A 55021-nucleotide genomic window follows, 5' to 3' on the forward strand; every position below is an offset into this window, starting at 1 on the left:
GTCACAACAAGGCCATTTTCGCGAAGAAGTGACTTATCCACAGACCTATCCCCAAGGCCCTGCCGCGCAGAGCCGTATTCCGATTGACCTGAACCGCCTTGCCGGTATGACTCAGGCGCTGAAACCCGCAGCTGCGCGCGGGGACGTCGGAGCCTCTCATGCCGTTCAAAACCGGGCCGAAAACGCGCGTCCTGCCGCTTGTCCTTCTGACTTTGCCGCTTTGGGCCTGCAGTCCGCCACAGGATGTCGCCAATGTCCAGCAGGTCGTGGCCGGCGCCGAAGAGGCCAATGCGGATTTCATGGTCCAACCGGTGACGGCGGTGACGCTGCCCATGGTGCAGGGCTGGCCCTCCAGCCATCCGAACCCGTCAAGCGGCTGGCCCAACGCGGGCGGCGGCACCGGAGATTCCGTGATCGCCGAGGGCGACCTTTTGAACCTCGCCGTCTTTGGCGGCAATGAAAACACGCTTCTGGCCAATCCGATCCAGCTGCCGAACCTGAAAGTATCGTCCAAGGGCACGGTCTTTGTGCCCTATATCGACGAAATCCAGGTGGCGGGCATGACCGCCGAGGCCGCCCGCGCCCGCATCCAGGACAAGCTGACGGCGATCATCCCCGCCGTTCAGGTCCAGCTGGACCATGCGCAGGGCTCGCGCAATTCGGTCGAGGTCGTGGCCGGGATGCCGCGCAACGGGGTCTATCCGCTGTCCAGCGGCAACAAGACGGTGATGTCGATCCTGGCCGAAGCGGGTGGCCTGCCCGATGGCGCCAACAACCCGCAAGTGAACCTGCAGCGCGACGGGCGGCTTTACCGTGTCGGCGCCCGCACGATCCTGGAAAGCCCAGGGATGGATGTGACCCTGCGCGGCGGCGACCGGCTTTTCATCACGCCGGATGACCGCTATTTCCTGTCGCTGGGTGCCGCCGGGCGTGAGGCGTTGACCAATTTCCACAAGGACGAGGTCACGGCACTGGATGCCATGTCGCTGATCGGCGGGATTGATCAGACCAATGCCAATCCCAAGGGCGTGCTGGTGCTGCGCAACTATCCGGGCTCGGCTGTGGCGGCGAACCCCGATCGCGGGCCGGGCAAGCGCAAAGTGGTCTTCGCCTTTGACCTGACCTCGGCCGACGGGCTTTTTGCGGCCGGCGCCTTCCAGATCGAGGACCGCGACCTGGTCCTGGTCACGCAAAGCCGCCTGGTGAACACGCGGACCATCGTCGGCATCATCACCGGCTTTGTCGCGGCCGGGAACACAACGGCCAATGCGCTGAACTAATCGGCCTCTTCCAGCCGGATGCGCAATTCGCGCAGGATCGGAAGCGCGGCGCGCACCCGGTCTTCGCCCACCGATTTCACCAGATCGGCAATCAGCGGCGCGACATATTGGACCGCCGCATCCCGTGCCGCCCGTCCCGAGGGGCTGATCGCCACCATCTTGCGCCTTGCATCGTCCCAATCGGGGCGAATGTGGATATGGCCGGCCCATTCCAGTTTCGACAGCGTGTTCGTCATCGCCCCCCGCGTGACATGGAACGCCTTGGCCAGTTGGGCGGGGCTGCGCTCTTCCATCAGGCCGGACAGGTGGTTCAGCACCATGAAATGCGACAGCTCCATCCCCTTGGGCAGGACATGGGAAATCCGGCTGCGCGCCAGTTGATCGGCCATCAAAAGCTCGCCGAACAGCGTCACGGCCAGGTCGTCCAGCGCGCTCATCCCGGGCCGTCGAAGTTGCGGTCGTGTTGCAGCGCGGGGATGCGGCGGCGGGCCTGATCGACCTGGGCCAGGTCCAGGTCGACGGTGATCACCCCGGGCTCGGTTCCGGCATCGGCCAGGACCTCTCCCCAAGGCGAGATCACCATGGAATGACCCCAGGTGCGGCGACCTTTGCCCGTCTTTTCCGGGTGATAGCCGGTCTGGGCCGGGGCCAGGACAAAGCACCCCGTCTCGATCGCGCGGGCGCGCAGCAGCACCTCCCAATGAGCAGAGCCGGTGATGTGGTTGAAGGCGGCGGGCACGGTCAGGATCTGCGCCCCGGCCTTGGCCAGGCGACGGTGCAGATGCGGAAAGCGGACGTCATAGCAGACCGTCATGCCGATCTGGGCAAAGGGCGCCCTCGCCAGCACGCAGGAGGTCCCGGGGCGAAAGGCGGTGCTTTCGCGGTAGACCTCGGCGTCGCTGACATTGACGTCGAACATGTGGATCTTGTCATAGCGCGCGGCAATCGCGCCATCGGGGGCAAGCAGGAAGGACCGGTTGGCAAAGCGGCCATCCGGGTCGTCGGTCTTGATCGCCAATGATCCGACCAGCAACCAAATCTCATGCTGCATGGCCACGCGGCGCATCGCGGTCAGGGTCGGGTCGTGGTGTTCCGGCCGCAGGGCGTCGCGCTGGTCGGCGCGGTTCGACCAAAGGCCATTGGTGCATTCCGGGGTGGCGACAAACTGCGCCCCCTGCGCCTTGGCCCGGGCGATCAGCGCCAGCGTCATGTCCAGGTTGGCCACCGGATCATCGCTGACATTCAGCTGGACCAGGCTTGTGCGGATCATGCCAGCAACGAGTCCAGACCACCCGCATGATCCAGCGCATGAAGGTCGTCACAGCCGCCGACATGGGTTGCGCCGACAAAGATTTGCGGCACGGTATGGCGCCCCGCCCTTTGCGTCATGGCCGCCCGAAGCGCCGGATCGCGCGAGACGTCGATTTCCTGATAGGCGACGCCCTTCTTTTGCAGCAGCCGCTTGGCGGCATGGCAGTAGGGGCAGGTGGGGGTTGTATAGATTTCAACGGGTTTCATCATGGGGTTCCTTGGGCCGGGACTACCATGACAAAGCTAAGCCTCCTTTGCAACGCGCGCCATGACCAGAACGGAAATCCCGATTGCGCCGCCTGCAATGCAGGCCTCTGCCGCCGAAGTCATCGTCGCACCCGAGGTCATGACGTCGTCGATCAGCAGCACATGCCGCCCCTCGACCCGGGCGGCCCTGCGGGGATGCAGGGTCAGCGCGTCCTGCATGTTCCGATGGCGGCCCTCTTTGGTCAGACCGTCCTGGCTGCCGGTGGAGCGGCGGCGCTGCAACAGGTCGGGACAATGGTCATATCCCGCCAGTTTCGCCACCCGGGCCGACAGCAAAGCCGCCTGATTATACCGCCGCTTCAGCATCCGCATCCAATGCAGCGGGATGGGCACGACCAACATATCCGGCTTCAGGATCGGGGCGGCGGCGCGCACCATCCAATCCCCCGCAGGCCTTGCAAGGTCGATTCGGTCGGCATGTTTCAGCTTTAGCACCAGGTCGCGCCCCACGTCGCGATAGGCCAAAGCCGCCCGCGCCGCCGACCAGGGGCGGCTTTCGGTCAGGCAGGTGTCACACAGGGCCTGAGGGTCGTCCTCGCCCCCCAAAAGCTCGATCCCGCATTGATTGCAGACGGTCCCGGTGATGAAGGGCGTGTCCCGCCAACAGTCGGCGCACAGGGCAAAGTCGGTCTGCACCCGACACCCGCACGCAAGGCACTGCGGCGGGTAAAGAAGATGTGCCAAGGCTTGCAATCCCATCGCCGCCCCCTAATGTCCGCGCCATGACGCCAAAACTGACCGACCGCGAAAAACTGGCCAAGAACCGCGCCCGTGCCACCGCCCTTTTCCTGCAGGAAATGGCGGTCGACGAGGTGCAGGAGAGGCTGAAAGAGGTTAACAGGACGTTTACCACGCCGCTCGTGGTGACAGGTTTTCCGCATTTGTGGCCGGAAATGCCCACGATTGCCGACACGGACACGCTGGCGGTGACGCCGGGCGCACACGATCTTGTGATCCATGCGCTGTGCCTGCATTGGGCCGATGACCCGGTCGGACAGCTGGTGCAGGCGCGCCGCGCCCTGCAGCCGGATGGCTGGTTCATCGGCATGGCCTTTGGCGGCCAGACCCTGCACGAGCTGCGGGCCTGCCTTGCCCAAGCGGAAACCGAAGTCACCGGCGGCCTGTCGCCCCGAGTCCTGCCCATGGCAGAGATCCGCGACATGGGCGCGCTTCCGGGTCGGGCGGGCTTTGCGCTTCCGGTGGCCGACAGCTTTACCCTGACGGTGAAATACCGCGACATCTTTCACCTGATGCACGACCTGCGCGCGATGGGAGAGGGCAATGCGCTGCATGCCCGCCTGCGCAAGCCCACAAGGCGCGCGGTTTTCACCCGTGCCGCCGCGCTTTACGCCGAACTGGCCGTGGATGGCCTGATCCCGGCAACGTTCGAGATCATCACCCTGACCGGTTGGGCCCCGCATGAAAGCCAGCAAAAGCCGCTGAAACCCGGGTCGGCCCAGGCCCGCCTGGCCGACGCCCTTGGGCAAATCGAAAAGAAACTCCCCAAACTTTGACGCCACCCGTCAAAAGACTACCTTGGGACAAAAAGGAGCCCGGATGGACCGTCTCGCCCATGCCCCCGCCAATCACCCGCCCGTCAAGCCCGCCAAGGTCGGCGTCCTGATCGCCAATCTGGGGACGCCGGACAATTACGACTATTGGTCGATGCGGCGTTACCTCAACGAATTCCTGTCGGACAAGCGCGTCATCGACCTGCCGAACTGGAAGTGGCAACCGATCCTGCAAGGCATCATCCTGACCGTGCGGCCGTCGAAATCCGGGGCGAATTACAAGTCGATCTGGAACCACGAGGCGGGGGAAAGCCCGCTGATGACGATCACCAAGGCGCAGACGGCCGCGCTGAAGGACAGCCTCCACGCGATCTATGGCGACAAGGTCGTGGTCGATTTCTGCATGCGTTACGGCAACCCCTCGACGGCGTCGAAAGTGCGGCAGATGGTCGAGGCGGGCTGCGAAAAGATCGTCTTCATGCCGCTTTATCCGCAATATGCCGGGGCGACCTCGGCCACGGCGAATGACGCTTTCTTTGCCGCGCTGGCCAAGGAAAAGCGCCAACCCGCCGTCCGCACCGTGGCCGAGTATTTCGACCACCCGGCCTATATCACCGCTTTGGCTGATTCGGTCCGCTCTGCCTATGCGAAACTGGACCACAAGCCGGATGTCCTTGTGACCTCGTATCACGGGATGCCGCAGCGCTATCTGATGGAGGGCGACCCCTATCACTGCCAATGCATGAAGACGACGCGGCTGCTGCGTGAGGCTTTGGGCTGGGAAAAGGGCGCAATCGACGTCAGCTTTCAGTCGGTCTTTGGCCGCGAAGTCTGGCTGAAGCCCTATACGGTCGAACATGTGGCCGAACTGGCGAAACAGGGCAAAAAGCGGATCGCGGTGATGGCGCCGGCGTTTTCGGCCGATTGCATCGAAACGCTGGAGGAAATCAAAGGCGAAATCGCCGAGGCTTTTGAACATGCCGGTGGCGAGGAATTCACCTATATCCCGTGCCTGAATGATGACGCGGCCCATATCTCGGCGCTGACGACGGTCATTCAACAAAATCTGGGGGGCTGGCTGTAAGGCCCGCCCAATTCAGGACCCCCAAATGCAAAAGGACGGCACGCGATGTGCCGTCCTTCGCTAAATCGGATGCCCGATCTCAGTTGCTGGCGACAGCGGCCGCAACGACCAGGAGCAGCAGCAGCGGAACGACGAGGCCGCCGTTCGACGACGAGGTCTGCATGGTTTCAGCCACGACCGGCGCGGTTTCCACGATCGGCTGGTTCATGCCGCCAGCGAAAGCGGTGGAAGCGGCCAGCGACAGGGCGGCGGCGAGAGCGATTTTCTTCATTGTGATCTCCGTTTGTGTATCCGGCCGCTTGTCCGTTCCCCGTGCCAGGGGGGGCGCGACAGAATTGTTGCTCGTAGGGGGGATAAAAGCATTTTAACGGAGGATTTGCAACCTGACATGGCCAAGAACCGGCGGGTTTCGGCCCGTCCCTTGCCGCAGTGTTGCCATATTACCAAGGGCGCAAAATAGAAAAGACGGCGGACAGCCCGCCGTCTTTTCCAAAACTGTAGCTAAAGCTCAGTTCGAAGCGGCAGCAGCCACAACGAGCAGGAGCAGCAGCGGGACGACCAGGCCGCCAGCGGACGACGAAGCAACCTTGGCTTCGACGGCGGGGACGACGACTTCCGGAGCGCCACCAGCGAAAGCGGTGGAAGCGGCCAGGGTGAAAGCGGCGGCGAGAGCGATCTTTTTCATAGTAGACTCCAGTTCAAGCGCCCAACCGAATGTCGCAGAGGCGGTGGACGCACCCAAGATGTTCCTCATACGGTGGTCAAAGCAGAGGCGCCAAATCTTTGCAACAGGCTGCGCCCGCTTTTTGGCTATCTTGGCCGGCAAATCGTCAATTTGGCAACACTTGGGCGCCGATGTGACGCAAAGCCCGGCGTTGGAATGAAAAGGCCCGGCCCAATGGACCGGACCCCGCCCCGCAATCCGACGGATCGGTTACAGGAAAAGCACCTGAGTCCCGACCTTGGCCAGGTCGAAAAGCTCCAGGATATGTTCGTTATACAGGCCGACGCAGCCATTCGACGACCGCCGCCCGATCTTGCGCGTGTCATGGGTGCCGTGAATCCGGTAGGTCGGCCAGCCCAGATACAGCGCCCGCACGCCAAGCGGATTGTCCGGCGAGCCGCCCTCGATCGACTTCGGCCAATCGGGATTGCGCTTCAGCATCGAGGCGGTGGCGGTCCAGCGCGGATTGACGACCTTTTCGATGACCGTGGTCGGCCCGCGCTTGGTCAGTTCCTCGTTCAAAGGAACCGAGGTCGGATACAGCTTGTAGACCGACTGATCCTCGGACCAGTAATGCAGCGCCCGCGAGGTCAGGTCGCACAGGATCGCGCCATTGCGGGTGTTGGCAAAGAAATCCCGCCAGTCGCGCAGCACAAAGCTGGAGACATTGGCCCGGGTGTTCGGCGTGGCCGCCGACTCGAACTCGGTCGAGTTGGTGAATTGTTCGGCCCGCGCGGGCAAGGCGCTGGCCACAAGCCCGGCTGCGGCGCCAAGGAACAGGCGGCGCGAGGACTTCTGGGGATTCTCGTCAGACATGCTCTGATCTCCTTGACTTCTCGATGACGCTTTCCTTACAGCCTAACCGCCCGGGCTTCAATTCACAGCGAAGTCATGCGGCCCTTTCCTGCCAAGGGTTTTCCACAGGCGCGAAACGCGCTATGGCGGGGGAAAGAACGGCCCGGCCAAGGGCCATACAGGTGAATGATGGAACGACGCTCTGCCCTTTTCCTTGGCGCCGCCGCGGCTTTGGCCGCTTGTGGTCCCGCCCCCGCCCCCGCGCCGCTTGGCGCTGATGGACGGCCCTTGCCCCAAGTCTATCCGATCCAGCCCGGTGACGAATCCGCGATTTCCTACCGGATGCTGGATGGTCTGAACGCGCTGCGCCAGACCAAGGGGCTGCAGGCCGTGGCCTTCAACGCCCAGCTGATTGCCGCCTGCGCAACCCATGCCCGCGACATGGCGGTGCAAAACCGGCCCTGGCACTTCGGGTCGGACGGCTCTTCGCCCTTGGTGCGGGTGCAGCGCGTCGGCTATGGCGGCAAGCTTTTGGGCGAGCTGATTTCGGAAACCTATCAGACCGAGCTGGAGACCCTGGCCGATTGGGCCGAGCGGTCGGACACCCGCGCCGTGCTGCTGGACCCGCGGGCGACGGATTTCGGCTTTGCCTGGTATCAGGAGACCGGCGGCAAGCTGTGGTGGGCGGCCCAGGTCGGCGCTGCGGTCTGACCCAGTCCCGGGGTATACCCCGGGCTACGCGGCGGAACCAAAGCCCCCAAACAACAAGGCCCCGGATCGCTCCGGGGCCTTGTCGCAAGAGGGGGTCGCTTTACGGGAAGATGTTGATCTGGGTGCCCGGGTTCACCATGCGGTAGATCTCTTCGATCTCGCGGTTGGTGACGGCGATGCAACCGGCCGTCCAATCCCCCCCGCCCGAGCGGCGCCGGTTCGGCTGGCCATGGATGAAGATATCCCCGCCCGGCTTCTTGCCCGCCGCCTTGGCCGCCGCAACCTGTGCGGCGTTCGGATAGGAAATCCCCAGCGACAGGTGATAGGACGACCGCGGGTTGCGGTGGGTGATCAGATAGGACCCCTCGGGCGTCTTGCCGTCGCCCTCGACCTGCTTGGGGCCCACGGGATTGCCGCCCAGCTGGATGTCATAGGTCTTGACCACCTCGGCGCCGGCCAGAAGATACATCTTGCGGTCGGCCTTGTGGACCTCGATGGCGGTGATGGCGGGGCCGGAATAGGGCTTTTCGCCACCCTGAAACAAGCAGCCCGTCAGGCTGACGAAAGACAGGACGACCAAAATCGCCCGAAGAATTGCGGTCATGACGGTCCCTTGCCTGCCCGGTTGTTTTTTGTGGCTCTAGCCGATCCGGGGGCGGCTTGCCAACCGCTAACTTCGGACTCGCTAAAGCGTGAAGAGCGCCGCCAGCTCGACATGGTTCGACCAGCGGAACTGGTCGACCGGCTGGACCCATTGCAGCGTGTAGCCCCCCGCGATCAGGATCTTGGCGTCGCGGGCAAAGGTGATCGGGTTGCACGACACCATGGCGATCCGCGCGACCTTGGACTGGGCCAACGTGTGGCACTGCGCCTCGGCCCCGGCGCGCGGCGGGTCGATGACCACGGCGTCGATGCCCTTGAACTCGTCGGGCTCCAGCGGGCGGCGATACAGGTCGCGGATGTCGTTCGTGACGCGCTTCAGCCCCTCGCCCTGGCGGAACCCCTTGTCCAGCGCGGTCAGAAGCGCCACGTCGTTTTCGACCGCATGAACCTCGGCCTGTTGCGCCAAGGGCAGGGCAAAGGTGCCCAGACCGGAAAACAGGTCGATGATCTTTTTCGCAGGCCCCACGGCTTCGCGGACCAGGGTGAGCAAAGCGGCCTCGCCCTCTTCGGTGGCCTGCAGGAAGGCGGCGGGCGGCAGGGTGACACGGGTCGGCCCCAGCTTGATGATCGGCGGGGTGCGCTGTGCCACGATCTCGCCGTTCCAGGTCAGGCGCGACATGCCAAAGCTCTCCACCAGCCGCGCCAGGTCCAGTTGCAATTCGGCATCGGCGGGCTTGGCATTGGTCACGACGACATCCGGCCCGGTCAGGGTGCGGGTCACGGCCAGGGTCATTTCCACGGTGCGAGAGCCACCCAGCTTCACCAGCGCCTCCAGCGCGGGGAAGGCGGCGATCAGGTCGGGATGCAGCAGGTGACAATTCGGAACCGGCGTGATGCTGTCGCTGGCCCGTGTGTGGAACCCCATCAGGATGCCGCCCTTGGTGCGCCGTGCGGCCAAGGTCGCCCGGCGGCGCGACCGCGGCGGTGAGGTCAGGATCGGCCGCACCTCGGCCGACAGACCCTGGCCGTCCAGCGCGCCGCGCACGATCCCGGTCTTCCATTCCGCCACCGTGGCATCGCTGGCATGTTGCATCAGGCAACCGCCGCAGGTCCGGGCATGGGGGCAAGGCGGTTTCACCCGCGCCGCCGAGGGCGTCAGGATGCGGATATCGGTCAGCGTATCGCCTTGCGGCTCGCCCTCGACCTCTTCGCCGGGCAGGGTGCCGGGGGCGTAAAACCCCTCTGCGATGCCGTCTCCGCGATGGCCCAGCCTGGCAATGGTCAGCTTCATGGCGTGTTCCCCTCGTCGGTCCCGATGAAGCCCCCGCTTTGCCTGCTCCAATACCGCGCGTAAAGCCCCCCAAGCGCCAGAAGTGCGCCATGCGACCCCTGTTCGACGACGCGACCCTGATCCAGCACGATGATCCGGTCCATTTCGGCGATGGTCGACAGGCGGTGGGCGATGGCCAGCACGGTCTTGCCCTGCATGACGCGGGTCAGCGCGGTCTGGATGCTGGCCTCGACCTCGCTATCCAAGGCGCTTGTCGCTTCGTCCAGCACCAGGATCGGCGCGTCCTTCAGGAAGGCGCGGGCCAAGGCGATCCGCTGGCGCTGCCCGCCCGAAAGTTTCACGCCGCGCTCACCGAGGAACGCCTCGTACCCCGTGCGGCCCTGGTGATCCTTCAGCCCCAAGATGAACTCATGCGCCTCGGCCTGTTCTGCCGCCGCGTAAAGCTCGGCATCCGTGGCATCGGGGCGGCCGTAAAGGATGTTCTCGCGCGCGGATCGGTTGAACATCGCGGTTTCCTGCGTGACCATGCCGATCTGTTGGCGCAGGCTCTCTTGCGTCACCTTCGCAATATCATGGCCGTCGATCAGCACGCGCCCCGACTCGGTGTCGTAAAGCCGCAGCAGCAGGTTGACCAAGGTCGATTTCCCCGCGCCACTGGCCCCCACAATGCCGATCTTTTCGCCCGCGCGGATCGACAGGGACACTTCCTGCAGCCCCCCCTTCCGCCGACCATAGGCGAAAGAGACATGGTCCATGTCGATGGCGCCGCGCACCCGCGGCAGATCCACAGCCCCGGCCGCATCGACCAGCGAATGAGGCGGAGTCAGGGTGCGGATGCCGTCCTCGACCTCGCCCAGGTTGCCAAAGATGGTCATGAGGGAAAAGGACACCCAGCCGGTCATCTGACTTAGGCGAAAGGAAATCGCCCCCGCCGCCGCGATATCCCCCGCCGTGGCCCCGCCGTTCATCCACAGCCAGACCGTCATGCCGACCATGACCACCGGCAGAACCCCCGCCAAGGCCATCAGGTTGAACCGGAACCACGAGGAAATCGCGCCGTATTTCAAGGCGCTGTCGCGGAAGGTCTCCATCGCGTCCAGGGCGACGCGGTCTTCGTGTTCGGTATGGGCGAACAGCTTGACCGTCTTCATGTTGGTGACGGTGTCGACGATCTGCCCGGTGACATTGGCCCGCGCGCTGGCCCGCATCGCCGAGGCGCCCCGCACCCGGCGCAGGAAATGCCGGATGAACAGCACATAGGCCGCGACCCAGACCATCAGGGCGCCCGAGACCGAAGGGTTGATCGCCAGCATCAGGGCCACCGACCCCACGACCGAGGCCAGCGAAAACGCCATCGTCTCGATCGAGCCCGACACCACATCGGTCGCCGCCCTTGCCGTCTGCATCTGCTTTTGCGCGATCCGCCCGGCGAAATCGTTGTCAAAGAACGTGACCGAATGGCCCAGCGTCCAACGGTGCAGCCGCGACAGGATCAGCGGAAAGAGGTTCGGTTCGATGATGAGGCTAAGCCCGTAAGTGTTCAGCCCCAGCACCACCGGCCTTGCGACCAGATAGAAAAACAGGAACCAGGCGACCAGATGCCCATGATCGACCATAAAGGCCGAAGGGTCGGCCATCGTCGCCGCATCAACCAGGTCGCCCAGGATCGTGGCGCTGATCGCCTCCAGCGAGCCGGCCGCACAAGACCAGAAGACCGCCCAGATGATGCCCGCCCAGGCCCCCTTCAGGGCCCAGGCAAAGAAGGCCAGGGTCCCCGAAGGCGGCGCCGTGTCAGCCTTGCGAAACGGCGCGATGCTTGGGCCCAGAACGATCATCAGACTTCCTCTTCGATATCTTCACCCAGGAACCCACCGGATTGCCGGGCCCAGAGCGAAGCATATAGCCCGCCCCTTGCCAAAAGCTCAGAATGTGAGCCCTCTTCGACGATATGGCCGCGGTCCAGCACCACGATCCGGTCCATTGCCGCGATGGTCGACAGGCGGTGCGCGATGGCGATGACCGTCTTGCCCTCCATCACGCCGAACAAGGCCTTCTGGATCAGCGCCTCGGCCTCAGAGTCCAAGGCGCTTGTCGCCTCGTCCATGATCAGGATCGGCGCATCCTTCAGGATCACCCGGGCGATGGCCACGCGCTGCCGTTGCCCGCCCGAAAGCTTGACGCCCCTTTCGCCGACATGGGCGTCATAGCCGCTGCGGCCCTTGGGGTCCTGCAGGTCCAGGATGAAGTCGTGGCTTTCGGCCTTTTTCGCCGCCGCCAACATGGCCTCATCCCCAGCCGTCGGGTTCGCATACAGGATGTTTTCGCGCACCGACCGGTGCAGCAAGGTGCTTTCCTGCTGCACCATGCCGATCACCCGGCGCAGGCTTTCCTGCGACACTTTCGAGATATCCTGACCGTCGATCAGAATCCGCCCCTCTTCGGTGTCGTAAAACCGCAGGATCAGCTTGACCAAGGTCGTTTTGCCCGCACCCGACCGGCCCACCAGACCGATCTTTTCGCCCGGCTTGATCACCAGGTTCAACCGATCCAGGCCCCCTGCCCCGCGGCCATAATGATGGCTGACGGATTGGAACTCGATCAGGCCTTGCTTGAACTGCAACTCCGCCGCCTGGGGCGCATCGACCAAGGTGATCGGCTGGGAAATCGTCTCCAGCCCCTCGGCCACGGTGCCCAGGTTCTGCACCAGATTGGTCGAAGCCCACATGATCCAGAAGGTCATCGAATGAAGCCGCAGGACCAGGGCGACAGCCGAGGCCACGACGCCGACATTGGCAAGCCCATGATACCAAAGGTAAAGCGCAAGGGCCGCGACGCCCAGGATCATCAGCCCGTTGATCGCGTTCAGCACGATGTCCATGACCGTGACGATGCGCATTTCCTTTTGGAAGGCCACGCGCGCGCCCTCGATCGCCTCGCGGGCATAGTCCATTTCCTGGCCGTGATTGGCGAACAGCTTGACCGAGTGGATGTTGGTATAGCTGTCCACCACCCGCCCCGTGACGGCCGACCGCGCCTCGGAGGCCGCGGTAGAGGCCGGGCCCGCGCGGCGGATCGTCCAGCGCATCAAGGCACCATAGGCCAAGGCCCACAGAATCAAGGGCACCATCAGCCGCGGGTCGGCATCGAACAGCATCAGACAGGCGCCGACAAAGGTCGTCAGCGCAAAGACCGCCATGTCAAAGACCTGAAACACCGCGTCCCCGGCGGCGGGCGGCGCCTGCATGATCCGGTTGGCGATCCGCCCGGCAAAGTCGCTTTCGAACCAGCCGACCGGTTGGCGCAGCACATGGCCATGCGCCCTCCAGCGGATCATCGTGCCGAAATTGGTCAGGATCGTGTTGTGCAGCAGCGCGACAGAGCCCCCGGCAACCAGGGGCCGGATGACCAGGATGACAAAGGCCACCAGGGCCAGATCACCCCAATGGGTCGCGAAAAACTCTGGCGGGGCGGATTGGGTCAGCAGGTCGACCAGATGGCCCAGATACCACAACAGGCCCACGTCCAGCACGCCATTGCCCACCGAAAACAGCGCGGTGACGGTGAACACGCCGCGGAACTCGCGGACATAATCGCGCAGAAAGGGCCAAAGCCCCTGCGGCGGAGTGTCGTTCGGCACATAGGATTTATAGGGATCGACGAGGTTTTCGAAGAAACGAAACATGAGAAATGTCCAAGGATCAGGTCAGCAAGGAAAGGCGGCGGGGTCGAGGATCGACCGCCACAACAGGACCGGTCGGCTCAAATGAGGCGAAAGGGGGTCCCGTGATCCATGCTGTTCTCCTTGTTGGGTGCGGCAGGGTTAGCCGATCTGCGACCGATTGTCACCCCCAAAAGCGGGCCTGACATGTCAGGTCAACAGCTGCGCGCGGGTCAGGGTCAAGTTGCTGGCCAGCCAGCGGGATTCCAGCTCTTTCAGCCTGGCGCCCAGGGCGGGGCCTTGGAGCGCGGGCATCAGGTCGGCCGACGTCACCGGGAAATGCGCCGCGGCGCCGCGGGCGATCTCGGACTCCCAGGTTGGGGGCGCGGTCATCCCCATGGCGGCCCGGGCCAGGATCACATCGGTGGCGGGCGTGATCCCCAGCTTCCACCCCAGGGCGGCGGGGGTCAGGGGGCTGCCGATCTCGTCGCGCAAGCGCGCCAGTTCGGCGGCCTCGGCGCGCGAGAGGCGAAGATCGCCCTCTCCGCCCAGCACGGCCAGACGGCGTTGCCAGCGCGGCGCGGTTTCAAGGTGGACCAAGGGCGCGATGAAGCGCGGATCGGCGCCGGGCAAGATGCGCCCCAGCACGCCAGAGGCCTGCATCGCGGCCAAGGCGGGCGCGGGGTCGTGCGCGGCCAGCAGCTTGCGCATCTCGTGGCCGACGCGTTCGCGCGACAGCCCCGTTAGCCCGTCGGCCCCTTCGGCACAGGCGGCAAGCCCCTCGGCGTCGATGCCCTGCGCCGGGTCGCCATAGACCGCGTGAAACCGGAAAAACCGCAGGATGCGGAGGAAGTCTTCGCGGATGCGCGTCGCCGGATCGCCCACAAAGCGCACCCGATGCGCCGCAAGGTCCGCCATGCCGCCCAGGGGGTCCAGGATCAGGCCAGAGGGCTCGGCGTAAAGCGCGTTCATGGTAAAGTCGCGGCGGGCGGCGTCTTCGGCGATATCGGTCGAATAGGCCACGGTGGCATGGCGGCCATCGGTGGCGATATCGCGGCGAAAGGTCGTCACCTCATGCACCGCGCCGCCCGCAATCACTGTGACTGTGCCATGGTCGATCCCGGTGGGAATGACCTTGAAGCCGGCGTCCTCGGCCAGTTTCATCACCTGAATCGGCGTGGCATCGGTGGCCATGTCCAGATCGCTGACCGGACGCCGCATCAGCGCATTGCGCACGCAGCCGCCGACAAAAAGGATGCGGCGGCCCTCGAAGCCCAAGGCGGCACACAAGGCCTGGGTCCCGTGGTGATCCAACCATGCGCCAGAGATCTTCATTGCGCCTCCTGATGGGCCCGGGCCATCTGACGCAAGACCCGCGCCGTCGCCCCCCAGATGTAATAGGGGCCCCAGGGCACGGCATGATAGGCCCGCCAGGTCCCGCGCCACTGGCGGCGATGCACCTGGTAATTCTGCGGGTTCAACAGATGCTTTAGCGGCACGGTAAAGGCCTCGTCGACTTCGGCGGGGTCGCAGGCAAAGGCATGGGGGGCGACTTTGGCCAGGACCGGGGTCATGGCAAAGCCCGTCACCGTCTCATGCACGGGCAGGCGCAAAAGCGGGGTCACGGCCGAGGGCGGCAGGCCGATTTCCTCTTGCGCCTCGCGCAGGGCGGCTTGTTCGGCGGTCTCGCCCGGCTCTAGCTTGCCACCCGGAAAGGCGATCTGGCCGGGGTGGTGTTTCAGATGCGAGGCGCGCTTGGTCAGGATCACCGCGCCGTCACAGATGCCCACCAGAACGGCGGCGGGCCGCAGGTCGCGCGCCGCCGGACGCAAGCCGGGGTTCAGGTCATAATCCGACGAGCCCTCGCCCAGCCGGGCGCAAGCCTCGGCCAGGCGAGAGAGGTCGATCATTGCTGTTCTGAAGCTTGGGCGGCCGCTTCGGCCTCTTTGCGGGCCTTTTCGGCCTCAAGACCCAGGGTCTTCGGGTCCATCTCGTAATGCGCGCCGCAGAACTGGCAATCGGCGGTCACGATGCCTTCGGGCGTGGTCATTTTAGAGATGTCCTTGGCCGAATAGATCGACATGGTCTGGCGAACCTTGTCTTCGTTGCAGGAACAACCGAAATGCACCTCGGTTTCGGGGAAAACACGCGGGATTTCCTCGGAGAACAGCCGGGTCAGCAGTTGGGTGGGCGACACCGAAGGCCCGATCAGCTCGATTTCCTCGACCGTGTTCAACAGGATGTTGACGCGGTTCCAGTTCTCGGCCGGTTCACCGGACAAGATGTCGGTGTGATCCAGAAGCCCGCCCTCACCGCTGCCGCCCTCACCGGTGTCCTTCATCGCCATGCCGACCTGGGGCATGTGCTGCAGCATGATCCCGCCGCCGCGCCAATGCTCCGGCTGGCCGGGGGTCTGGCTGCGGCCAAAGGTCAGCGCAAACCGCGTCGGCAACTGTTCGGACTGGGCGAAATAGGTCTGGGCGCAGTCGGACAGGCTTTTCCCGGCGATGGGGGTAAAGCCCTGATAGGGCGTCATATGCGGGCCCTGGTCCAGCATCACCGCGAAATAGCCCTCGCCGATCTGGGAGAAGGGGTCCGCCGTATCGTCCAGCCTTTCGGCGTCATAGCTGGCATAGGCGCGGATGCGGGCCGGGCCGCCCTCGGTCTCGGGGCCGTAGTAATCGGTGGCGATCAGCCGGGCCGGACCCTTGCCGCGCACCTGGATCGACAGCTTCCAGCGCAGCTTGATCGACTGGCCGATCAGGGCGGTCAACAAAGCGGTCTCGGCCACCAGAGCCTCGATCGACTTGGGGTAGGAATGTTGGCCCAGGATCTCGTCCAGGGCGCCATCCAGCCGCACGACGCGGCCGCGCACATCGGAGGCGTCAAGCTGGAAGGGCAGGACGGTATCGTCCCAGGGAATGGTGGTCATGGGGGGTTTCCTGAAGTCACCGGATTCGGCATATCGGGGCTATATAAGAAGAATGGTGTCCGCACCAAGGGGGAAGCTATGATCCGGCGGTATGGCGAGGCTGTGAAAAGCGGGATGCGCTATCGGCGCAGGCCCGGGGTCTATGCGGTTCTGGTCCGGGGGGATCAGGTTCTGTTGACCCATCAGGCCGAGCCGATCCCGGAGTTTCAGTTGCCCGGCGGCGGCATCGACCCCGGAGAGGCCCCCATCGCCGCCCTTCACCGCGAGGTCTATGAGGAAACCGGCTGGCATATCTCGACCCCGCGGTTCGTCGGCATGTATCGCCGGTTCACCTATATGCCGGACTATGACAAATGGGCGGAAAAGGTCTGCGCGATCTATGTCGCGCGGCCGACTTTGTGCATGGGGCCCCCGTCAGAGGCGGGCCATACCGCGATCTGGACCGAGGCGGGGTCCGCGCTGTCGCTGTTGACCAACCAGGGCGACCGGGCGATGGCGGCGCGGGTCTTGCGCTAGGCCTGCGTCCGTCGGGGGCATCGAGTCCCCTCCGCCCGCGTTGCCACGGGATGCGGCCCCCGGGGTCGCGAGCCCGGGGCCTTGGGTTACAGCGCGTCGATCAGCTTTTGCAGGACCGTCACATGGGCGTCGATCATCAGCGGCTCTGTCACCTTGGCCAGGGCCGCCTTGTGCGCTTTGGCATCGGAGGACAGCGACAGGATCAGCCGCGACAGGGACTCGCTGTCCCCCACCGGGAACAACTGCCCCCAGCCGCCGACCTTTTCCTTCATCCCGCCGATGTTGGACGCGATCACCGGGGTCCCGGCCTGGCGGGCCTCTTGGATGACCACCGGCGAATTCTCCCACCAGATCGAGGGCACGACAACCCAGCCATAGCCGCGCATCAGGTCCAGCACCTCTGTCGGGCGATAGGTGCCGCGAAAGCGGACATTGTCGGGCAAGTCGCCCTCTTTGGGCCACATCTCGCGGTAACGCTCTTCGGTGACGCCGTGGATGTCCAGGGTGAAATCGGCCTTCAGGTCCTGATCGGCGGCCCGCCGCGCGGCGCGCATCAGCACATCCAGCCCCTTGGTCGGCGTCGCCTGACCGAAATAGGCAAAGCGGCGGTGACGGTCGGGGGCGGGGGCGATGACTTCGGAGTTATCGGGCAAAAGCCCGTTCTCCAGCACCTTCAGCCGATCGGCGGGCAGGCCCCAGGCGATGAAACGATCCGCCAGGAACTGACTGGGCGAGACGATCAGGTCGAAACAGGCCAGCATCTCGGTCATCCGCGCCTTGCGGACGACGAATTGCGCCGGGATCAGGAAGGGGAAGCACAAAGCGCAAGCGACGGGGCTGGCCTCGGTGCAAAGCTGGCCGCTGGTGCGTTTGACCATCTGGCCGTCGTTCATGCAAATCGCGATGAATTCGTGCAGGGTGCAGATCATCCGCGCCTCGGGCCGGGCTGCGCGCAGACGGCGGATCACGCCCGCACCGATGTTCCAGAAGTGGTGGAAGTGATAGACATCCGCCTTATAGCGCAGAAGGATGGCCAAAAGCGCGTCCTCGTCCTCCTGGTTGGTATGCTCCATCAGGCTGCTGTCCATCGGATAGGCGCGGAAGCCGTGGTCATGCGGCCCGAATTCCACGATCCGCCCCGGCCCGGGAAACAGCGCCGGGATCACGGTGGAATCATAGACCGCGCCCAGGAACCAGGCGTCCTGCCCCGTGGACTTCAGGTGTTCGAACTGGCGATGGGCGGCCACTTCGCCGCCGCCACCCCGCAGCCGGGGATGGGAATGAGAGATGATCAGGGTGCGGGTCAATTGGCGGTCTCCATCGCGGCCAGGCGCATGGCGCGGAGTTCGATTTGACGGTTTTGCGCCGGCAGCGGATCACGACCGGGCAGGAAGGCCAGGCCGGGCAGGCCGGTAAAGCTGACCAGCCCCGACCGCGCCAGGGTGATCAAAAGCCAGCGCATCTGCGCGGTTTGCGACACATGCATGGATTCCGGATAGACCGAGGGTTCGCATTGCGTCTGGTCGATCTGGCCGACAAAGGGCTGACCGTCCAGCAGGGCGGCGATGCCTTCGGCCTCGGTCAAGGGCGTGGCCCCGGCCTCCAGCGTATCCACCATCACAAGGCAGGTGGCGGGCTGGCCCTGCCCGCGGGCCTCGGCCAATTGGGCAAAGGGCAGGGTCTGGAACAGCGTCGCGGTGGTTGACACCACCAGATGTGTCGCATTTGGCGCCCAGCGTGCCAGGGGCGCATTGGTCGTCACCAGATCAACCCGCGGCGCGCCGGCCCCCGCCTCGGTCCGGTCGGCCAGGGTCGAGCGGATCAGCCCTTCGGATGCGGTTTCCGTGAGGATACCGATCTGCGCAAGGGCGGGTTCGGCGCGGCGCACCAGGCGGATGACATCGCGGCCCAGCCAGTGATCCAGGTCATGTTCCACCACATAGGCCACGCCCGTGGGGGTGCCATGACGCTCGACCGGCTCGGCCGCGCCATTCAGGTAATCCGGCAACGAGGGCAGCAGGTTGGCAAAGATCGCATCGGCCTGACCGGCATCGACCAGATTGCGGCGCAGGTGGTCGAACTGCGGCCCCATGTCCACCGCCGTCATCGGATGAATCATCCGCAGCGTGCAGACGGTGAAGCCGTCGTGGATCATGCCGACCATGCAGACCGGCTGATGGCCCAGCTCACGCGGGATGCGCGCCCCGCCGACATAGCCCGAGGAAATCCCGACCCGCAGCCCGCGGATCTGCGCGCCCGCAAGGTCCGGGCGGATCAGGCTGTCGCGAAAGATCGACAGGGGGTGATCGCCGTTGCTATCAATCAGCATGGCGAAAAGCTTGTTGCCCGCCTTGCCATCATCACCCAGCCAGCCATTGACCAGCACGCGCGGCGGATTGGCAAAGCTGAGCGCCTGATCCTGCGCCACGGCGGCATCGGGCAGCTCGCTGAAGCTGCGGGTGCCCGCCATGCCCACGACGCGGTTATGGACCTTGGCCATCGCGGTGTAATCCTCGACCACGAAAATGCCGTCGGCCAGACCCAGCATAAAGCCGCTGAAGGCCTCGTCCGTGGCCTGAGAGATCAGCGCATCCATGTTGGCCGAAGCGGGCGGGAAGGCGCAGGCCCGGTCCGGCCCCGACATCCGCAGCAAAGTGCTTTCGACGTCCAGAATCTCGCCGTTCAGTTCAAAGCGCAGGATGAAGCCGATGGCTCCATTGGGCAGGTCGCCGCGGCGATGGGTCAGGACAGAGGTCGCGTGGCTCATTTGGCCGCCGATATCCAGCGTCGCCCCGGTGATGGCGCCCATGGTCCAGCCCGCGATGCAAACGGCATCCTGCCGCTTCATCCGAAAATAGAAATCCGCGTAAAGCATCCATCCTCCGGCGTGATCAAGGGTCAAGGCCAGGGGGCCCCGCGCAAGGATCACAGGCCCCCAGGGGGGCCCGCATCCGCTTTGCACTCATGCCAAGCAGGGCGATCTTGTCAAGCCTGTGGTCGCGCCGCTTCAGGCTTATCCCCGACCCGATCAAGGTGAATGGCGCGAAAAGCGTGCTTAATGGTAGTCATACATCCTGAGGCTGTCTTCCAGGATGCGGTCCAGTTCGGCGATGGTGTCGGGGCGCAGTTTGCGGCGATGGTCGCCCGGGGTGACGGCGCGGATGAAGCTTTCTTTCGCTTCGACCTGGGGGACGACATCGACCTTGGCCAAAAGCCGCTCGACCGCTTCGGGGGTCAGGGGCAGGCCGAAATGCCGGGTGATATGGGCCAGCATCCGCTTTTTCTGGAACACATGCTCTTCATAGCGCAGCGCCAGGGTCAGCGGCGACCGCAGGACCTCGGCATAGGCCAGGAAGGCGCGGTTCAGCGACGCGGCCTCTTGCACCACGAAATCGTTGATATCGGTGGCGCGGATGCGGTCGCGCTTGGTGATGAAATGCTGGCGCGCGGCCTCGGCCTTGTCGCCTTCGCCCTTGGGCAGGGCATGGGAATAGGCATCCGAGAAATACAGGCTGACCAGGGCGTCCCGCGGATCGCGGAACATGAAAACCCGGCGCGACCGGGCAAACAGCGGCTCACGCGCAAAGGCCGGGGGGCAGTTGCGAAAGCCGATATACAGGTTCCCGGGCCGCAGCACCGCGCCAAGATCGGCATTGGCCCAGGTCTCGACCCGGACGCCCGCGTTGAAAAAGACGCCGGGCAGGTTGACCAGATGCAACCCATGTTCGGCCGCGATGAATTCGACCACCTGGTTCAACAGACTTGAGCCGCATTTGTTCAGCCCCAGCACAAAGCGCGCCGGGCCTTCGGACTGCGACAGGGCAAAGGGGACGCCCTGAAAGACGACTTCGGTGGTCATGGGTCAGACCTCGTTGGCGGCGGCAAGCATTTCGGTGAACAGGCGGTCGGGCAGGACCTGGGCCACAACCAGCGCCCAGACCCGCCATTCCTCGCGGAAGTTGCGCCAGAAGGTGATGTCCCAGGGCTTTGGCCGGTCCAGGTAATGCAGAAGGATGCCGTCCTGGATGCGGCCATTGTCCTCGCGGAAGGGGCGCAGAAAGAAGTTCCACTGCGGCGCCAGTTCCCCGGCGCGAAAGGCGATGTTCAGCGCGCATTGGTCGTGAAAGACCAGCCGTTCGGGCTCTGTCTCGGCCAGTTGGATGGCGCGGTCCAGGCCGGGGGCAAGGTCGGGATGGGCAAAGTCCAGCACCAGCACGCCCGAGTTGAAATAGCGCCCCGGGGGGATGGCGTTCTGCTTGGCGGCGGCGATGACCTCGGGGCCCTGATCCTCGACCCTTGCGGCAAGCGGCGCGGCCATGGGCTGCTGCAAAAGCGGCGTCAGATCGCCACGGCAGATGATGTCGCTGTCCAGGTAAAGCCCGCGGGCAAAGCGGTTTTGCGCCATCAGGTGACGGGCGGCATAGATGCGGTAATAGGCCGCCCGCGTCAGGCCGGTTCCGGCGGCGAAAAAGCCCAGCTCGGTCTTTAGTGCGACGCCCTGGGGCACGAAATCGACCTCGGAGATGATCTGCACCCGACGGCCAAAGCGGGCGGCCAGCGGGGCGATGCTGTCGGCCCAATCCTGCGGCACGTCCTTGTCCAGGAAAACCTGAACCTCGGCGGCAGTCTGGCGGCTTTGGCCAAAGAACGAGGCCAGAAAGGTCAGGACCGACAGGAAGTAACGCCGATCCGCACACAGAAAGACGACATGGTCGGTTGCCGGCGCGGGGGGCGCGGCCAGCCAATGCAGGTTGCCGGGGGTCGCAGCCTGCCCGCTGGCGGCGCGGATCAGGTCGTGATCCATCCGCACCAGATCGACAAAGGTTCCGTGGTCGGGGTCAGGCTGCGCCGGCGGGTCGGCCGCCAGGATCGCCGCATGAAGGCCCGCCTGACGCACGGCGCGCATGGCGTGAAACACCGTCTCGCCAAAGCCGAAGCCCTGGGCCAGATGCGCAAGGATCACGCGGGCGACCTCGTCCCAGGCCTTTGCCTCGGACAAAAGCCGCAAGACGATGATGCCGTCGGGCCGGGTCAGCACCGCCAAAGCCAGCTTGCGGCGATACAGCGCGACGGCCTCGGGCAGGCGATCGGACAGGAACAGAACCTCAAGCCGCCGCGCAGGCAGGTTCAGCTTGCCCGCCACCGGCTGCAGTTCGGCATAAGACAATAGCGAGTCCAGTTCGCCCAGGCGGCGGCGCTGCAGCAGGATATGGATGCTGGCGGTCAGCGTATGGGGATTGTCCGACGAGGTCCGGGCCAGGGCCTGCAACAGAAGCTGTTCGGCCTGTTCCTGCCCCGGCTCGGGCGGGATGCCGGGGCGCACCAGCTTGTAGGCGGCCTCGCACAGGACACCGGGTTCGGCCTGCAGGTCGCCGCGGGTGAACAGCGCGGTCAGCGCCGCAGGGTCGCGCCGCCGCACCGCCAAGCGCAAGCGCACCTGGTCGGCGGGTTTGGAGACCAGATCGCCCAGCGCCGCCACCTTGGTCGCCGCCGCGGCAAGGTCGTCCAGTTCGATCAGCAGCGCCGCGGCGGTGATCAAAAGCGCGGGCTCGCCGGTGACGGGGTGCAGCAGGTCCAGCGCCGTCGCCCGCTCGCCCTCGGCGCGGGCCAGGCGGGCCAGGGCGATCCGGCCCCAGGGCGTCAGGTCGCGCGCCCGCAACAGCGTCGCCGCCTCACGCGCGGGGGGCAGGTCGCCCGCGGCAACCGCCTGTTCCAGCCGCTGGATCAGGGTCTGGGCATCCAGCGGTTTCGGCTTGGGCGGGGCAAAAAGGACCCTTGCATCGGCCAGGATCTCGGCCAGAGCCGGGGTGTCGGGAAGGGCAGGAGTGTCGGGAAGCCCTGCGCGCAAGCCATCCTCGTAGCGGTCGAAAGACGCCGGATTGTCGGCCAAAGTCACCAGCCCGTTCGGCAGGTTCTGCGGCCGATGCGCCAGGTAATGCGCCAGGGCGGGCGTGCCCGGCGGCAGGTCATGGGTCGCGCGATACCAGACCGGGTCGAAATGCACCGAAGGGCGCAGGTCGGCGCCATCCGGGTAGTCCAGCAGCGTCAGGCCTAGCGCCTTGGGGTCAAGATACAGGTTCGGGCGGCGGCCCTCGGCCTCACCGGTCTGGATATAGTGCAGAAGGCCGGGGCGCTGCGCCTCGGTGTCGGGGCCATAGTGGCTGGCATACCAACGGGCATCGAACAGCCCCGTCGCCTCGATCCGGTGCCACTGGGTCAGGTCGTGAAACTCGGGGCGCAGGTCGCCTTGGGGGTTGGCGTCGATCAACTGCAAAGCGCGGGCGGCGGTCAGGGGTTCGGTTGCCATGACCAGCCGCAGGCTGCCTTGGGCCACGCGCAGCTCGATCAGGGCGTCGGGGGCGCTGGCGGAAAGGGCTGCGCGGTCAACGCGGCTCCAGCCCAGCAGAAAGCCGCACCAGGTTCGACGGTCCAGCGCAAGGTCCAGATCGGGACGGTCCAGGATCGCGGTGGAATGGCCCAGCGCCCGCCCGTTGCACCAGGCCTCGACCCGCAAGGGCAGCGCAGGAACACGGGCATGGACCAACCAACCCCGCAGACCCGCCGAAGCGTCCAGGTAATCGCAGACACCCGCCAGGTCCTGGCCCGGCGCAATGGTGGCGGGCAGCTCGCGAAGAGGGGTCAGGCCAGTCTGGAGTGTCAAAGCGTTCTCACCTGCAATATGGGCGAAACCTAGACCCATGGCCCGGCTGCGGCAAGTGGCCTGGCGCAGGCCAATGACTTAACGCAGACCCGTGACCTGCAGGTCCAGCAGGTCCAACGGCAAAAGCTCGCCATCGGTGGACAGGATCAGCCGCACCTTGGTCAGAAGGCGGCGCTGTTCGACGGTCAGCCGCGCCAGGTCCAGCCGCAGCCTCGTGCGGGCGCCGATCTGCCCCACCAGCAAGGACCCATGCACCACCGTCACCTCATGCCCGCCGCCGTTCAGGATGAACTGGGCAAACAGATGGCGGGGGCGGACCAGGGCATAGCGGATGTCCCAATCCAGCGCGGTCAACTGCGACAGTGCCAGGTCGTTCAGCACCAGTTCATAGGTCGACCAGGGCTGAGGCTCTCCTTTGGGGCGCAGCGCCAGGATCGGGCTTTCGCGGCCAAAGCGGTCGCGCACCAGCCGGGTTTCCAGGGTGCAGGTCACGCCAGAGCCCTCGGGCGCGCCGATCTGCAAAAACCCCTCATGCGGGACGAAGGGTTCCAGTTCCGCCCTTGTGCCGGGCTGCAACCGCGTCCAGGCCAGCGGTGTCAGGTCCAGCGGCGGCAAGGGCGGCAGCGGGCTGAGGTCGGCCAAATGGGCGGGCGGCGGGATGTCGCTGTCGGTCGACAGGCTGCGGGTCGCGGTCAGGGCATCGAAGACGCGGGACAGGTCTTCGGTCGCCTCGGTCCAATCGCGGGCCTGCGCGGCGGCGGCCTGTGACAGGCGGGTCAACAGGGCCGGATCTGCGGCCAGACGGGCCAGCGCCTGGAGGCAGGCCGGAACCGCGCCGTCCAGCGGCAAAAGGAAACCCGTGTCCGGCCCCACCGCCTCACAGACGGCGCCGACATCGGTGGCCAGGGGCACAACGCCTTGACGCATCGCCTCCAGCACGGTCAGCGGCAGGCCTTCGTAATCCGACAACAGCACCAGCACATCGGCGGCGGCAAAGGCGGCGGTCAGGGCTTCGGGAGAGGTCAGGGCGGGTTCCAGCACCTCGGCCACCGCGGGGGGCAGGGTCGAGCCGTCCTCCAGCACCGCCTTGCCGATCACGCGCCAGTCGATCGGCAAGGGGCGGCTGCGGGCGATGACCTGGGCCAGCCGCTCCAGCCCCTTTTGCGCGTCCAGCCGACCCAGGAACAGAGCCCGCAGCCGCGGCCCCGGTTGTCGAGCTTCCAGCAAGCCCGTCAGCACGTCGGGCGCGATGGGGAAAGACGGCGCGTTGATCACGGGGATGATCTTGTCCTCGGGGATGCCAAGCCCATGCAGCCAATCGCCAAGCCCCTGGGAACAGGGCAAAAACAGGTCAAAGGCATGTTCATAGGCCAGCCCAAGGAAAGGATTGCCCGAGGGCCGCCCCAGCGCCGACAGGTCCGCCAGATGAAGCGAGGTCGCCGTGACGACGCCCTGTTTGCGCAGCTGGCTCATGACCGCGACGCCCGCGCCGGAATGAAGGTCGATGACCACATCCATCCCATGCAACAGCGCGATCAGCCGGGCATGGTTGCCCGACACCGCCCAGCGCGGGATCTCGTTGCCGAAATAGCTGCGGTCGCCCTCGCCCCAGGCCCAGAACTCCGGGTCGCCCAGGAAGTTGACACTGGTCAGGGTCTCGCGCCAGTCGGGGCCAAGCGCGGCGTCGCGATGCGCGGCGATGAACAGATGCACCTTCCAGCCGCGCGCCTTGAAGGACCGGGCCAGGTTCAGCGCCACCTTCTCGACCCCGCCGAATTCGACGATGGTCATCAAAAGGCCGATGTGGCGGTCCATCCCGCGCAGCATCGGCGGCACGGGTTGGCCACCCATCCGCCGCCGCAGGATCAGATGCGACCCCGCCCGGCGCGCCAAATCGGCCTCGCGCCAATCGGTCAGCGTCGCGGCCTTGGCCCAAGGCGCGCCCCGCATCAGCGCGACCAGTTGCAACAGCCCCGAAGCCGCGCCCTGGGGCACCCCGGCCAGGTCGGGCGGCAAAGTCAGTTCCGCCAGCGAGACATGGGGTTTCGGCGCGTCAGAGGTCAGGGTTTCCATCCAGGCGTCGATGGGCACGGCCGCCGATCCGGTCACGGCCTTGGTCGTCAGCATCAGCACCGCGGCATCGTCGGGCGCGCGGGTCCGTTGCATCAGCTGGGCGAAACCCATGCGCTCGCCTTCTGCAGGAGAGACCATCAGCGCGGCCATATGCGACTGGTCCAGCAGCGCTTCCAGCTGCCACAGCATGTTGTGCAAAACCCCCGCCCGGCGCAGCGCGGTCAGGGTCACGGATTGCGTCACCACGGTCAGAGGCGGCAGAACAAAGCGCCCCGGCGCCGCGCGCGCCTGCCACAGCCGCAGGGCGTAATCCTTGGGCTTCAGCATCTGGCCGGGTTCCGACGGATCGGTGGTCAGCCAGATGCGACCCAGGTCGGACAGGTAAAAGGCATAGCGCGGCGCCTCTTCCTGCTCCAGCTCCAGCAGGGCGCGGGGGGCGAACAACGCGCGGTGCTTGGCGCGCATCCGGGCCAGGATCGGTTCCCGCTCCCGTTCACTGTCGGCCAGCATCGACTCGGGGCGCTTGCGATACAAGAACCCCATGCCCTCGATGTTCTTGCCGCGAAAGCCGGCCTGAACCGCAGAGAGGAAGAAATCCCAATCCTCGAACCCCGCCTTGAAGGCGATGTCAAAGCGCACCCCGGCGTCAAAGACCTCGCGGCGGATCAGCGACCCCGCCTCACAGGTGTTCATGGCGGTGTGCAGCAGGATGGAATAGGGGCCGGAGTAATCATGCCCCGAGGTCAGGCCCACCATGTCGATGTCGGGATAAATCCAGCCGGCCAGCGGATCATCCGTCAGCGCCTGCATCGCGCGGGCCATGGCAGGGGGGCGCAAGCGGTTGTCGGCGTCCAGCATATAGATCGCCCGGACCGAAGGCATCTGCGTCAGGACATGGTCGATCCCATGGTTGCGCGCCGAAGACAGGCCGCCATTGGGCTTTTTCAGATAGGTGACGCGGTCGGGATGGGCGCGGGCCAGCGCCAGGCCGGTTTCATGCGTTTCGGGATGCGGGCAGCCGTCGTTGACGATCACCACCTGGATGCCAAAGGGCGCCTCTTGCGCCAGGGCACTGTCCACCGCCTCGACCATCAGGACCGAGTGGCGGTAGACCGGGATGATGATGGCCAAAAGCGGGGCGTCAGACATCGGAGGCAAAGGCCTCGATCGGTTCAAAGATCACGACGGCGGCGCTGGTGGCATCGTCGGGGACGCGGGCCATCAGGATCAGGTCTTGCACCTGGGTCAGGGGGGCGAACTGCGCGTGCAGCTGGCCGGGCTCTGCCGCGGTCAGGCGCTGCCATTGCGGGGCGTCATCGACGGCATAGGCCAGGTCGGCCAGGGCATCGGCGCCAAGGACCGAGACCATGCCCTGCAGCCGCGCCATGCCGGGCCGGGCGAAAGCGGGCAGGCGGACCGCAATCGTCTGCCCCGGCGCCGGGCGCAGGACCAGACCCTTGGCCCAATCCAGCACCTCGACCCGTTCGGGATCATCGGCCAGGGCCGCCGCCTCGCGCAGGGCGTCCAGGCTGACAAGCCATTTCGGCAGGCCCGGCCCATGGGCATCAGGCGCCATGGGGGCCAGCGTTCCGGGCACGAATTTCCACAGCCGCAGCGCCAGGGGGCGGCCGTCATGCGCCTGAAAGCGCGGGTCGGGATGGGGATGCGACAGGCCCAGACTTAGGGCGTCACCCTGCCAGTCCAGCCGCAGGATCGCGGTCTGGGCGTCCATGGGCAGGGCGCGCGGAAGGGCCAGACGCAGCCAGCCGGGGCCGGGGTCCGTGACCTGCCACTGGCCCACCACCTGATCGCTTTCCAACAGGCGCAGCGTCGCGGTCAGCACGCCGCGCCCCGCATCCTGGACAAAGACCGCAAGGTCGCTCAGGCCGACGCTGTCGGAGGGCAACCTTTGTTCCACGCCTGTCAGGTCCAGCACCGCATCGGACAGGGGCAGATGCGTGACCTGATGCCGCTCGGCCGCGGTGGTCTGCCACACAAAGGCCTCCAGCCGTTCGAAATGCTGCAAGCTGGTTTCCGACAGCTGCCGCAGCTGCGCCAGCTCGCGCAGTTGTTTCACGTTGCGGGCCTGAGCGGCGGTCAGCTCTTCGGTCAAAAGCTGCGCCCAAAGCGCGGGCAGGTCGTCGGGCGTCGCGCGCAGATGCCGCAGGTCCAGCCGCGCAAGGGTCGCCGCCCCCGCGTCCGACAGGCTGATCGCGGCCAGGATCTGCGGCGCAAGGCGGTCCAGCGCCACCGGGGCGCCGTCGCGGGTGACGGTCAGGTCAGGGGCAATCACGGCCAAGGCCATCGGCCAGGCGGCGCGGTCAAGGTCACAGGCAGGCACCAGGCACATCGGCATCCAGGACATGACCATCCGAAACTCCCGTTGGATGGGGGTCTACATCGCACAGGGGGGGCGAGGCGTCCAGCCACCGACGCCCGCTTGGTGAAGGGTGGAAATGCGCGCGCTTTCCGGGCAGGAAGGGGAGGCAAAGCAGCAGGAGAGGCCGATGAAACAACCCCGCGCCTGGCAAAGGATGCTGTCCGGTCGCAGGCTGGACCTGTTGGACCCGACGCCCGTCGACATCGAAATCATTGATATCGCTCATGGTTTGGCCTTTGTGGCGCGGTGGAACGGCCAGACGCATGGCGATTGGCCCTATTCGGTGGCCGAACATTCGCTGTTGGTCGAAGAGATTTTCCGCCGTCAGGGCGGGGCCGATCCGCGCTGGTGCCTGGCCGCCTTGCTGCATGACGCGCCGGAATATGTGATTGGCGACATGATCAGCCCGGTCAAGTCGGCGGTCGGTCCGGGCTATGCAGAGCTGGATGCGCGGCTGGCGGCGGCGGTTCATATCCGCTTTGGCCTGCCAGCGGTGCTGCCGGTCGCGGTGAAAAAGGCGATCAAGGCGGCGGACAAGATCAGCGCTTGGCTGGAGGCGGTGCAAATCGCGGGCTTCCGCGAGGACGAGGCGGACCGCTTCTTTGGCCGTCCCGATGCGGCGTTTCGGGGGGTCGAACTCAGACTAAGGCCGCCCGCGGAGGTGCGGACGGCCTATGTTTTGCGGCACGAGGCCTTGTTGGCGGCGCTGTGATCAGCGGCCACGCTTGTAGACCTTCGGGGCCGGACCCATGCCGGTGATGGTCATCAGCGCATCTGCAATCAGGTTTAACATTTTCTTCATCTTTCACTACATCCGATGCTAGGGATATAGGGGATTTGTGAACGATTTCCCAGTCAGGGAATCTTTCAACATGTAAGCTTGTCTAACAGATGGCAGATTTGTAAAAGGCTTTGGAATGATCGACTGGCGCGTCTTCCCCTCGCTTACCGCGTTGCGGGCCTTCGAGGCTGCGGCGCGGTTGCAAAGCTTTTCACTGGCCGCCCGAGAGCTGAACGTGACCCATGCCGCGATAGCCCAACAGGTGCGCGGACTGGAAGACCACATGGCCGCGAGCTGCTGTATCGCGCTGGGCGCGGCATGGCGCTGACGCCCGAGGGGGTGAAGCTGGCCGCCGCCCTGGTCGAGGGCTTTGGCGGCATCGCCCGCGCGCTGGAGGAGGTGCGGGGCGGCGGGCCCGGCGCCCTGCGCGTGACGCTGACTGCGGCCTTTGCGGCGAATTGGCTGATGCCCAAGCTGGGCGGCTTCTGGAAGGCCCATCCCGAAATCGAACTCTCGCTGAACCCGGAAAAGCGCGTCGTCGATTTGCGGCGTGAGGGGATCGACATTGGCATCCGCTTTGGCAATGGCAAATGGCCGGGGCTGGATGTCGAATTCCTGACCCCTGCCGATTATGTCATCGTCGCCTCGCCCGAATTGCTGAACGGGCGGTCGAATTTGACCAATGCCGAAATGTCCGCAATGCCTTGGGTTTTCGCCGAGGATTGGCCCGAGACCCAGACCTGGCTGAAGGGCTTTGGCCTAAAACCTGCGGCCATGAACATCACCGATGTCCCGACCGAGGATCTGGCGCTTTCGGCGGCCCGCGCGGGGCTTGGCCTATATGTCGAGGCCGAGGCCCTGGTGGAACATGACGTGGAAAACGGCACGCTGCATATCGTCGGGCGGCTGAAAGACGACAGCCTGGCCTATTATATGGTGACGCGCCCCGGGCCGAAACGCCCGGAGCTGAAGGCCTTCATCCGCTGGCTGAAAGCGGTGGTTTAGACCAACAGGTCTTCGCGGCTTTTGCCAGCGGTCATGGCTTCGATGAACCAGCGCGGCTTGCGGCCACGGCCGGACCAGGTGTCCGAAGGGTCCGCCGGATTGGCATAGGTCACGGCCGAGGGCGCCCGTTTGCGCGTCGACGTCATCGAGGTCAGCTCTTCAAGCTGAAATCCATCGGCCCGCGCCAATTCGCGCAGCTTGGCCAGGGTTTCAAGCTTTTTGCGGTCCTCGAAAGAGGCGATGGCTTTGGCCACCTGGGCCTGAAGCTCTTTCAGTTCTTTCAGCGAATACGAATTCAGATCGACCATTCCCACATCCTTTCAGGGCTGCGTCCCCTTGGTGTTAAGAATGTTGACTTGAAATGACAAGGGCCAATTGCCAATCACCCCCGCGTCATGGTGACGCCGATTACTTCGGACTGCGTTTCGCCAATATCCTTTGCAGCGTGCGTCGATGCATCGACAGGCGCCGCGCCGTTTCCGAGACATTGCGGTCGCACATCTCATAGACGCGCTGGATATGTTCCCAGCGCACCCGATCCGCCGACATCAGCGCATCCGGCAGTTCGGGCAATTCGTCGCCCACATCCAACAAAGCCTTGGTGATGTCATTGGCATCGGCGGGTTTGGACAGGTAATCCACGGCACCGATTTTCACCGCCGCCACCGCCGTCGCAATCGCGCCATAACCGGTCAGGACAATCACCCGGCTGTCGGGGCGGCACTCGTGCAGCGCCTGCACCACGTCCAGCCCATTGCCATCCGTCAGCCGCAAATCAACCACCGCATAGGCCGGAGGCCGCGCCTGCACCAGCGCCCGCCCCTCAGCGACCGACAACGCGACCTCGGTTTGAAAGCCGCGCTTGTCCATCGCCTTGGCCAGGCGTTTCACAAAGGCCTCGTCGTCATCGACCAGAAGCAGACTGCGATCCGGCCCGATATCTGGCAGCTCTTCGGTCATAAGCCCCTCCCAAGGTTGAGGGGAGGCTAACTAGGAGGCGGACAGATAACAAGGCGCCCATTGCGCGATCTCTTCGGCGGTGTTCTCGCGCTGAAAGACGGCCACGACATCGCCACCGGGCTTGGCCAGATAGGTCATCGTCGTGTGATTGACGGTGTAAAAGGTCGAGGGGTCGGCCTGGTATTTCGCCAGATCCGCGGGGAGGATTTCGTAATAGACCTTCCAGGCCTTTACGGCGGCGTCCACCTCTTCGGCGGTGCCGGTATAGGTCTTCAGATGCGTGAAGGCGGATTCGTAATTCGCCAGAACCTCGGGCGTGTCGCGGGTCGGATCGACCGAGATGAAGATCGGCGTCAGCGTCACGCCCTTGGCGGCCAAAAGATCGGCAACCTGGTCATTGCGCGCATTGTCGACCGGGCAGACATCCGGGCAATTGGCATAGCCGAAATAGACCAGCGTGGCGCCGGACAGGATATCCTTTTCGGTCACAGGCTTTGCTGCGGAATCGTGCAAGGTCATCGGCCCGCCGATCTTGGCCCCCATGACGGCGCCGCCCAGACAGGCCGAGGTCTGTTGCTGGGTCACGTAAATCGCGCTCCCGGCCAAGACGAAGGACAAACCGACCCCTGCGATGATTGCGATGACAGAACCTGTGCGCATGAAAGCCTCCGGGGCATTGATTGCAAGCCGCGGGGACCATAACAAGTCCCAAGGCCAGACGCGAGAGGGAGAGACATGGACCAATTGCCCGGGCCGAGTGCCCGCGATTTCTCGGAGGGGCAATGGGTCCGGCTGCGGACGCTGACCACATTGCGGTGGTTTTCCGTCGTGGGTCAGGTCGCGGTGATGACCGCCGCCCATGCCTATTTCGGCCTGATCCTGCCCATCGACCAATGCGCCTTGGCCGTGGGCGCCGCCGTCGCGCTGAACATCATCAGCGCCACGGTTTTTCCCGGCAACCGCCGCCTGGCCGACCATGAGGCGATGCTTCTGCTGTTGTTCGACCTGATCCAGCTGATCTATCTGGTGGGCATGACCGGGGGGCTGGACAACCCGTTCATCCTTTTGGTCATCGTGCCCGTCACGATCTCGGCCTCGGCGTTAGAGCTGAAATCGACCGTCTTTCTGGGTGGCTTGGCGGTGCAGTTGGTGACAGCGGTGGCCTTCGTCTACAAGCCCTTGCGTTTTGCCAGCGGTGAAGTCGTCATCCTGCCCCGCCAGTTCGAGGTCGGCTTCTGGCTGGCGGTGGTTTCCGGCACGGTCTTTATTGCCATCTTCTCACGTCGGATCGCGGTCGAAATGCGGGCCATGGCCGATGCGCTTTTGGCGACGCAAATGGCCCTGTCGCGCGAACAGAAGCTGACCGATCTGGGGGGCGTCGTGGCGGCTGCAGCACACGAGTTGGGGACTCCGCTGGCGACGATCAAGATGGTGGCGACAGAGCTGGTCGAAGAGCTGGAAGGCGACGCGCGCGAGGATGCGATGCTGATCCGCGCCCAGGCCGACCGCTGTCGGGACATCCTGCGCGACATGGGGCGGGCGGGCAAGGATGACCTGCATTTGCGTCAGGCCCCCCTGATCGCGGTGGTCAACGAGGCCGCCGAGCCGCATATGGACCGCGGCAAAAAGGTCGAGGTCGTCGACGGCATCGGCCTGCATCTGCAGCCCCGCATCTGGCGCCGGCCCGAGGTCATCCACGGGCTGCGCAACCTGATCCAGAACGCGGTGGACTTTGCGGCGGGCAAGGTCTGGGTCGATCTGGAGCATATCCAGGGCCAGATCCGGGTACGGATCGTGGATGACGGCGACGGCTTTCCGTTTCACGTGCTGTATCGCATCGGCGACCCTTTCGTCAGCAACCGCCGCGTGGACGAGGCGCGGCCGGGCTATGAGGGGATGGGGCTGGGCCTGTTCATCGCCAAGACCCTGCTGGAGCGGACCGGCGCGGTCCTGACCTTTGCCAATGCCTCTGATCCGTTTTCCGGTCCGGGGATCAGGCCGGAACGGTCGGGCGCCGTGGTCGAGGTGGTCTGGCCCGAATCGGCGCTGCTGGCCGAGGCCGATTTGGTTAACCAAGAGAACCGGCCGATGGAGATTTAAACCGCTTAAGTTCAACGAAAAAAGGGAATTATTTGCTTAACCCTCTGTTAACTCTGACTCCCTAGGTTGAGGGTCAGGATGATGTTCTAGGGGGCCTTCGTGACCTGGATTGTGCAGTTGGAGCTTGTGGTTTTGGCGCTGGTGACGGCGGGGGCGGCGCTTTTGGCGCTGCTCTGGATCGAAAGGCGGCATCGGCGGGCGCCTGTGTCGGTCTTTGCCGAGGATACATCGGCCACGGTCTTTCTGTTCGACGGCGACACGATGATCGACAGCACGCCGGGGGCGCGGGCGCTTTTGGCGGCGATCCCGGCGCAGGGCCCGACCTGGACCCGGCTGATGACCTATCTGACGCCGCATTTCTCCGAGCTGGAGGCGCGGTTGCTGCGTCTGTCGGTGGATGGGGCGCTGACGCTGACGTCGGATTCGGGCAACGCCCTGGTGTTGCAGGCGGAATTGCGCGGCGGGCTGACGCGGGTCGTGTTGACCGATCCCAGCCATCAGGTGCCCCACGGCGGGCAAGACATGATGGCGATGCGCGCGATGGAGGAGGAGATTTCCCTTCTGCGCGACACCGCCGCCCGGGCTCCGACGCTGATCTGGAAGGAACGGGCGAATGGCGATGTGATCTGGGCGAACTCGGCCTATATGCTGAAGGCCTCCGAGGTCCTGGCCTCCAATCAGGACCTGACCTGGCCCCTGCCGCGGATTTTTGGCGAGCCCGCTGCCGGCAAGGGGCGCAACACCGAAGGCCTGCGCCACCGCCTGACGCTGCGCGATGGCGACGAGGTCTGGTATGACGTGGTCTCCAGCGGTGACGAGGTTGAAAAGCTGCATTTCGCCACGCCGATCAATGCCTTGGTCCAGGCCGAGACCTCACTTCGCGACTTTATGGTGACGCTGACCAAGACCTTTGCCCATCTGCATGTCGGCCTCGCGATCTTTGACAGCCAGCGGCAATTGGTGCTGTTCAACCCGGCGCTGATGGACCTGACCATGCTGCCGGCCGATTTCCTGACGATGCGGCCCTCGCTGGTGTCTGTGCTGGATGGGATGCGCGACCGCAACATGATCCCCGAACCGAAGGACTACCGCAACTGGCGCCGTCAGATCACCGAGATGGAGCGGGCTGCGACCTCGGGTCTGTATGAAGAGACCTGGTCCCTGCCCGGCGGTCAGACCTACCGCGTGATCGGCCGCCCGCATCCGAATGGCGCGCTGGCCCTGCTGATCGAGGATATCTCGTCCGAGATGATCCGCACCCGCCGCTTCCGTGCGGACCTGGAGATCAGCCAATCCGTGATGGACCAGGTGGAAGAGGCGATTGCCGTCTTCTCTCCGGGCGGTCAGCTGTTGATGTCGAACGCCGCCTATGCTGAGCTGTGGGGCGCCGATCCGGCCGCCAACCTGGCCGAGGCGACCTTGCGCAGCGTTTCCGCCACCTGGCGCGACCGCTGTTCGCCCTCGGGTGTCTGGTCGGATCTGGAGGATTTCGCGGCCCAAAGCGGGGAACGCTCCGCCTGGAACGCAGATCTGCGGCTGTTGGATGGCCGGATGATCGAGGCGCGGTTCCTGCCGCTGGTGGGGGGGGCGACGATGACCGGCTATCGGCTGCGCGACGCCGTTTCGCCGCCGAAAGCCGTCTTTACACGCGATGCAGAGCGCAAGACGGCTTAGGGTCTTTGCCGCCCCTGCCACTTGGTTTAGTGTCCCGCCATGGACCAGACCTTCGATCTTGTGGATGAAAGCGATACTTCTGCCCTGGGCCGAGCCCTGGGGCAGGTGCTGGGGGCGGGGTCAGTGCTGTTGCTGTCCGGCCCGATCGGGTCGGGGAAAAGCCACCTGGCCCGCGCGCTGATCCGGTCGCGGCTGGGCGAGGCGACCGAGGTGCCCTCGCCGACCTTCACCCTGGTGCAGACCTATCCGGGCGATCCCGAAATCTGGCACGCCGACCTTTACCGCCTGACCCATCCCGACGAGGTGTTGGAACTGGGGCTGGAGGACGCGTTTTCCCAGGCCATCTGCCTGGTGGAATGGCCCGACCGGCTGGGCAAGGCCGTGCCCTTGGGCGCCCACCACCTGACCTTTACGGCCCAAGGAGAGGGGCGGCGGCTGACCGTCTCGCCCCCGGTTCCGGGCCTGATGCAGGCCTTCCGCGCCGAACAGACGCTCGATTTCCTGTCGGCCCAAGGCCTTTCCGATGTCCCCCTGACCCCCCTGCCCGGCGATGCCTCGGCGCGGCGATACGCGCGGGTCAAGGGGATGCTCCTGATGGACGCCCCCAAGGATCAGCCCGACCGGACTGAGGATTTCTCCCGCATCGCCAACCACTTGCGCGACCTGGGCCTTTCCGCGCCGAAGGTCAGCGCCGAAGATCACCCCCGCGGCTTCCTTCTGGTCGAGGACCTTGGCGACCCGCTTTATCCCAAGGTCATCGCGCAAAGCCCCGACCTGCAACCAATGCTTTACGAGGCGGCCACCGATGTCCTGCGCCACCTGCAATCCCATCCGGCGCCGGACGGCCTGCCCAACCTGACCGCCGCGCAATGGGCGGAGGCGGCAGGGCTTGCGCTTGACCATTACGCCCCCGCCTCCCCCCAGACGCGCGCCGACCTCATCGGCCTTCTGACCGAGGCACTTGCGCGCGCCGACGGCCCCCGCGTGCTGATCCTGCGCGATTTCCACGCCGAAAACCTGCTGTGGCTGAAGCGTCCGGGTCTGGCCCGCGTCGGCCTTCTGGATTTCCAACTCGCCCAGATGGGCCAGCCCGGCTATGACCTCGTGTCGCTGACCCAGGACGCCCGCCGCGATGTTCCGCCCGAGCTTGAGGCCCATTTGGTCGCCCGGTTTGACCCCTCGCCCGACTTTGCCACCGCCCATGCCGTGCTGGGCGCCCAACGTGCGCTGCGCATCCTCGGCATCTTTGCCCGCCTCGCCACGCAAGGCAAACCGCGCTACCTTGACCTGATCCCCCGTGTCCGTGGATATCTGGACCGCAACTTGGCCCATCCCGCGCTGGCAGACCTGAAATCCTTTTGCGACAAGACCTTATGACCTTTCCGCTTTTCCTTTTCGCCGCCGGTTTCGGGACCCGCATGGGCGCCTTGACGGCCGACCGCCCCAAGCCCTTGATCCAGGTTGCGGGCCAAACGCTGCTTTCCCATGCGCTGTCGCTGACCGAAATCCCGCAGGTTGGCCTGCGCTTCATCAACACCCATTACCGCGCCGACCAGATCGCCCAAGCCCTGCCCACCGGCGTCACGCAGGTTCACGAGCCCATAATTCTGGAGACCGGCGGCGGGTTGAAAGCCGCCCTGCCCCTGATCGGTGACGGCCCGGTGATGACGCTGAACACCGATGCCATCTGGACCGGCGCCAATCCGCTGCAGGAACTGGCCGAGGCTTGGCGTGACAACATGGACGGCCTTTTGCTTCTGGCGCCGCGAGACAAGGCGATCGGCCACAAGGGAAGCGGGGATTTCCTGATGCAAAACAATCGCTTGTCCCGCGCGAACGGAGCCTTGGCGCCGATCTATCTTGGCGCCCAGATCCTGCGCGCCAGCCGCTTGCGCGAGATCCCGCAGACGGTGTTTTCGATGAACCTGCTGTGGGATCGCCTGATCGCCGAGGGCCGGCTTTACGGCATCCTGCATCAGGGCGGCTGGTGCGACGTTGGCCATCCCGGCGCGATCCCCCAGGCCGAGGCGCTGCTTCATGGCTGAACTCGCCTTCCTTCCGCCCGGCGTCGATTTCGCGACCGAACTGGTGGCCGGCCTGCGCGCCCGCCATCCTGACCTGTCGCGGGTGACGCTTTACGTGAACTCCCGCCGCATGGCGCGCCGCGTGACCGAAGAGCTGACGGCGGGGCCAGCGAGTTTCCTGCCGCGCCTGCATGTGCTGTCGGAACTTTCCGCCCATCCGGTGCTGGCCGATCAACCTCCGGCGCCGGGGCGGCTGTCGCGGCTGTTGGACCTGTCGCGGTTGGTTGAACGGCTTTTGACCGCGCAGCCCGATCTTGCCCCTCGCGCCGCGCTGTTTGACCTGTCGCAAAGCCTGGCGGCGCTGGCCGACGAGATGACGGATGAGGGCGTCGCGCCCGAGACTCTGTCGGGCCTCGACGTGTCCGGCCATTCGGCGCATTGGGCGCGGACTCAGGCGTTTTTGGCCATCATAGGGCCGCTTTTGCAGGGCAGTCGGGCGCGGATGGCAGCTGAAAGACTGGCCGGGCACCTGATGGGGCCGGTCGTGGTGGCGGGCTCGACCGCCTCACGGGGGGCGAATTTGCTTCTGATGACGGCGGTGGCGCGGCATCCGCTGGGTGCCCTGGTCCTGCCCGGTTTCGACACCGACATGCCCACGCAAACCTGGGCCGCGATGGACGACCAACTGACCGCCGAGGACCATCCGCAATACCGTTACCGCCGGCTGACCGACCTTTTGGGCGTGACGACGGCCGATCTGACGCCTTGGACCGCGACCCCGCCTGCCGATCCTGACCGCAACCGGCTGATTTCGCTGTCGCTGCGGCCCGCGCCCGTGACCGACCAGTGGCGAGACGAGGGCGCACAGCTTCCCGACCTGCGCGCTGCGACCTCTGGCCTGTCGCTGATCCTGTCGCCCTCGCCGCGAACCGAAGCCCTGGCCCTGGCACTCGCCATCCGTCACGCGGTCTGTTTGCGGCGAAAAGTGGCTCTGATAACGCCGGATCGCAACTTGGCGCGGCGGGTGACGGCCGAGCTGGACCGCTGGGGCATCACACCCGATGACAGCGCGGGCGTGCCGCTTGCGCTGTCGCCGCCCGGTCGGTTTCTGCGTCAGGTGGCCCGCGCCTTCGAGACGCCGGTGACGCCGGATGTGCTGGTGGCGCTGTTGAAACACCCGCTGGCGGGCAGCGGATTGAAGCGCGGGTTGCATCTTCTTTTGACCCGAGAGCTGGAATTGCACCTGCGCCGCAATGGTCCGGCCTTTCCGGATGCCGCTTTCCTGGTCGAATGGGCCAAGGCGCGGCCTCAGGAGGGCGCGGCGGACTGGGGTTTGGCGATGGGACGGGCGCTGGATTGGCTGTCGTCGCCGGCGCCTTCGGATCTGGCCGGGCACCTGTCGCGCCACCGCTCCGCAGCCGAGGCGCTGGCCTGCGAGCCCGACTCTGAGCTGTGGAAAAAGGATGCTGGCGGCGAGGCCCTGGCGCTGATGGCGGCTCTGCAAGCCGAGGACACCCAGGCCGCGACCCTGTCAAACAGTGACTACAGACGCCTTTTCGAGGCCGAAATCGCCGCTGGCACCGTGCGCAGCGCGGTTGTGGCGCATCCGCTGGTGTCGATCCATGGCCCCCGCGAGGCGCGGGAGGTGCGCGCCGATACGATGATCCTGGCCGGGTTGAACGAGGGGATCTGGCCCGCCGCGCCCTCGCCCGACCCGTGGTTGAACCGGCAGATGCGCAAGGATGCGGGGCTTTTGCTGCCGGAACGCCAGATCGGCCTGTCGGCGCATGACTGGCAGCAGGCGGTGGCGGGCGAAGAGGTGATCCTCTCACGCGCGCTGCGCGATACCGATGCGGAAACCGTCCCGGCGCGCTGGCTGAACCGGCTGTCGAACCTGATGGAGGGCCTGCCCGTGCGGCACGGACCCGAGTCGCTGGCGGCGATGAAGGCGCGGGGCGCGGCTTGGCTGACCCGCGCCCGGTTGCTGGAGGAACCGGAAGCGCCGATCCCGCCCGAAAAGCGCCCTGCCCCGGCGCCTCCGCTGACGTCGCGGCCGGATCGGCTGTCGCTGACGCGGATTTCGACGCTGATCCGCGACCCCTATGCGATCTATGCGCAATATGTGCTGCGGCTGCGCAAGCTGGACCCTTTGCGTCCCGAACCCGACCCCCGTGACCGCGGAAATGCAATCCACCGCATCCTGGAAACCTTTGTGAAAGAGCGGCCGGAAGAGACCCTTCCCCAGGCAAAGGCTCGGCTTTTGGCCATATCAGAGACTGTTTTGGCCGAAGAGACCCCCTTCCCCTCGGCCCGGCTTCTGTGGCTGTCGCGGATGGAGCGGGCGGCGGATCACTTCTTGCGTCAGGACCGCAAGCATGGCGGCACGGCGCGACAGGTGGAAACCAAAGGCGAAGTCGCGGTCGAGGACACCGGCTTTACGCTTTTTGGCATCCCGGACCGGATCGACATTCTGCCGGATGGGCGGCTGCACCTGATCGACTACAAGACCGGAGCGCCGCCGACCAAGAAGCAGCAGGCGGCCTTTGATCTGCAGCTGCATCTTGCGGCGGCCATGGCGGAACGCGGCGGCTTTGGCGATCCGGCAGAGGTCAGCTTTATTTCCTATATCGGTCTGTCGGGGGACAAGGCGATCGACACGCCGCTGACGACGGCCGAGATCGACGAAATCTGGGTGCGTTTTGTCAAGCTGATCAGAGCCTATCAAGGCGAAAAGCAGGGCTATACCGCCCGCCGCGCGGTGTTCGAGGCGCGCTTTCCGGGCGACTATGACCACCTGTCGCGCTTTGGCGAATGGGACATGACCGACAAGGCTGTAACCGTGAGGCTGACCGATGATCCCGCTTGAGGCCCTTTCTGCGCAACGCAAGGCGGCTGATCCGCTGGCCTCGACCTGGCTGTCGGCCAATGCGGGGTCGGGCAAGACGCGGGTGCTGACCGACCGGGTGGCACGGCTGCTGCTGGGGGGCGTTTCGCCGCAGCGCATCCTGTGCCTGACCTATACCAAAGCCGCCGCGACCGAGATGCAGAACCGGCTTTTCGCGCGGCTTGGCGAATGGGCGATGATGGAGGACGCCAAGCTGACCGCTGCCCTGTCCGATCTGGGCGAAACCGGCCTTGGCGGCGATACGCTGGCCCGGGCGCGGCGGCTGTTCGCGCGCGCCATCGAGACGCCGGGCGGCTTGCGGATTCAGACGATCCATTCCTTCTGTGCGTCCCTGTTAAGGCGTTTTCCGCTGGAGGCTGGGGTGTCGCCGGGCTTTGCAGAGATGGACGACCGCGCCGCCAAGATGCTGCGCGCCGATCTTTTGGAGGAGATGGCGACGCAGGTCCCGGCGCCCCTGTCGCAGGCCGCGCGCTATTTCTCGGGCGACGGGTTTCCGGGGCTTTTGGCCGATATCGCGGGCTATCCTGACGGTTTCGACGGCACACCCTTTGCGCCCGACAGCGCCGCGGATCTGCTGGCCGAGGTCTTCCTTGGCGATGAGTCCGACCTTCTGGCCGCCGTCCTGCCGATCCTGGCGGCGGGCAGCGCCAATGATGTGAAGGCGGCCGAAAACCTGACCCGTGTCACGCCCAGCCTGGAGGGGTTGCAGGCTTTGGAGGGGGTTTTGCTGACTGGTTCAAGCGCAAAAGAGCCCTTTACCGCCAAGTTAGGCTCTTTTCCGACCAAGGCGACGCAGGGGAAACTGGGGACGCTCTTGCCCCGGTTGGAAGACCTGATGCGGCGAGTCGAGGCGGCGCGGCCCAGGCGGCTGGCGCTGTATGCGGCGGAAAAGACCGCGGCGCTGGCGGGGCTGGCGCGGGCCTTCTTGCCGCGTTGGCAGGCGCGCAAGTCCGCCCTGGGCGTGCTGGATTTCGACGACCTGATCACGCGGGCGCGCGACCTCTTGTCCGACCCCTCGGTCGCGGCTTGGGTTCTGTTTCGGCTGGATGGCGGCATCGACCACGTGCTTGTGGACGAGGCGCAGGATACCTCGCCCGATCAATGGCGGGTGGTGGAGCTTCTGACGGCGGAATTTACGGCAGGCGCGGGCACGCGAGAGGGCGGGCGGACGCTGTTCGTCGTGGGCGACAAGAAGCAGTCGATCTATTCCTTCCAAGGCGCCGATGTCGCGGCCTTCGACGAAAAACAGGCTCTGTTCCAGCGGAATTTCGATGCGGTGGCGCAGGTCTTTCAGGTTTTGCCGCTGGAATACTCCTTCCGCTCCTCGCCTGCGATCCTGGATGTGGTGGATGCGGCGCTGTCGGGGCGCGACCCGGGCGCCCTGGGCGATACGGTCAGCCACCGCGCGACCAATGAAGCCCTGCCCGGCCGTGTCGACCTTTGGCCCCTGATTGCCGACGACGAAACGCCGGAGGACACCGCCTTTGAAGACCCGGTCGACCTGATCCGCGACAGTCACCCAGTGGCGCGGCTTTCGGCGCAAATCGCGGAAAATATCGCGGCGATGCTGGCGCGTGGTGAGCAGATCCCGACCGCCAAGGGTCCGCGGCCCATGACGCCGGGGGATGTGCTGATCCTGGTGCAAACCCGCGGGCCGGTGTTCGACGAGGTCATCCGGGCCTGCAAGGCGCGCGGCCTGCCGATTGCGGGCGCCGACCGGCTGGAGTTGACCGAGGAACTGGCGGTCAAGGACCTGATTGCGCTGCTGAAATTCCTGGCGACGCCCGAGGATGACCTGTCGCTGGCCTCTGTCCTGCGCTCTCCGATGTTCGGGATCACCGAAGCGGAGCTTTACGCGATCACCCGGCGGAAGGGGTTTTTGTGGGAGGCGATAAGGGCGAAAGACACGCCCTATGTGACCGCGCTGCACGACCTGCGCGACCGGGTGGACTTTCTGCGGCCCTATGAACTGCTGCAACGCGCGCTGATCCGGCATGACGGGCGCCGGCGGTTGCTGGCGCGGTTGGGGCATGAGGCCGAGGACGCGATTGACGAGTTGTTGAACCTGGCGCTGACCTATGAGGCGGGGTCGGTGCCCAGCCTGACCGGCTTCCTGTCCTGGTTGGAGCAGGACGAGGCGCAGGTGAAACGCCAAGCCGAGGGGGCGGGCGGGCGCATCAGGGTCATGACGGTGCATGGGTCAAAGGGGCTGGAGGCCGAGGTGGTTTTCCTGCCGCAGACCAATGACCGCCGCGCCAATGACCGCGGCGCGATGCTGGAGGACGACCAGGGGCGGGTCTATGCCAAAGTCCCCGCCGACGCGGCGCCGCCCGAGATTCTGGCTCTGATCCAGCGGAAACAGGCCCGAGAGGCCGAAGAGAACTTGCGGCTGCTCTATGTCGCGCTGACCCGGGCGCGGTCCTGGCTGGTGGTCTGCGGCGCCGGAGAGGCCAAGTCGGAAAAGGCATGGCATGGCATCGTGGCGCAGGGCATGGCGAAACTGCCGGCGCAAAAGGTCCCATTCGGCCTGCGTCATCAGCACGGCGATTGGCCGGACCCGGTCCCGCCCGAGGCCCAGCCTCAAGAGGCCCCTGCCCCGCTGGAGGCCTGGGTTTTCGTCCGGGCCGAGCCGATGGAGCGTCAGGCCAAGACGCTTTCGCCCTCGGACCTTGGCGGGGCCAAGGCGCTGGCGGGCGGTGGCGAGGACAGCGAAACGGCGATGGCGCGCGGCACGGCCCTGCACAAGCTGTTGCAGTTTCTGCCCGATCATCCGGTGGAAACCTGGCCTGCCGTGGCAAAGGGTCTGTGGGCCGAGGCGCAGTTGGAGGCGGCGGCCCGGCTGATCCTGGACCCCAACCTGGCCGAGGTCTTTGCCGGTCAGGCCGAGGTTGCGTTGACCGCCGATTGGAACGGGCGGAGGCTGATGGGGTCGATTGACCGGCTGGTCGCCCTTGCGACCGGGGGGCGGCTGATCGTCGATTTCAAGTCGAACCTGGTGGTGCCCTCCGCCCCCGATCAGGTGCCCGAGGGCATCTTGCGGCAAATGGGGGCCTATCGGCACATGGTGGGCGGCCTGGGGATTGCGGCCGATTGCGCGATCCTGTGGACGGAAACCGGCCGGTTGATGACCCTGCCGCGCGATCTGGTTGATGCGGCCCTGGCGCGGGCGATCCATGACCTGCCTGCATTGCCGCTAACCCCAGATGTCGTGGACCTTGACGCCCTGACCCCCGCATCTTAGGTTCCGGGTCTTGAATTCCATTGGAGAACTATCATGGGCGCTGCCACTGTTGCCGTGACCGATGCCACCTTTGACAAGGAAGTCCGCCAGTCCGACGTGCCGGTCGTGGTCGATTTCTGGGCGGAGTGGTGCGGCCCTTGCCGTCAGATCGGCCCGGCTCTGGAAGAGCTGGCCGCCGAATATGGCGGCAAGATCAAGATCGTGAAGGTCAATGTCGACGAGAACCCCGACAGCCCGGCGGCTTTGGGCGTGCGCGGCATCCCCTCGCTGTTCCTGTTCAAGAACGGTGAAGTGGCCTCGAACAAGGTTGGGGCGGCCCCCAAGGCGGCGCTGAAGAACTGGATCGACTCGGCCATCTAAGGGCCTTGCGATGCGACGAAACGGGCGCCTTCGGGCGCCCTTTTCATGTGGCAGAGATCGGCCAGCCCAGGGTGGCAAGCCGCGCAAGGATGGCTTTGGGCTTGTCCTCCCAGGCGCACAGCGATTGCTGGCGCAGATACCAAAACAGATAGCGGCCGAAATCCTGCGGCGCCTTGGTGGCGGCAAGGGCTTGGGCAAAAGCTGGGGCCACGCCGTCGCGCGGCACCGAAGCGGCCATATGGTGCCAGTCGATCCGCGCCCAAAGCATCGCGGGCTTGTCCAGCAGGAACCCCTTGAAGGCCACGGTCGAATTCTGCGTCACCACCAGATCAGCCGAGGCCAGAAGCGCAGTGCTGCCAGGTTGCAGCGACAGGCGGGGATAGGTGTGGGTCAGGGCCGTCAGCGCCTCGGTCTCGTCCGGCGTATAGGTCTCTGACGGGTGGGTGGTCGCGATCACCGGGCGATCCGGCCAGCGGCGCAGGGTTTCGCGCAGCATGACCAGGGGGCTGGCGGACTGAAACGACCGCGTCTCGGTCAGCTTGCCTTGCAGGGGCGCAAGGATATGGCCCGCACGGGAAGGTGCGATGCTGTGCAGGATATGGCTGCGCCAATTGGCCAGGAAGGCGTCGATCCGGTCCTGGGGAACCTGCGGCGGGGTATAGGGCAGGGTGGCGGTCTGCCAATCCCAGCGGCAGTTGGTCGGCTGGATCTGCCAAAACGGCTCGAACCCCGCGGGGCGCAGGGTCAGGCAGCGTGGGCCGTCGGGGTCATTATTAACCACCATGTGAAAGCCGTCGCGGTGGGGGATATCGGGACGCTCGGCCTCGGGGCAGATGGTGACGTGCCAGCCCGCGCCCTGCACGGCGGCAATAACGCGGGCGGGCATGGTGTTTTCGCCCCGCGCCAGACGCTGACGGCCCAGCGGTTTCAGGTAGAAATACAGCCGCATCTTCAGCCCCATGGTTGCCGTTGCGCGTGGCCTTTCGCATATAGGAACGGAACACAGGAGGCGGCAATGGCGGATGACAAGTTTCCCGGCTGGCATGGCACGACAATCCTTGCGGTGCGCAAGGGAGGTGAGGTCGTCGTGGCGGGGGATGGCCAGGTGAGCCTGGGCCAGACCGTGATCAAGGGGACGGCGCGCAAGGTGCGGCGGATTGCCGACGGCGTGGTCTGCGGCTTTGCGGGATCGACGGCGGATGCCTTTACGCTGTTGGAACGGCTGGAGAAAAAGCTGGAAGGCGCGGTGCCCTTGGCGCGCGCCTGTGTCGAGCTGGCGAAGGACTGGCGCATGGACAAGTATCTGCGCAACCTGGAGGCCATGTTGATCGTGACGGATGGGGTGGGCCTGTATGTGCTGACCGGAGCGGGCGATGTGCTGGAGCCGGAGCATGACGTGGCGGCCATCGGGTCGGGTGGGAACTTTGCCCTGGCTGCGGCGCGGGCCTTGATGGACAGCGATTTGCCAGCCGAGGCGATTGCCCGCAAGGCCATGGCGATTGCCGCCGATATCTGCGTCTATACCAACGGCAACCTGACGGTGGAGAGGATCGCAAAATGACCGACCTGACCCCGCGGGAGATTGTTTCCGAGCTTGACCGTTTCATCATCGGGCAGGCGGCGGCGAAACGGGCCGTGGCGGTGGCCTTGCGCAACCGCTGGCGGCGTAAGCGCCTGGGCGATGATCTGCGCGACGAGGTTTACCCCAAGAACATCCTGATGATCGGGCCGACCGGGGTGGGCAAGACCGAGATTGCCCGCCGCTTGGCGCGGTTGGCCAAGGCGCCTTTCCTGAAGGTCGAGGCGACCAAGTTCACCGAAGTGGGCTATGTCGGCCGCGATGTCGACAGCATCATCCGCGACCTGGTGGATGTCGCGATCAGCGACACGCGGGCACGGATGCGCGAGGATGTGCGGGCGCGGGCGATGACCGCCGCAGAGGAACGGGTGATCGAGGCGCTGGCCGGCAAGGAGGCCCGGGAGCAAACGCGCGAGCTGTTCCGCGGCAAGCTGCGGCGCGGCGAGTTGGACGACAAGGAAATCGAAATCGAGGTCGAAGAACCCGCGCCCGTGATGTTGCCGGGGGCCGATCAGATGCAGGGGCTTCAGGATATCTTCAAAGCCTTTGGCCGGACAAAGCGGAAAAAGGTCACTGTCGCCGCCAGTTTCGAGGTTCTGTTGGGGCAAGAGGCCGACAAGCTGCTGGATGACGAGGCGGTCAAGGCGGCTGCTTTGGACGCGGTGCAGAACAGCGGGATCGTCTTTCTGGACGAGATCGACAAGATTTGCGCCGGGGCAGAGCGGCGCGGCGCCGATGTCTCTCGTGAGGGGGTGCAGCGCGACCTGCTGCCCTTGATCGAGGGCACGACGGTGTCCACCAAACATGGCGCGGTGAAGACGGATCATATCCTGTTCATCGCCAGTGGCGCGTTCCATATCGCCAAACCCTCGGATCTGCTGCCGGAGTTGCAGGGGCGCTTGCCGATCCGGGTCGAGTTGCAGGCCCTGACCGAGGCCGATTTCGTGCGCATCCTGACCGAGACGGAAAATGCCTTGACCCGGCAGTATCGCGCTTTGCTGGCGACCGAGGCGGTGACTGTGACCTTCACGCCGGACGGCATCGCGGCGCTGGCGCGGACGGCGGCCGAGGTCAACCGCAGCGTCGAAAACATCGGCGCGCGCAGGCTTTACACGGTGATGGAGCGGGTCTTCGAGGAGATCAGCTTTAGCGCTCCGGATCGGGCGGGCGAGGAAATCACCGTCGATTCCGCCTTTGTCGAGACACATGTGGGCGCTTTGGCCCGGTCAACGGATATCAGTCGCTATGTTCTATAGGGTTCTTCTTCTGGTCGCGCTTGCCGCCTGCACGCCGCGGGGGGAACTGGGCTTTACCCAAGCCGCAGCCCCGGGGCGGTCGATATTCGTGGGCACCACGCGGGCGTTCGATGCCAATGGCGACCCCACGCTTTTCGAAAGGGCCGAGACCCTGGGTCTGGCACGGTATGACGTCGCGATCCCGCCCGAGCATCTGCCGGGGGAAATCACCTATCCCAAGGGCGAGGTCGACCCGCAGACCGACTTTGCCGTGACGGGCAAGCGGAACTACACCGACGATCCGGCGTTTCGAGGCGATCTGGCGCGGCAATTGGCGCGCAATGGCGGCGAGGCGGTCGTGTTCGTCCATGGCTATAACACCAATTTCGCCGAGGGCCTGTATCGGCTGGCGCAGTTGGGGCAGGATTTCGAGGTGCCGGGGGTGCTGGTGTCATACTCCTGGCCCTCACGCGGGACGGTGGCTGGCTATGCCTATGACCGCGATTCCGCCCTGTTTGCACGGGATGGGCTGGAAAGCCTGCTCAAGGAACTGCGGCTTGCCGGGGCGCGGCGGATCAACATCATCGCACATTCCATGGGGTCCTCTGTGACGATGGAGACGCTGCGGCAGATGGCGATTGCGGGCGACCGGGCGACTTTGGACCGGCTGTCGGGGGTGATCCTGATTTCGCCGGACCTGGATGTCGATGTCTTCCGCAATCTGGCGACACGGATGGGCAAGCTGCCAGAGCCCTTTGTGATTTTCACCTCGCAGAAGGACAAGGCCTTGCAGCTGTCGGGCTGGATCAGCGGCGAGCCGGCGCGGCTGGGGAACCTGCAGGATGTCTCTGAACTGGCCGATCTGAAGGTGACGCTGGTCGATGTCGGCGCCTTTAACACCGGAGAGGGGCATTTCAATGTCGGGAACTCTCCGGCGCTGATTGCGCTGATGAACCGGGCGGGGGCGGCAGAGGCGCTGGTGGCCAGCGATGGGTCCCCCTCGGGGCTGTTGCCGATGGTGGTTCTGTCGGTGCGCAATGTGACGCAGATCGTCTTGCGGCCGGTGATCCAGTAGTCAGCGCTTGCGCAGATAGACGTAATAGGCGCCGCCGCCGCCGTGTTTCAGATGCGCTTCGCGGACCTGCAGCACGGCGGGCCCCAGCGGCGCCATGTGCAGCCAATGCGGGACCTGGTGGCGCAACACGCCCATGCGCTGCGGGATCGGGCCGTGGTCGGGCGTCTGCTTGCCCTTGCCGGTGATGACCAGAACCAGCCGCAGCCCGGCGGTCTGCGCGTTCAGGATAAAGCGGATCAGCTCGGGTTGGGCCTCGGCCAGGGTCATGCCGTGAAGGTCGATCCGCGCCTCGGGGTCCAGCTTGCCGCGGGTCATCTGGGTGTGCTTTTTGGCGTCCATCTGCACCGGGGCCTGGGCCAGATGTTCGGCGGGCGTTGTGGGCTCCCAGGGTTTGGATTTGGGCGTGCGGGCCTTTTCGCCCAGACGAAAGGCTTCCAGCAGGTTTTTGGGGGCGCGGGGCTGGGCGGGCTCGGGCAGGGGCTTGGTCAAGGGTGGGTTTTTGGCGGCGAAGATGCGCGCCATTTTCTCGGCGCGGATATGGGTCTCGGCGCGGCTGATGCTGCGGGCGACCTGCGTCCACAGGTCCTTTTCCTCGTCCGAGAGCGTGCGGCGCTTCATTCGTCTGGCGCCAGAGCAAAGGCACGGTCGATGGGCAAGAGCATCAACAACCGCCCGCCGTCCTTGATCGCGCCCGCCGCAAGTCCCGCCTGGGGACCGGAGCCATAGAAGATATCCGCACGTTGGGCGCCCTTGATCGCGCCTCCGGTGTCCTGGGCGACCATCAAGCGGTTGATCGGGTCGGCGCCGGTTTTCTCGACCCAAACCGGCGTCCCAAGCGGCACGAAGGCCGGATCGACGGCGACGGAGCGCAGGGGGGTGATCGAACGGCCCATGGCGCCGATGGGGCCCTGATCATCGGTCAGCGAGAGTTTGCGGAAGAAGATATAGGAGGGGTTCTGGTTCAACACCTGCGCCCCGGCGGCGGGATTGGCGCGGACCCAGGCGGCGATGGACTGCGCCGACAGCCCATCCGGCGACAGCGCGCCGCGGGCCACCAGAACCTGGCCGATGGACCGATAGGCATGGCCGTTGCGGCCCGCGTACCCCACGCGCAACACGCGGCCGTCTTGCAGCTGGATGCGGCCAGAGCCTTGGATATGCAGGAAAAACACATCGACCGGGTCATCAAGCCAAGCGATTTCCAGTCCTCTGCCGCGCAGGATGCCGCTTTCGATCGTGGCGCGGTCATACCAGGTCATGCCGTCGCGCAGCTCGGGTGGGCGGCGGTAGATCGGGTATTGAAAGCGGCCCGTGCGGGTGGGGGAGCCCTGCAAGACGGGCTCGTAATAACCGGTGAACAGCGCGGGGGGATGGCCCAGAAGCACGGGACGGAACAGCAGTTCAAAGAAGTTGCGCGCGGCGGTCGGGTTGGGATCAACGGTGGCGGCCAGCTTGCACAGCGGGGCCCAGTCGGGGGCGTCCAGCATGTCGCAGGTCTTCAGGAAGGTCTGAAAGGCCGCCAGGTGATCATCGGCCTGCCACTCGGGCAGGCTTTCGAAATCAAGCACTTGCGCAAAGCAGTTTGGGGCCGCCATCAGCGACCCCAACCAGAAGAGAGATGCGGCAAGGGCGACACGCATGCGCCTAGTCGCTGATGGCCACAAGCTGCCAATTCGGATCGCCGGTGCCCATCAGGCGCGAGAAAGCCCAGACCTCGCGCTGACGCTGGATCGCGGTGGCATTGCCCTCGACGACCTGACCTTCGGCATTCTTGACGGCGCGGATCAGCTCTCCGGTGAAGCGGATCGAGACTTCGGCGCGCTTGGTGGTGCGGTCAAAGCGCGCCTCGGTCAGCGACAATTCGCGGATGCCCATGAAGGTCGAGGTCACGGTAAGGCCGCGCGCCATGCGGTCGGCAACGGCGGCGTCGAAGCTGGCCTCGACCTCGGGGCCGGTGAAGGGGCGGATGGAGTCGATCTCGGCCTTGTCGAAGGCCATCAGGATCATTTCATAGGCGCCGCGCGCGCCTTTCAGGAATTCGGTGACGTTGAAGTCGGGCTCGGCGCCTTTCATCGCGGCCAGCGCGTCACGGCTGGCCTCGTCGGGGGCGTGGTCGGTGATGTCCTCGTCCAGGGCACCGTCGATGACGGTGGGCGCCGAAGCTCGGCCCGCCGGCGCGGCCGCCGTGGGTTCGAACCCGTCGCGGGTGCCAAGCACCGAACGGAGCTTGATGATCAGGAAGACAGCGATGCCCGCGAGGACAAGGAGCTGGATCGAGACGGAAGACATGCGGGACCCATGAACTATGGCGATTGCCGGTTGCGATCACTATGTAAGGGCTGGGTGGGGCCAAGTCCACCTTTGGGGCCGAAGCTTTTTGCGGGATGGGAAAAATGCGCGTGATCTTGGGGCTTTTGGTCTGGTCTCTGGTGGAAATCGGGCTGTTTGTCGCGGTAGGCGGGGCCATCGGGGTCTGGGCGACCTGGGGTGTCGTGTTGGGCTCGGCCGTGCTGGGCGTCGCGGTCTTGCGGCGGGCGGGGGAGGGGCAGCAGATGCGGGCGGTTCAGGTGCAGGACTTGGCCGGGCCGCTGGCGCAGGGCGTGTTGCGCGGGCTGGCGGGGGTTCTGCTGATCCTGCCGGGGTTTCTGACCGATGCGCTGGGGCTTGCCTTGCTGGTGCCGGCGGTGCGCGGGGTGATTATCGCGCGGATCGTGGCACGGTTTGGCGGGGTGCAGTTTCGGGGCGCGCAGTTTCGGGGTGGCTTTGCGACGTCAGAGGACGTGATCGACGGTGAGGCGGTGGAAGTGCCTCAGCAGCGGGTCGGGCCGCCTTCGGGATGGACCAAGGATCACGAGGCTGATAGGTAGTCTCCAGGATTTTGGAGGGTCACATGGCCGAGGAAAATGGTGCGGCACCGCCGCAAGTGAAGATGCAGGTTCTGGCGCAGTTCATCCGCGACCTGTCCTTTGAAAACAACGTCGCGCTGAAGGGGCTGACCGGCACCGAAATGCAGCCCGAGGTTCAGGTGGGCGTCAACCTGGACGCCAAGGCACGCAGCCAGCCGAACACCTTCGAGGTGAACGCGAAGTTCAAGGTCTCGTCGGTGAACAAGGTGAATGGCGACACGCTGTTCCTGTGCGAGCTGGATTACGGCGGCATCTTCCTGATCGAAGGCGTTCCGCAAGAGCAGCTGCATCCCTTTTTGCTGATCGAATGTCCCCGGCTGTTGTTCCCCTATATCCGCCGCATCATCTCGGATGTGACGCATGACGGCGGCTTCCCGCCCTTGAACATCGACAATGTCGATTTCCTGGCCCTGTATCGTCAGGAAATCGCCCGGCGGCAGGCGGCGGCCCAGCCCGCGGTCAACTAAGTTCAGGCCCACGCCCCGGTGTTTATCAGGGCCCCCGGTGGTTTCTGTTTCACGTGAAACAGAGCGTGAACCTCCGGGGGCTTTTTACTGTCGTTTCGCCCAGATCGCCGCATCGCCCATCTTGGCGGTAAAGGCCTTGTGCGCCTCGGCCTCGGCTTCGGTCAGGCGGGGGGGCAAAGGCGCGGGGCGCGGGGCGTGCTTGGTCTTTTGCGTGACACGCGGGCCGGTCTGGGTCGTCACTGCGGCAAGGGCAAAGTCAGGCTGACGGCCGCCGATCAACTCCAGGTAAACTTCGGCCAGCAATTCGCTGTCCAAAAGCGCGCCGTGCTTTTCGCGGCTGGAGTTATCGACACCAAATCGGCGGCACAGCGCATCCAGTGACGCCGGAGAGCCCGGGAATTTCTGCTTGGCGATGGCAAGCGTGTCGGTCGCCTGGGTCGTGGGCAGCTTTGGAAGACCGACTTGGGCCAGTTCCGCATTCAGGAACTTCATGTCGAAAGCGGCGTTGTGGATGACCATCTGCGCATCACCGACAAAGGCCAGGAAGTCGCGGGCAATCGCCTTGAAGACCGGCTTGTCACGAAGGAAGTCATCGCCCAGGCCATGAACCTCGAAGGCCTCTTTCGGCATCGACCGTTCGGGGTTGATATACTGGTGATAGGTCCGCCCGGTCGGCATGTGGTTCAAAAGCTCCACCGCGCCGATTTCGACGATCCGGTGCCCTTCGGAGGGTTCAAAGCCGGTGGTTTCGGTGTCGAGAACGATTTCACGCATGGCGGCCTCGGATATGGGTGATCAGCGCCGATACATAGGCGCGGGTGGCGGTCAGGTCGAGCGTTTCGACGATATGGCTGGCGCGGGCGCGTTTGTCGGCGTCGGGCATCTGGCGGGCAAGTATCTGCGCGAATTGCGCCTCGGTCATGGTGCCGCGCGCAAGGACGCGTTGGCGCTGCAGGTCCGCCGGCGCTGTGACCAGAAGGACGGCGTCCATCTCGGCCTCTGATCCCTTTTCATACAGCAAGGGAATGTCGAAAACCGCGATGTCAGAGACGGTTTTGGCGGCAAATTCCGCCCGGTCGGCGGCCACCAGAGGATGAACGACCGCCTCGATCTGCGGCAGGGTCAGGGAGTCCGCCGCGATCAAGGCCCGCAGGGCGGCACGGTCGATGGCGTCGCCCGCCAGCCCTGGAAACAGGCTCTGCAAAGGCAGAACGGCCGCTCCACCCGGCGCATAAAGCCGATGCACCGCCGCATCGGCGTCCCAGACCGGAATCCCGGCCTGGGCGAAAAAGCCGGCCGTCGTGGTCTTGCCCATGCCGATGGAGCCCGTCAGACCCAAGCGGAACGTCATGCGCCCAGCACCGCTTGCCGCAGGTCCTCATCAACCTCGGGTCTTTTGCCGAACCAGCGTTCGAACCCGGGCGCCGCCTGGTGCAAGAGCATCCCCAGGCCATCGACCACATGTGCGCCGCGCGCCTGCGCCTCGATCAGAAAGGGCGTCATCAGCGGGGTATAGACGAGGTCGGTGGCGACGCAGCCACGCTCCAGCAGGTCCAGCGGCAAGCGCGAGTCCGGCTTGCCCGTCATACCCAAAGAGGTCGAGTTGATCACCAGACCCGCGCCTTCCAGCATCTCTCCGGCATGGGTCCAGTCATGGACGACCAGCTTGGCCCCGAAATCCGAGCGCAACTGCTCGGCCCGCAGGCGGGTGCGGTTGGCTATGCGGATTTCCGGCACGCCGACTTCGATCAGGGCGGCGATGACCGCCCGCGCAGCCCCACCCGCGCCAAACAGGGCCACGGGCGCATGAGGCGCCCAATGCGGCGCATGGTGCCGCAGGTTGGCCATAAAGCCCGCGCCGTCGGTGTTATCGGCATGGATCTTGCCATCCTTGCGGAAAATCAAGGTGTTGGCCGCCCCGATCAGCGCCGCGCGGTCGGTCACAACATCGGCCAGCTGCAAGACTGTTTCTTTATGCGGGATCGTCACATTGATGCCGACAAACCCCAGACGCGGCAGCATTTTCAGCGCTTCGGGCAAATCCTGTGGCGAAATATCCATCGGCACGTAATGGCCCTTGATGCCATAGCGCCGCAGCCAATGGCCATGCAGAGCCGGTGAACGGCTGTGGGCGATCGGATGGCCGACGACGCCGGCAAGCGGGATACGGGCCGGCGCTGTTGGGGGCAACTCGGTCATGATGGGATGAAGCCTCGCAGGGACAGGTAGGTCAGCAGGGGCAGCAAGGGCAGCCCCAAGATGGTAAAGTAGTCGCCTTCGATCTGGCTGAAAAGCCGGATGCCCTCGGATTCCAGTTGATAGGCGCCCACAGAATGAGAAATCGCCGGCCAGTTGCGGGTGACATAGCCGTCAAGCCAATCCGGGCTGGGCGTCGCCATCGTCAGGCGCGCCACACCCACATGCCGCCAGACCGGCTTCATGTCGTGATAGAGCACGGCGGCAGAGAGGAGCTGATGGGTCTTGCCCCTGAGCATCTGGAGCTGCGCCCGGGCCTCTTCCGGCGTGTCGGGTTTGGCGAAGATCTGAGTCCCCAGCGCCAGGACCTGATCACAGCCCAGCACCAGCGCCTGGGGATGTTTCATAGCCAATTTCAGCGCCTTGGCCTCGGCCAGGGCATCCGCGATATCCCGCGGCGTGGCGCCCTCGGCCTCCAGGCTTTCACGCAGGGTCGCTTCATCAATGCGGGCGGGATGGGGCGTGACCTCGATCCCGGCGTTGCGCAACAGGGTCAGGCGGATTTCGGACTGCGAGGCAAGAAGAAGCATGGGGCCACCTGTGGGTAAGTCATCGCAAAATGCCGCTTTGTTCTGGCGGGCGAAAGGGGGGATGACGCAAGGGTTGCGATTTCGGCGCAAGTGGGGACGGGAACGAAAAGGCACTTTCCCCATGTGGACGGCCGCGCACTTGCGCTGTGGGGAAACGGCGAGGTGGCACATTGGGGGAAAATCGGTCGGGAGAGGCCAAGTCCTTAAAGCGCTGCGGATTAACGAAATCTTAAGGAATTGACAGAGCCTTTGGCGCCTGAGGTGGCTGAGTCGTCCACAGGGTTCTTCCTGTGGAGAAAAGCGGGGAGGAAATGGACAATCCCGTTACCCACAGGGACTATTACTATCATCATCCTTTCTTTATCTTATCTTTAAAGAAGAGGGTAAAATGATCGAATTCCTGGGCGAGTGGTATTGGTGGATCAAGGCGGGGCATGTCGTCTCGGTTATCGCATGGATGGCGGGTTTGTTTTATTTGCCAAGGCTTTACGTCTATCATGTCGAAGAGGTCGAAGCGGGTTCGAAGACCGATCTGATGTTCCAGACCATGGAACGGCGGCTTTTGCGGGCGATCATCGGGCCGGCCTCGGTGGCAACCTGGGTCTTCGGGCTGTGCCTGGTCTTCACCCCGGGGATCGTCGATTGGACGATGGTCTGGCCCTGGACCAAGGCGGCATCGGTTCTGGGGATGACCTGGTTTCAGCATTGGCTGGGCTGGCGGCGGAAGGATTTCGTGGCGGGCTCGAACCGCATCACGGGGCGGCAGTATCGGATGATGAACGAGGTGCCGACGCTGTTGATGTTCGTCATCGTCGCTTCGGTGATCGTCAAGTTCTGAGGCCCCGGCGCGTTGGGGCGGAATCGTTGACTTTGGGGCGGCTTGCGCTTAGATAAGCCGTAGCGCGGCCGTCCGGCCATCCCGCTTTTCCATATCTGACACGCGACAGGCTGGGGGTTCCCGGCCTTTGGGGTTTTGTGCATGACCGTTGAACATCTGAATCTCTCGGACCTGAAGGCCAAGACACCGGCTGAATTGCTGGCCATGGCGGAAGAGTGGGAGATCGAAAACGCGCCCTCGATGCGCAAGGGCGAGATGATGTTCTCGATCCTGAAAGAACATGCCGAAGAAGGTTGGGAAATCGGCGGGGATGGCGTGCTGGAGGTCCTGCAGGACGGGTTCGGGTTCCTGCGGTCGACTTCGGCCAACTATCTGCCGGGCCCGGACGATATCTATGTCTCGCCCGAGATCCTGCGGCAGTTTTCTTTGCGCACCGGCGACACGATCGAGGGTGTGATGGCGGCGCCTCGGGATGGGGAGCGTTATTTCTCGATCACCAAGGTCACGCGGATCAATTTTGACGACCCGGAAAAGGCGCGGCACAAGGTCTTGTTCGACAACCTGACGCCGCTTTATCCCGATGAGCGGCTGAAGATGGAGGTCGAGGACCCGACGATCAAGGATCGCTCGGCCCGGATCATCGACCTGGTCTGCCCCATCGGCAAGGGCCAGCGCGCCTTGATCGTGGCGCCGCCGCGGACGGGCAAGACCGTGCTTTTGCAGAATATTGCGAACTCTATCGCGGTGAACCACCCGGAATGTTATCTGATCGTCTTGCTGATCGACGAGCGGCCCGAGGAAGTGACCGATATGCAGCGGTCGGTGAAGGGGGAGGTGGTGAGTTCCACCTTCGACGAACCGGCGACGCGGCATGTGGCAGTTGCGGAAATGGTGATCGAAAAGGCGAAGCGTCTGGTCGAACACAAGCGGGATGTGGTGATCTTGCTGGATTCGATCACCCGTCTGGGGCGGGCGTTCAACACGGTTGTGCCGTCCTCGGGCAAGGTTCTGACCGGCGGTGTGGACGCCAACGCGCTGCAGCGGCCGAAGCGGTTCTTTGGCGCGGCGCGGAATATCGAAGAGGGCGGCTCGCTGACGATCATTGCGACGGCGCTGATTGATACCGGCAGCCGGATGGACGAAGTGATCTTTGAAGAGTTCAAGGGCACCGGCAACAGCGAAATCGTTCTGGATCGCAAGGTTGCGGACAAGCGGGTCTTCCCGGCCATCGACATCACGAAGTCTGGCACGCGGAAAGAAGAACTGCTGGTCGAAAAGACCGATCTGC

55 protein-coding genes (2 of these 55 running past the window's edge) are annotated in these 55021 nt (G+C 65.1%); 22 read left to right on the plus strand and 33 right to left on the minus strand.

Going from position 1 to position 55021, the window contains the following annotated elements; genetic code table 11:
• A protein-coding gene (locus NX862_RS08770; RefSeq protein ID WP_264493528.1) for an NAD-dependent epimerase/dehydratase family protein crosses the window boundary here: on the minus strand, positions 1-41 show its 5' portion. 730 nt of this gene lie to the left of the window's left edge; 41 of the gene's 771 nt are visible here — the first part of the coding sequence; it begins with the start codon at positions 39-41; its stop codon lies off the left edge, out of view.
• A gap of 117 nt (positions 42-158) precedes the next feature.
• Here NX862_RS08770 and NX862_RS08775 point away from each other — a divergent pair, with 117 nt between their 5' ends.
• Positions 159-1280, plus strand: coding sequence for a polysaccharide biosynthesis/export family protein (locus NX862_RS08775; protein ID WP_264493529.1), 1122 nt, complete (start codon positions 159-161; stop codon positions 1278-1280).
• Here NX862_RS08775 and NX862_RS08780 read toward each other — a convergent pair.
• From NX862_RS08780 to NX862_RS08795, 4 genes are read right to left on the minus strand one after another with little or no spacing between them, the layout of a single operon-like run.
• Entirely contained in the window at positions 1277-1717 is a 441-nt protein-coding gene (locus NX862_RS08780) for a MarR family winged helix-turn-helix transcriptional regulator (protein WP_264493530.1), read from the minus strand. The two genes, NX862_RS08775 and NX862_RS08780, sit on opposite strands and share 4 nt — an antisense overlap.
• The gene (locus tag NX862_RS08785) at positions 1714-2547 is read right to left on the minus strand and encodes a carbon-nitrogen hydrolase family protein (protein ID WP_264493950.1); all 834 of its coding nucleotides are present in this window, start codon (positions 2545-2547) and stop codon (positions 1714-1716) included. The genes NX862_RS08780 and NX862_RS08785 overlap by 4 nt, the downstream gene beginning before the upstream one ends.
• Positions 2547-2798 (minus strand): glutaredoxin 3, encoded by a 252-nt coding sequence (grxC, locus tag NX862_RS08790; protein WP_264493531.1) that lies wholly within the window; start codon positions 2796-2798, stop codon positions 2547-2549. The genes NX862_RS08785 and grxC overlap by 1 nt, the downstream gene beginning before the upstream one ends.
• 36 nt (positions 2799-2834) lie before the next feature.
• Positions 2835-3557, minus strand: a complete 723-nt coding sequence (locus NX862_RS08795; protein WP_264493532.1) for a ComF family protein — start codon at positions 3555-3557, stop codon at positions 2835-2837.
• Positions 3558-3580: 23 nt separating this feature from the next.
• On the opposite strand from NX862_RS08795, the gene NX862_RS08800 reads away from it, so the two are divergent.
• Positions 3581-4372 (plus strand): methyltransferase domain-containing protein, encoded by a 792-nt coding sequence (locus NX862_RS08800; RefSeq protein ID WP_264493533.1) that lies wholly within the window; start codon positions 3581-3583, stop codon positions 4370-4372.
• 43 nt (positions 4373-4415) lie between these two features.
• Positions 4416-5453 carry a ferrochelatase gene (gene hemH / locus NX862_RS08805; protein WP_264493534.1) on the plus strand — a complete coding sequence of 346 codons (1038 nt, stop codon included), beginning with the start codon at positions 4416-4418 and terminating at the stop codon, positions 5451-5453.
• A 79-nt stretch (positions 5454-5532) separates the two neighbouring features.
• Here hemH and NX862_RS08810 read toward each other — a convergent pair whose 3' ends face one another.
• From NX862_RS08810 to NX862_RS08820, 3 genes are all read right to left on the minus strand, one after another.
• Complete coding sequence (locus tag NX862_RS08810) at positions 5533-5724, minus strand: hypothetical protein (RefSeq protein ID WP_264493535.1); 192 nt, start codon at positions 5722-5724, stop codon at positions 5533-5535.
• Between the two features lie 237 nt (positions 5725-5961).
• Positions 5962-6138, minus strand: a complete 177-nt coding sequence (locus tag NX862_RS08815) for a hypothetical protein (RefSeq protein WP_264493536.1) — start codon at positions 6136-6138, stop codon at positions 5962-5964.
• Between the two features lie 249 nt (positions 6139-6387).
• Positions 6388-6993 carry a L,D-transpeptidase gene (locus NX862_RS08820; RefSeq protein ID WP_264493537.1) on the minus strand — a complete coding sequence of 202 codons (606 nt, stop codon included), beginning with the start codon at positions 6991-6993 and terminating at the stop codon, positions 6388-6390.
• A 168-nt stretch (positions 6994-7161) separates the two neighbouring features.
• Between NX862_RS08820 and dalA the strand changes: the two genes are divergently transcribed.
• A complete protein-coding gene (gene dalA, locus NX862_RS08825; RefSeq protein WP_264493538.1) occupies positions 7162-7683 on the plus strand; it encodes a divisome-associated lipoprotein DalA in 522 nt (173 codons plus the stop codon).
• A 100-nt stretch (positions 7684-7783) separates the two neighbouring features.
• Here dalA and NX862_RS08830 read toward each other — a convergent pair whose 3' ends face one another.
• The 7 genes from NX862_RS08830 to hslO form a co-directional block, all read right to left on the minus strand.
• On the minus strand, positions 7784-8287 hold the full coding sequence (locus tag NX862_RS08830) for a L,D-transpeptidase family protein (protein ID WP_264493539.1): 504 nt from the start codon (positions 8285-8287) through the stop codon (positions 7784-7786).
• An 81-nt stretch (positions 8288-8368) separates the two neighbouring features.
• On the minus strand, positions 8369-9577 hold the full coding sequence (locus NX862_RS08835) for a class I SAM-dependent RNA methyltransferase (protein WP_264493540.1): 1209 nt from the start codon (positions 9575-9577) through the stop codon (positions 8369-8371).
• Positions 9574-11412: an ABC transporter ATP-binding protein gene (locus tag NX862_RS08840; protein WP_264493541.1), complete on the minus strand. Its 1839-nt coding sequence runs from the start codon at positions 11410-11412 to the stop codon at positions 9574-9576. The genes NX862_RS08835 and NX862_RS08840 overlap by 4 nt, the downstream gene beginning before the upstream one ends.
• Complete coding sequence (locus tag NX862_RS08845) at positions 11412-13259, minus strand: ABC transporter ATP-binding protein (RefSeq protein WP_264493542.1); 1848 nt, start codon at positions 13257-13259, stop codon at positions 11412-11414. Before NX862_RS08845 ends, NX862_RS08840 begins: the two co-directional genes overlap by 1 nt.
• Positions 13260-13445: 186 nt before the next feature.
• Positions 13446-14570 (minus strand): CCA tRNA nucleotidyltransferase, encoded by a 1125-nt coding sequence (locus tag NX862_RS08850; RefSeq protein ID WP_264493543.1) that lies wholly within the window; start codon positions 14568-14570, stop codon positions 13446-13448.
• Positions 14567-15145 (minus strand): NUDIX hydrolase, encoded by a 579-nt coding sequence (locus NX862_RS08855; RefSeq protein WP_264493544.1) that lies wholly within the window; start codon positions 15143-15145, stop codon positions 14567-14569. Before NX862_RS08855 ends, NX862_RS08850 begins: the two co-directional genes overlap by 4 nt.
• Positions 15142-16167, minus strand: coding sequence for an Hsp33 family molecular chaperone HslO (gene hslO, locus NX862_RS08860; protein WP_264493545.1), 1026 nt, complete (start codon positions 16165-16167; stop codon positions 15142-15144). Before hslO ends, NX862_RS08855 begins: the two co-directional genes overlap by 4 nt.
• Before the next feature lie 78 nt (positions 16168-16245).
• Here hslO and NX862_RS08865 point away from each other — a divergent pair, with 78 nt between their 5' ends.
• A complete protein-coding gene (locus NX862_RS08865) occupies positions 16246-16683 on the plus strand; it encodes an NUDIX domain-containing protein (RefSeq protein WP_264493546.1) in 438 nt (145 codons plus the stop codon).
• An 86-nt stretch (positions 16684-16769) separates the two neighbouring features.
• Here NX862_RS08865 and NX862_RS08870 read toward each other — a convergent pair whose 3' ends face one another.
• The 6 genes from NX862_RS08870 to NX862_RS08895 form a co-directional block, all read right to left on the minus strand.
• On the minus strand, positions 16770-17990 hold the full coding sequence (locus NX862_RS08870; protein ID WP_264493547.1) for a glycosyltransferase: 1221 nt from the start codon (positions 17988-17990) through the stop codon (positions 16770-16772).
• Positions 17987-19585, minus strand: a complete 1599-nt coding sequence (locus NX862_RS08875) for a hypothetical protein (RefSeq protein WP_264493548.1) — start codon at positions 19583-19585, stop codon at positions 17987-17989. Before NX862_RS08875 ends, NX862_RS08870 begins: the two co-directional genes overlap by 4 nt.
• A 153-nt stretch (positions 19586-19738) precedes the next feature.
• Complete coding sequence (locus tag NX862_RS08880; RefSeq protein ID WP_264493549.1) at positions 19739-20542, minus strand: hypothetical protein; 804 nt, start codon at positions 20540-20542, stop codon at positions 19739-19741.
• 3 nt (positions 20543-20545) lie between these two features.
• Positions 20546-23344, minus strand: a complete 2799-nt coding sequence (locus NX862_RS08885) for a glycosyltransferase family 8 protein (protein WP_264493550.1) — start codon at positions 23342-23344, stop codon at positions 20546-20548.
• Between the two features lie 78 nt (positions 23345-23422).
• Positions 23423-26566: a glycosyltransferase gene (locus NX862_RS08890; RefSeq protein ID WP_264493551.1), complete on the minus strand. Its 3144-nt coding sequence runs from the start codon at positions 26564-26566 to the stop codon at positions 23423-23425.
• Entirely contained in the window at positions 26559-27788 is a 1230-nt protein-coding gene (locus NX862_RS08895; RefSeq protein WP_264493552.1) for a DUF6212 domain-containing protein, read from the minus strand. Before NX862_RS08895 ends, NX862_RS08890 begins: the two co-directional genes overlap by 8 nt.
• Before the next feature lie 136 nt (positions 27789-27924).
• Here NX862_RS08895 and NX862_RS08900 point away from each other — a divergent pair, with 136 nt between their 5' ends.
• Positions 27925-28509, plus strand: a complete 585-nt coding sequence (locus tag NX862_RS08900; RefSeq protein WP_264493553.1) for an HD domain-containing protein — start codon at positions 27925-27927, stop codon at positions 28507-28509.
• On the opposite strand, the gene NX862_RS19485 is transcribed toward NX862_RS08900, so the two are convergent.
• A complete protein-coding gene (locus tag NX862_RS19485) occupies positions 28510-28599 on the minus strand; it encodes an SAM domain-containing protein (protein WP_489686360.1) in 90 nt (29 codons plus the stop codon). It abuts the gene before it with no gap.
• Between the two features lie 115 nt (positions 28600-28714).
• On the opposite strand from NX862_RS19485, the gene NX862_RS08905 reads away from it, so the two are divergent.
• On the plus strand, positions 28715-28906 hold the full coding sequence (locus NX862_RS08905; RefSeq protein WP_264493554.1) for a LysR family transcriptional regulator: 192 nt from the start codon (positions 28715-28717) through the stop codon (positions 28904-28906).
• Positions 28897-29583 carry a LysR substrate-binding domain-containing protein gene (locus tag NX862_RS08910; protein ID WP_264493555.1) on the plus strand — a complete coding sequence of 229 codons (687 nt, stop codon included), beginning with the start codon at positions 28897-28899 and terminating at the stop codon, positions 29581-29583. The genes NX862_RS08905 and NX862_RS08910 overlap by 10 nt, the downstream gene beginning before the upstream one ends.
• Here the strand turns inward: NX862_RS08910 and NX862_RS08915 are convergent.
• From NX862_RS08915 to NX862_RS08925, 3 genes are all read right to left on the minus strand, one after another.
• Complete coding sequence (locus NX862_RS08915) at positions 29580-29891, minus strand: H-NS histone family protein (RefSeq protein WP_264493556.1); 312 nt, start codon at positions 29889-29891, stop codon at positions 29580-29582. The two genes, NX862_RS08910 and NX862_RS08915, sit on opposite strands and share 4 nt — an antisense overlap.
• Positions 29892-29991: 100 nt before the next feature.
• On the minus strand, positions 29992-30543 hold the full coding sequence (locus NX862_RS08920) for an ActR/PrrA/RegA family redox response regulator transcription factor (RefSeq protein WP_264493557.1): 552 nt from the start codon (positions 30541-30543) through the stop codon (positions 29992-29994).
• A gap of 30 nt (positions 30544-30573) precedes the next feature.
• Positions 30574-31203, minus strand: coding sequence for an SCO family protein (locus NX862_RS08925; protein ID WP_264493558.1), 630 nt, complete (start codon positions 31201-31203; stop codon positions 30574-30576).
• Between the two features lie 75 nt (positions 31204-31278).
• Here NX862_RS08925 and regB point away from each other — a divergent pair, with 75 nt between their 5' ends.
• The 7 genes from regB (at position 31279) to trxA (ending at position 42847) form a co-directional block, all read left to right on the plus strand.
• Positions 31279-32643 carry a sensor histidine kinase RegB gene (gene regB / locus NX862_RS08930; protein WP_264493559.1) on the plus strand — a complete coding sequence of 455 codons (1365 nt, stop codon included), beginning with the start codon at positions 31279-31281 and terminating at the stop codon, positions 32641-32643.
• A gap of 99 nt (positions 32644-32742) precedes the next feature.
• Positions 32743-34317, plus strand: a complete 1575-nt coding sequence (locus tag NX862_RS08935) for a PAS-domain containing protein (protein ID WP_264493560.1) — start codon at positions 32743-32745, stop codon at positions 34315-34317.
• 39 nt (positions 34318-34356) lie between these two features.
• Positions 34357-35694, plus strand: coding sequence for a tRNA (adenosine(37)-N6)-threonylcarbamoyltransferase complex ATPase subunit type 1 TsaE (gene tsaE, locus NX862_RS08940; RefSeq protein WP_264493561.1), 1338 nt, complete (start codon positions 34357-34359; stop codon positions 35692-35694).
• Entirely contained in the window at positions 35691-36362 is a 672-nt protein-coding gene (locus NX862_RS08945) for a nucleotidyltransferase family protein (RefSeq protein ID WP_264493562.1), read from the plus strand. Before tsaE ends, NX862_RS08945 begins: the two co-directional genes overlap by 4 nt.
• The gene (addB, locus tag NX862_RS08950; protein ID WP_264493563.1) at positions 36355-39207 is read left to right on the plus strand and encodes a double-strand break repair protein AddB; all 2853 of its coding nucleotides are present in this window, start codon (positions 36355-36357) and stop codon (positions 39205-39207) included. Before NX862_RS08945 ends, addB begins: the two co-directional genes overlap by 8 nt.
• On the plus strand, positions 39194-42487 hold the full coding sequence (gene addA, locus NX862_RS08955; RefSeq protein WP_264493564.1) for a double-strand break repair helicase AddA: 3294 nt from the start codon (positions 39194-39196) through the stop codon (positions 42485-42487). The genes addB and addA overlap by 14 nt, the downstream gene beginning before the upstream one ends.
• A 33-nt stretch (positions 42488-42520) precedes the next feature.
• On the plus strand, positions 42521-42847 hold the full coding sequence (gene trxA / locus NX862_RS08960; RefSeq protein ID WP_264493565.1) for a thioredoxin: 327 nt from the start codon (positions 42521-42523) through the stop codon (positions 42845-42847).
• A gap of 43 nt (positions 42848-42890) precedes the next feature.
• Here trxA and NX862_RS08965 read toward each other — a convergent pair whose 3' ends face one another.
• Positions 42891-43808, minus strand: a complete 918-nt coding sequence (locus NX862_RS08965) for a hypothetical protein (RefSeq protein ID WP_264493566.1) — start codon at positions 43806-43808, stop codon at positions 42891-42893.
• Positions 43809-43862: 54 nt separating this feature from the next.
• Between NX862_RS08965 and hslV the strand changes: the two genes are divergently transcribed.
• The 3 genes from hslV to NX862_RS08980 are packed head-to-tail and all read left to right on the plus strand — an operon-like array spanning position 43863 to position 46736.
• On the plus strand, positions 43863-44408 hold the full coding sequence (gene hslV / locus NX862_RS08970) for an ATP-dependent protease subunit HslV (protein WP_264493567.1): 546 nt from the start codon (positions 43863-43865) through the stop codon (positions 44406-44408).
• Positions 44405-45682 (plus strand): ATP-dependent protease ATPase subunit HslU, encoded by a 1278-nt coding sequence (gene hslU, locus NX862_RS08975; RefSeq protein WP_264493568.1) that lies wholly within the window; start codon positions 44405-44407, stop codon positions 45680-45682. Before hslV ends, hslU begins: the two co-directional genes overlap by 4 nt.
• Complete coding sequence (locus NX862_RS08980) at positions 45672-46736, plus strand: alpha/beta hydrolase (protein ID WP_264493569.1); 1065 nt, start codon at positions 45672-45674, stop codon at positions 46734-46736. Before hslU ends, NX862_RS08980 begins: the two co-directional genes overlap by 11 nt.
• Here NX862_RS08980 and NX862_RS08985 read toward each other — a convergent pair whose 3' ends face one another.
• Genes NX862_RS08985 through NX862_RS08995 form a run of 3 tightly spaced genes read right to left on the minus strand, consistent with a single transcriptional unit; the run spans position 46737 to position 49025 of the window.
• On the minus strand, positions 46737-47354 hold the full coding sequence (locus tag NX862_RS08985) for a Smr/MutS family protein (protein ID WP_264493570.1): 618 nt from the start codon (positions 47352-47354) through the stop codon (positions 46737-46739).
• A complete protein-coding gene (mltA, locus tag NX862_RS08990; RefSeq protein ID WP_413694548.1) occupies positions 47351-48376 on the minus strand; it encodes a murein transglycosylase A in 1026 nt (341 codons plus the stop codon). The genes NX862_RS08985 and mltA overlap by 4 nt, the downstream gene beginning before the upstream one ends.
• A gap of 4 nt (positions 48377-48380) precedes the next feature.
• On the minus strand, positions 48381-49025 hold the full coding sequence (locus tag NX862_RS08995; RefSeq protein ID WP_264493571.1) for a Tim44/TimA family putative adaptor protein: 645 nt from the start codon (positions 49023-49025) through the stop codon (positions 48381-48383).
• A gap of 104 nt (positions 49026-49129) precedes the next feature.
• On the opposite strand from NX862_RS08995, the gene NX862_RS09000 reads away from it, so the two are divergent.
• Together NX862_RS09000 and secB are read left to right on the plus strand one after the other, a co-directional pair.
• Positions 49130-49603, plus strand: coding sequence for an FxsA family protein (locus tag NX862_RS09000; protein WP_264493572.1), 474 nt, complete (start codon positions 49130-49132; stop codon positions 49601-49603).
• A 23-nt stretch (positions 49604-49626) separates the two neighbouring features.
• Complete coding sequence (gene secB / locus NX862_RS09005; protein WP_264493573.1) at positions 49627-50109, plus strand: protein-export chaperone SecB; 483 nt, start codon at positions 49627-49629, stop codon at positions 50107-50109.
• 84 nt (positions 50110-50193) lie between these two features.
• On the opposite strand, the gene dnaQ is transcribed toward secB, so the two are convergent.
• From dnaQ to NX862_RS09025, 4 genes are read right to left on the minus strand one after another with little or no spacing between them, the layout of a single operon-like run.
• Entirely contained in the window at positions 50194-50883 is a 690-nt protein-coding gene (gene dnaQ / locus NX862_RS09010; protein ID WP_264493574.1) for a DNA polymerase III subunit epsilon, read from the minus strand.
• Positions 50876-51460, minus strand: coding sequence for a dephospho-CoA kinase (gene coaE, locus NX862_RS09015; protein WP_264493575.1), 585 nt, complete (start codon positions 51458-51460; stop codon positions 50876-50878). The genes dnaQ and coaE overlap by 8 nt, the downstream gene beginning before the upstream one ends.
• A complete protein-coding gene (locus tag NX862_RS09020) occupies positions 51457-52308 on the minus strand; it encodes a shikimate dehydrogenase (RefSeq protein WP_264493576.1) in 852 nt (283 codons plus the stop codon). Before NX862_RS09020 ends, coaE begins: the two co-directional genes overlap by 4 nt.
• Complete coding sequence (locus NX862_RS09025) at positions 52305-52895, minus strand: Maf family protein (RefSeq protein ID WP_264493577.1); 591 nt, start codon at positions 52893-52895, stop codon at positions 52305-52307. Before NX862_RS09025 ends, NX862_RS09020 begins: the two co-directional genes overlap by 4 nt.
• Before the next feature lie 388 nt (positions 52896-53283).
• Between NX862_RS09025 and NX862_RS09030 the strand changes: the two genes are divergently transcribed.
• The gene (locus tag NX862_RS09030) at positions 53284-53733 is read left to right on the plus strand and encodes a CopD family protein (protein WP_264493578.1); all 450 of its coding nucleotides are present in this window, start codon (positions 53284-53286) and stop codon (positions 53731-53733) included.
• A gap of 141 nt (positions 53734-53874) precedes the next feature.
• Positions 53875-55021 carry the 5' portion of a transcription termination factor Rho gene (rho, locus tag NX862_RS09035; protein WP_264493579.1) on the plus strand. It continues 125 nt past the right edge of the window, so only the first 1147 of its 1272 coding nucleotides appear in the window; the start codon lies at positions 53875-53877; its stop codon lies off the right edge, out of view.

It is taken from the genome of Stagnihabitans lacustris (assembly GCF_025950525.1).
Classification (GTDB): domain Bacteria; phylum Pseudomonadota; class Alphaproteobacteria; order Rhodobacterales; family Rhodobacteraceae; genus Stagnihabitans.

Excerpts from the sequence above, each read along its gene's own strand:
- NX862_RS08850 (WP_264493543.1), bottom strand. The coding sequence starts at position 14,570 with ATGAAGATCTCTGGCGCATGGTTGGATCACCACGGGACCCAGGCCTTG.
- NX862_RS08910 (WP_264493555.1), top strand. The coding sequence starts at position 28,897 with ATGGCGCTGACGCCCGAGGGGGTGAAGCTGGCCGCCGCCCTGGTCGAG.
- NX862_RS08985 (WP_264493570.1), bottom strand. The coding sequence starts at position 47,354 with ATGAAGCGCCGCACGCTCTCGGACGAGGAAAAGGACCTGTGGACGCAG.
- dnaQ (WP_264493574.1), bottom strand. The coding sequence starts at position 50,883 with ATGCGTGAAATCGTTCTCGACACCGAAACCACCGGCTTTGAACCCTCC.
- NX862_RS08780 (WP_264493530.1), bottom strand. The coding sequence starts at position 1,717 with ATGAGCGCGCTGGACGACCTGGCCGTGACGCTGTTCGGCGAGCTTTTG.
- addB (WP_264493563.1), top strand. The coding sequence starts at position 36,355 with ATGGCTGAACTCGCCTTCCTTCCGCCCGGCGTCGATTTCGCGACCGAA.
- NX862_RS08880 (WP_264493549.1), bottom strand. The coding sequence starts at position 20,542 with ATGACCACCGAAGTCGTCTTTCAGGGCGTCCCCTTTGCCCTGTCGCAG.
- NX862_RS08920 (WP_264493557.1), bottom strand. The coding sequence starts at position 30,543 with ATGACCGAAGAGCTGCCAGATATCGGGCCGGATCGCAGTCTGCTTCTG.
- NX862_RS08915 (WP_264493556.1), bottom strand. The coding sequence starts at position 29,891 with ATGGTCGATCTGAATTCGTATTCGCTGAAAGAACTGAAAGAGCTTCAG.
- NX862_RS08890 (WP_264493551.1), bottom strand. The coding sequence starts at position 26,566 with ATGTCTGACGCCCCGCTTTTGGCCATCATCATCCCGGTCTACCGCCAC.
- NX862_RS08865 (WP_264493546.1), top strand. The coding sequence starts at position 16,246 with ATGATCCGGCGGTATGGCGAGGCTGTGAAAAGCGGGATGCGCTATCGG.
- NX862_RS08905 (WP_264493554.1), top strand. The coding sequence starts at position 28,715 with ATGATCGACTGGCGCGTCTTCCCCTCGCTTACCGCGTTGCGGGCCTTC.
- NX862_RS08855 (WP_264493544.1), bottom strand. The coding sequence starts at position 15,145 with ATGATCGACCTCTCTCGCCTGGCCGAGGCTTGCGCCCGGCTGGGCGAG.
- tsaE (WP_264493561.1), top strand. The coding sequence starts at position 34,357 with ATGGACCAGACCTTCGATCTTGTGGATGAAAGCGATACTTCTGCCCTG.
- NX862_RS08995 (WP_264493571.1), bottom strand. The coding sequence starts at position 49,025 with ATGTCTTCCGTCTCGATCCAGCTCCTTGTCCTCGCGGGCATCGCTGTC.
- NX862_RS08965 (WP_264493566.1), bottom strand. The coding sequence starts at position 43,808 with ATGGGGCTGAAGATGCGGCTGTATTTCTACCTGAAACCGCTGGGCCGT.
- trxA (WP_264493565.1), top strand. The coding sequence starts at position 42,521 with ATGGGCGCTGCCACTGTTGCCGTGACCGATGCCACCTTTGACAAGGAA.
- secB (WP_264493573.1), top strand. The coding sequence starts at position 49,627 with ATGGCCGAGGAAAATGGTGCGGCACCGCCGCAAGTGAAGATGCAGGTT.
- NX862_RS09030 (WP_264493578.1), top strand. The coding sequence starts at position 53,284 with ATGATCGAATTCCTGGGCGAGTGGTATTGGTGGATCAAGGCGGGGCAT.
- regB (WP_264493559.1), top strand. The coding sequence starts at position 31,279 with ATGGACCAATTGCCCGGGCCGAGTGCCCGCGATTTCTCGGAGGGGCAA.
- addA (WP_264493564.1), top strand. The coding sequence starts at position 39,194 with ATGATCCCGCTTGAGGCCCTTTCTGCGCAACGCAAGGCGGCTGATCCG.
- hemH (WP_264493534.1), top strand. The coding sequence starts at position 4,416 with ATGGACCGTCTCGCCCATGCCCCCGCCAATCACCCGCCCGTCAAGCCC.
- NX862_RS08835 (WP_264493540.1), bottom strand. The coding sequence starts at position 9,577 with ATGAAGCTGACCATTGCCAGGCTGGGCCATCGCGGAGACGGCATCGCA.
- NX862_RS19485 (WP_489686360.1), bottom strand. The coding sequence starts at position 28,599 with ATGAAGAAAATGTTAAACCTGATTGCAGATGCGCTGATGACCATCACC.
- coaE (WP_264493575.1), bottom strand. The coding sequence starts at position 51,460 with ATGACGTTCCGCTTGGGTCTGACGGGCTCCATCGGCATGGGCAAGACC.
- NX862_RS08820 (WP_264493537.1), bottom strand. The coding sequence starts at position 6,993 with ATGTCTGACGAGAATCCCCAGAAGTCCTCGCGCCGCCTGTTCCTTGGC.
- hslU (WP_264493568.1), top strand. The coding sequence starts at position 44,405 with ATGACCGACCTGACCCCGCGGGAGATTGTTTCCGAGCTTGACCGTTTC.
- NX862_RS08900 (WP_264493553.1), top strand. The coding sequence starts at position 27,925 with ATGAAACAACCCCGCGCCTGGCAAAGGATGCTGTCCGGTCGCAGGCTG.
- NX862_RS08945 (WP_264493562.1), top strand. The coding sequence starts at position 35,691 with ATGACCTTTCCGCTTTTCCTTTTCGCCGCCGGTTTCGGGACCCGCATG.
- NX862_RS08925 (WP_264493558.1), bottom strand. The coding sequence starts at position 31,203 with ATGCGCACAGGTTCTGTCATCGCAATCATCGCAGGGGTCGGTTTGTCC.
- dalA (WP_264493538.1), top strand. The coding sequence starts at position 7,162 with ATGGAACGACGCTCTGCCCTTTTCCTTGGCGCCGCCGCGGCTTTGGCC.
- NX862_RS09025 (WP_264493577.1), bottom strand. The coding sequence starts at position 52,895 with ATGCTTCTTCTTGCCTCGCAGTCCGAAATCCGCCTGACCCTGTTGCGC.
- NX862_RS08830 (WP_264493539.1), bottom strand. The coding sequence starts at position 8,287 with ATGACCGCAATTCTTCGGGCGATTTTGGTCGTCCTGTCTTTCGTCAGC.
- NX862_RS09000 (WP_264493572.1), top strand. The coding sequence starts at position 49,130 with ATGCGCGTGATCTTGGGGCTTTTGGTCTGGTCTCTGGTGGAAATCGGG.
- mltA (WP_413694548.1), bottom strand. The coding sequence starts at position 48,376 with ATGCGTGTCGCCCTTGCCGCATCTCTCTTCTGGTTGGGGTCGCTGATG.
- NX862_RS08810 (WP_264493535.1), bottom strand. The coding sequence starts at position 5,724 with ATGAAGAAAATCGCTCTCGCCGCCGCCCTGTCGCTGGCCGCTTCCACC.
- NX862_RS08980 (WP_264493569.1), top strand. The coding sequence starts at position 45,672 with ATGTTCTATAGGGTTCTTCTTCTGGTCGCGCTTGCCGCCTGCACGCCG.
- grxC (WP_264493531.1), bottom strand. The coding sequence starts at position 2,798 with ATGAAACCCGTTGAAATCTATACAACCCCCACCTGCCCCTACTGCCAT.
- NX862_RS08895 (WP_264493552.1), bottom strand. The coding sequence starts at position 27,788 with ATGGTCATGTCCTGGATGCCGATGTGCCTGGTGCCTGCCTGTGACCTT.
- hslV (WP_264493567.1), top strand. The coding sequence starts at position 43,863 with ATGGCGGATGACAAGTTTCCCGGCTGGCATGGCACGACAATCCTTGCG.
- NX862_RS09020 (WP_264493576.1), bottom strand. The coding sequence starts at position 52,308 with ATGACCGAGTTGCCCCCAACAGCGCCGGCCCGTATCCCGCTTGCCGGC.
- NX862_RS08800 (WP_264493533.1), top strand. The coding sequence starts at position 3,581 with ATGACGCCAAAACTGACCGACCGCGAAAAACTGGCCAAGAACCGCGCC.
- NX862_RS08840 (WP_264493541.1), bottom strand. The coding sequence starts at position 11,412 with ATGATCGTTCTGGGCCCAAGCATCGCGCCGTTTCGCAAGGCTGACACG.
- NX862_RS08775 (WP_264493529.1), top strand. The coding sequence starts at position 159 with ATGCCGTTCAAAACCGGGCCGAAAACGCGCGTCCTGCCGCTTGTCCTT.
- NX862_RS08815 (WP_264493536.1), bottom strand. The coding sequence starts at position 6,138 with ATGAAAAAGATCGCTCTCGCCGCCGCTTTCACCCTGGCCGCTTCCACC.
- NX862_RS08795 (WP_264493532.1), bottom strand. The coding sequence starts at position 3,557 with ATGGGATTGCAAGCCTTGGCACATCTTCTTTACCCGCCGCAGTGCCTT.
- hslO (WP_264493545.1), bottom strand. The coding sequence starts at position 16,167 with ATGACCACCATTCCCTGGGACGATACCGTCCTGCCCTTCCAGCTTGAC.
- NX862_RS08845 (WP_264493542.1), bottom strand. The coding sequence starts at position 13,259 with ATGTTTCGTTTCTTCGAAAACCTCGTCGATCCCTATAAATCCTATGTG.